Source organism: Streptomyces sp. SolWspMP-5a-2, assembly GCF_900091845.1.
GTDB lineage: Bacteria > Actinomycetota > Actinomycetes > Streptomycetales > Streptomycetaceae > Streptomyces > Streptomyces doudnae.
In genome coordinates this window covers 1-57671 of the sequence record NZ_FMCI01000035.1, presented here as the reverse complement: position 1 = coordinate 57671, position 57671 = coordinate 1, and the positions used below count along the sequence as shown (strand labels likewise).

25 protein-coding genes and 1 pseudogene (1 of these 26 running past the window's edge) are annotated in these 57671 nt (G+C 72.0%); 16 read left to right on the top strand and 10 right to left on the bottom strand.

From position 1 onward, the window contains the following. The 5 genes and pseudogenes from GA0115242_RS40225 to GA0115242_RS02405 form a co-directional block, all read left to right on the top strand. Nucleotides 1-820: the final stretch of a type I polyketide synthase gene (locus GA0115242_RS40225; RefSeq protein WP_161352966.1), read on the top strand. Its footprint begins 11825 nt before the window's first position; 820 of the gene's 12645 nt are visible here — the last part of the coding sequence; its start codon lies off the left edge, out of view; the stop codon is at nt 818-820. A gap of 3 nt (nt 821-823) precedes the next feature. After that, on the top strand, nt 824-6457 hold the full coding sequence (locus GA0115242_RS02420; protein WP_370672250.1) for a type I polyketide synthase: 5634 nt from the start codon (nt 824-826) through the stop codon (nt 6455-6457). 69 nt (nt 6458-6526) lie between these two features. Continuing rightward, nucleotides 6527-18463: an SDR family NAD(P)-dependent oxidoreductase gene (locus GA0115242_RS02415; RefSeq protein WP_370672249.1), complete on the top strand. Its 11937-nt coding sequence runs from the start codon at nt 6527-6529 to the stop codon at nt 18461-18463. A 42-nt stretch (nt 18464-18505) separates the two neighbouring features. Continuing rightward, a pseudogene (locus tag GA0115242_RS42280) lies at nt 18506-25099 on the top strand (SDR family NAD(P)-dependent oxidoreductase); the annotation flags it as partial. Nucleotides 25100-25139: 40 nt separating this feature from the next. After that, nucleotides 25140-31799, top strand: coding sequence for a type I polyketide synthase (locus GA0115242_RS02405; protein WP_093823970.1), 6660 nt, complete (start codon nt 25140-25142; stop codon nt 31797-31799). 133 nt (nt 31800-31932) lie between these two features. On the opposite strand, the gene GA0115242_RS02400 is transcribed toward GA0115242_RS02405, so the two are convergent. Genes GA0115242_RS02400 through GA0115242_RS02390 form a run of 3 tightly spaced genes read right to left on the bottom strand, consistent with a single transcriptional unit; the run spans nt 31933 to nt 34938 of the window. Further along, nucleotides 31933-32826, bottom strand: coding sequence for a 2-oxo acid dehydrogenase subunit E2 (locus GA0115242_RS02400; protein WP_256089354.1), 894 nt, complete (start codon nt 32824-32826; stop codon nt 31933-31935). Further along, a complete protein-coding gene (locus GA0115242_RS02395; RefSeq protein WP_093823968.1) occupies nt 32823-33053 on the bottom strand; it encodes an acyl carrier protein in 231 nt (76 codons plus the stop codon). The genes GA0115242_RS02400 and GA0115242_RS02395 overlap by 4 nt, the downstream gene beginning before the upstream one ends. Beyond that, nucleotides 33046-34938, bottom strand: a complete 1893-nt coding sequence (locus GA0115242_RS02390) for an HAD-IIIC family phosphatase (protein ID WP_256089353.1) — start codon at nt 34936-34938, stop codon at nt 33046-33048. The genes GA0115242_RS02395 and GA0115242_RS02390 overlap by 8 nt, the downstream gene beginning before the upstream one ends. A gap of 957 nt (nt 34939-35895) precedes the next feature. On the opposite strand from GA0115242_RS02390, the gene GA0115242_RS02385 reads away from it, so the two are divergent. From GA0115242_RS02385 to GA0115242_RS02375, 3 genes are all read left to right on the top strand, one after another. Further along, on the top strand, nt 35896-36687 hold the full coding sequence (locus GA0115242_RS02385) for an AfsR/SARP family transcriptional regulator (protein WP_093823964.1): 792 nt from the start codon (nt 35896-35898) through the stop codon (nt 36685-36687). A gap of 446 nt (nt 36688-37133) precedes the next feature. Further along, a complete protein-coding gene (gene ccrA / locus GA0115242_RS02380; protein WP_093823962.1) occupies nt 37134-38507 on the top strand; it encodes a crotonyl-CoA carboxylase/reductase in 1374 nt (457 codons plus the stop codon). A gap of 53 nt (nt 38508-38560) precedes the next feature. Beyond that, the gene (locus GA0115242_RS02375) at nt 38561-40252 is read left to right on the top strand and encodes a 3-hydroxyacyl-CoA dehydrogenase family protein (protein ID WP_256089352.1); all 1692 of its coding nucleotides are present in this window, start codon (nt 38561-38563) and stop codon (nt 40250-40252) included. Between the two features lie 79 nt (nt 40253-40331). Here GA0115242_RS02375 and GA0115242_RS02370 read toward each other — a convergent pair whose 3' ends face one another. Next, entirely contained in the window at nt 40332-42353 is a 2022-nt protein-coding gene (locus GA0115242_RS02370; RefSeq protein WP_093823958.1) for a heavy metal translocating P-type ATPase, read from the bottom strand. Between the two features lie 94 nt (nt 42354-42447). Between GA0115242_RS02370 and GA0115242_RS02365 the strand changes: the two genes are divergently transcribed. Beyond that, nucleotides 42448-42843: an ArsR/SmtB family transcription factor gene (locus GA0115242_RS02365; protein ID WP_093823957.1), complete on the top strand. Its 396-nt coding sequence runs from the start codon at nt 42448-42450 to the stop codon at nt 42841-42843. A gap of 292 nt (nt 42844-43135) precedes the next feature. On the opposite strand, the gene GA0115242_RS02360 is transcribed toward GA0115242_RS02365, so the two are convergent. Beyond that, nucleotides 43136-43360, bottom strand: coding sequence for a DUF6980 family protein (locus GA0115242_RS02360; protein WP_093823954.1), 225 nt, complete (start codon nt 43358-43360; stop codon nt 43136-43138). A 186-nt stretch (nt 43361-43546) separates the two neighbouring features. On the opposite strand from GA0115242_RS02360, the gene GA0115242_RS02355 reads away from it, so the two are divergent. The 3 genes from GA0115242_RS02355 (at nt 43547) to GA0115242_RS02345 (ending at nt 45544) form a co-directional block, all read left to right on the top strand. After that, nucleotides 43547-44074, top strand: coding sequence for a hypothetical protein (locus GA0115242_RS02355; protein ID WP_093823951.1), 528 nt, complete (start codon nt 43547-43549; stop codon nt 44072-44074). A 254-nt stretch (nt 44075-44328) separates the two neighbouring features. Then, complete coding sequence (locus GA0115242_RS02350) at nt 44329-44979, top strand: endonuclease (RefSeq protein ID WP_093823949.1); 651 nt, start codon at nt 44329-44331, stop codon at nt 44977-44979. Between the two features lie 157 nt (nt 44980-45136). Next, a complete protein-coding gene (locus GA0115242_RS02345) occupies nt 45137-45544 on the top strand; it encodes an FKBP-type peptidyl-prolyl cis-trans isomerase (RefSeq protein ID WP_093823947.1) in 408 nt (135 codons plus the stop codon). 24 nt (nt 45545-45568) lie between these two features. Here GA0115242_RS02345 and GA0115242_RS02340 read toward each other — a convergent pair whose 3' ends face one another. Beyond that, complete coding sequence (locus GA0115242_RS02340; protein ID WP_093823982.1) at nt 45569-45793, bottom strand: hypothetical protein; 225 nt, start codon at nt 45791-45793, stop codon at nt 45569-45571. Nucleotides 45794-45967: 174 nt separating this feature from the next. Then, nucleotides 45968-47344 carry an MFS transporter gene (locus GA0115242_RS02335; protein WP_237548661.1) on the bottom strand — a complete coding sequence of 459 codons (1377 nt, stop codon included), beginning with the start codon at nt 47342-47344 and terminating at the stop codon, nt 45968-45970. A 185-nt stretch (nt 47345-47529) separates the two neighbouring features. Here GA0115242_RS02335 and GA0115242_RS02330 point away from each other — a divergent pair, with 185 nt between their 5' ends. Together GA0115242_RS02330 and GA0115242_RS02325 are read left to right on the top strand one after the other, a co-directional pair. Continuing rightward, the gene (locus tag GA0115242_RS02330; RefSeq protein WP_093823945.1) at nt 47530-48444 is read left to right on the top strand and encodes an NADP-dependent oxidoreductase; all 915 of its coding nucleotides are present in this window, start codon (nt 47530-47532) and stop codon (nt 48442-48444) included. A 378-nt stretch (nt 48445-48822) separates the two neighbouring features. Further along, entirely contained in the window at nt 48823-49302 is a 480-nt protein-coding gene (locus GA0115242_RS02325; protein WP_093823943.1) for a MarR family winged helix-turn-helix transcriptional regulator, read from the top strand. Nucleotides 49303-49645: 343 nt separating this feature from the next. Here GA0115242_RS02325 and GA0115242_RS02320 read toward each other — a convergent pair whose 3' ends face one another. Continuing rightward, nucleotides 49646-50236 carry a hypothetical protein gene (locus GA0115242_RS02320; protein ID WP_202554854.1) on the bottom strand — a complete coding sequence of 197 codons (591 nt, stop codon included), beginning with the start codon at nt 50234-50236 and terminating at the stop codon, nt 49646-49648. Between the two features lie 485 nt (nt 50237-50721). Between GA0115242_RS02320 and GA0115242_RS02315 the strand changes: the two genes are divergently transcribed. Then, on the top strand, nt 50722-51927 hold the full coding sequence (locus GA0115242_RS02315; RefSeq protein WP_093823938.1) for a glycosyltransferase: 1206 nt from the start codon (nt 50722-50724) through the stop codon (nt 51925-51927). A 55-nt stretch (nt 51928-51982) separates the two neighbouring features. Continuing rightward, nucleotides 51983-52387 carry a signal peptidase I gene (locus GA0115242_RS02310; RefSeq protein ID WP_093823936.1) on the top strand — a complete coding sequence of 135 codons (405 nt, stop codon included), beginning with the start codon at nt 51983-51985 and terminating at the stop codon, nt 52385-52387. Nucleotides 52388-52519: 132 nt separating this feature from the next. Here GA0115242_RS02310 and GA0115242_RS02305 read toward each other — a convergent pair whose 3' ends face one another. Together GA0115242_RS02305 and GA0115242_RS02300 are read right to left on the bottom strand one after the other, a co-directional pair. Beyond that, a complete protein-coding gene (locus GA0115242_RS02305) occupies nt 52520-53812 on the bottom strand; it encodes an RICIN domain-containing protein (RefSeq protein WP_141721458.1) in 1293 nt (430 codons plus the stop codon). A 30-nt stretch (nt 53813-53842) separates the two neighbouring features. Further along, nucleotides 53843-55627 carry a hypothetical protein gene (locus tag GA0115242_RS02300; RefSeq protein ID WP_141721457.1) on the bottom strand — a complete coding sequence of 595 codons (1785 nt, stop codon included), beginning with the start codon at nt 55625-55627 and terminating at the stop codon, nt 53843-53845. Nucleotides 55628-57671: the final 2044 nt, after the last annotated feature.

The following is a 57671-nucleotide window of genomic DNA, read 5'->3' as shown; positions in this document are numbered from 1 at the left end:
CGCGAGTTCTCTCGCCTGGGGACTGTGGGAGCAGGCCAGCACCCTGAGCGGCCACCTCGACAGCGCCGACCGCGCTCGGCTCAGCCGCACGGGTATCGCGCCGCTCAGCACCGCCGACGCACTCGCGCTCTTCGACCGCACGCTCAGCGCCGCCCACCCCCATCTGCTTCCCACCCGCCTCAATCTGACGGCTCTCCGCAACAACCCCGACCTGCCGCCCCTCTACCGCGCTCTCCTGCCGACCGTGCGGCCCGCCACCGCCAACAACGGAAGCGGCAACGGCACCGGGGGCGCCGGGCACTCGCTGTCCCAGACGCTCGCTCCGCTCACCGAGGCCGAACAGGACCAGTTCCTCCTGGGCCTCGTACGCGACCATGTGGCGGCCGTTCTCGGGCACGGGAACAGCCTCGGGATCGACGAACACCGCGGATTCTTCGACATGGGACTTGATTCCCTCACCGCCGTCGAACTCCGCAACAAGATCGGCACTGCCACCGGCCTGCGTCTGCCCACCACCGCGATACTCGACCACCCCACGCCCGGCACCCTGGCGCAGTACCTGCGGACGCAACTGGTGCCGTCCGTGACGAAGTCCGGCCATGAAGTCGAAGCCGATGCGCTCGAAACAAAGGTCCGTGACGCCCTGACGTCCATTCCTCTTGCCACACTGCGCAATTCCGGCCTCCTCGACACGCTGCTGCAACTCGCCGAGCCCGGCAACGAAGCGCTGACCACCGACAGCACCTCCGCCGACCTGATCGACGACATGGACGCGGAGAGTCTGGTGCAGATCGCTTTGGGCAACACAACCGAGTCCTGACGAATTCAGAGGTGCGAAGTTCCCATGGCCATGTCTATCGACCAAGTCGTCACTGCCCTCCGAGCGTCCGTCAAGGAAGCCGAACGGCTGCGGCAGCAGAACCAACTTCTCATCGCGGCGTCACGTGAGCCCATCGCGGTGGTGGGGATAGGTTGCCGATTCCCGGGTGGTGTGCGGTCGCCCGAGGAATTGTGGGACCTGGTCTCGGGGAACACGGACGCGATCTCCGGATTCCCCGAGGACCGCGGTTGGAACACCCAGGATCTGTACGACCCCGACCCGGACGCCCCGCACAAGTCGTACTCCCGCCACGGCGGTTTCCTCACCGATGCCGACGGCTTCGACGCCGAGTTCTTCGGTATCAGCCCGCGCGAGGCACTGACCATCGACCCCCAGCAGCGCCTGCTGCTGGAATGCGCCTGGGAAGCGACCGAACGCTCCGGCATCGACCCCACTGCTCTGCGCGGCAGCCGCACCGGCGTCTTCGCGGGCGTCATGTACAACGACTACGCCGCCCGCTTCCCGGAGAAGCCCGCGGAGCTGGAGGGCTACCTGGGCCTGGGCAGCGCGGCCAGCATCGCCTCCGGGCGGGTCTCCTACACCCTCGGCCTCGAAGGTCCGGCCGTCAGCGTCGACACCGCCTGCTCCTCCTCCCTCGTCGCCCTCCACCTCGCCGTGCAGGCCCTGCGCAACAACGAATGCGAACTCGCCCTCGCCGGCGGCGCCACCCTCATGGCCACACCCAACACCTTCATCGAGTTCAGCCGACAACGCGGCCTCTCCCCCGACGGCCGCTGCAAGCCGTTCGCCGCCGCAGCCGACGGCACCGGCTGGGCGGAGGGCGTCGGCCTCCTGATGCTGGAGCGCCTCTCCGACGCACAGCGCAACGGCCACACCGTCCTCGCCCTCGTCCGCGGCAGCGCCATCAACCAGGACGGCACCAGCAGCCAACTCAGCGCCCCCAACGGCCCGTCCCAGGAACGCGTGATCCGGCAGGCCCTCGCCAACGCCGGACTCACCCCCGACCAGGTCGACGCCGTCGAAGCACACGGCACCGGGACGAAACTCGGCGATCCCATCGAGGCACAGGCGCTGTTGGCCACCTACGGCCAGGACCGCCCCGCCGAACTGCCGCTGCACCTGGGCTCCATCAAGTCCAACATCGGACACACCCAGGCCGCCGCAGGTGTCGCCGGGGTCATCAAGATGATCCTCGCCATGCGCCACGGGGCGCTGCCGCAGTCCCTGCACATCGACGAGCCGAGCCCGCACGTCGACTGGACCACCGGGAACATCAGCCTGCTCACCGCGAAGACGCCGTGGCCGGTCACGGACCATCCCCGCCGGGCGGCCGTCTCGTCCTTCGGCATCAGCGGCACCAACGCTCACGTCATCCTCGAACAGCCCCCTGTCCAGGGCACCGAGCCGCCGAGCGTGGCCGACCCGGCGGACACCGTCACCGACGGGCCGGGTGTCTGGCTCCTCTCAGGCAAGTCGGCGGACGCGCTGACCGACCAGGGCGCACGGCTGCACGCGTTCGCCTCCGCCCACCCGGACGTGGACGCCCACGACATCGCACACGCCCTCGCCACCACCCGCACCGCCTTCGACCACCGTGCGGCCGTCATCGCCCACGACCGCACCGAACTCCAGGACGGGCTGCGGGCGTTGGTGGAGGAACGCCCCTCACCCCACCTGGTCCGGAGTCCCGTCGATCAGCGTTCCCGTATCGCCGGGAAGACGGCGTTCGTGTTCCCAGGCCAGGGCTCGCAATGGCCGGGCATGGGACGCGAACTCCTCGACACCAGCACCGTGTTCCGCGACAGCATGCAAGCCTGCGCCGACGCCCTCGCACCCCACTGCGACTGGTCACTCCTCGACGTCATCCGCGAACACCCCGACGCCCCCTCCCTCGACCGCATCGACGTCGTACAGCCCGTCCTGTTCGCGACGATGGTGTCCCTCGCCGCACTCTGGAAGTCCCACGGCATCCAGCCGCAGGCGGTCATCGGTCACTCCCAGGGCGAGATAGCCGCCGCGCACGTCGCCGGAATCCTCACCCTCGACGACGCCGCACGCATCGTCGCCCTGCGCTCCCAAGCCCTCCGCCAGATCTCCGGACAAGGCGGCATGGTCTCCCTGCCCCTCCCCGCAGACCAGGCCGAAGCACTCATCGCACCCTGGAACGGCCGCATCGGGATCGCCGCCCACAACGGACCCGCCACCACCATCGTCTCCGGCGACGCCAACGCCCTCACCGAAATCGTCACCACCAGCACTGATCGGAACATCAACGCCCGCACCATCCCCGTCGACTACGCCTCCCACTCCCCCCACGTCGAAGTCATCCACGACCACCTCCACCACGACCTACGCACCATCACACCCCAGCCAGGCCACACCCCCTTCTACTCCACCGTCACCGGCACCCTCACCGAAGACACCACCACTCTCGACACCGACTACTGGTACCGGAACCTGCGCCAGACCGTCCGCTTCAGCGACACCGCCCGCACCCTCATCGCCGACGGACACCACCACCTCATCGAGATCAGCACCCACCCCGTCCTCACCACCAGCATCCAGGACATCCTCGACACCACCGACCACCACGACACCCCCACCCTCACCACCGGCACCCTCCGCCGCCACAAGGGCGACTGGGCACAATTCCTCACCTCCGCCGCCCAGCTCCACACCCACGGCACCACCAGCGTCAACTGGAACGGCCACACCGCACCGGCCACCAACAAGCCCGTCGACCTGCCCACCTACGCGTTCCAGCACCAGCGCTACTGGCTCCACCACACCCCCACCAGCGCAGGCGACGCCAGCGCCTTCGGACTCGACGCCACCGAGCACCCGTTCCTCACCGCCAGCCTCGAACTCCCCGACGACAGCCGCGTCTTCACGGGCGCCCTCTCGACCTACCTCCAGCCATGGCTGGCCGACCACGCGATCACCGGCACACCCCTGCTCCCGGGTACCGCCTTCGTAGACCTGGCCCTGCACACCGGCCACCACACCGGACACCCCCACGTCGAAGAACTCACCCTCCACGCACCGCTCTTGTTGAGCAGCCACCCTCTCGACCTCCAGGCCACCCTCTCCCCGTCCGAAGACGCGCGCCGTTCCCTGACCATCCGTTCTCGCGCGCAGGGCACCACCCCGGACGATGTCGACGCCTGGACGGTCCACGCCACCGCCACCCTCACCTCCGTCGCCCCGGCGCACCCGGAGCCCGACCTGACCGCGTGGCCACCGGCCAACGCCACGCCCATCGAGGTGGACAGCGCCTATCCGACGCTCGCCGAACACGGCTACACCTACGGACCCGCCTTCCAGGGCCTCACCGCCGCCTGGCGCGACAACCAGCACACCTACGCGGAGATCGCCCTCCCCGAGAACGCCGAAGCAGACGACGCCTTCGACATCCACCCCGCGCTTCTCGACGCGGCCCTGCACGCCATCGCGTTGCAGACGATGGACGCGCCCGGTGACGCCGTTCCTGTGCCGTTCTCCTGGTCCGGGGTGCGTCTGCACGCCGTCAATGCGTCGTCCCTGCGCGTGAAGTTCACCGCGACGGGCGAGGACACGTTCGCCATGGCGGCGGCCGACTCCAGCGGCGCGCTCGTGGCGTCGATTGAGACGGTCACGTTCCGTCCCCTGCCGGTCGCCCAGCTCGTCGACACGGCCAGGACCGTGCGGGACAGCCTGTTCCACATCGAGTGGACCACCTTGCCCTCGTCCGCGCTGCCTGCGGAGGAGCCCGGCTCCGCAACGGACGCCAACCTGGCCTGGCTGGACACCGAGCACTTCCCGGTCTCCCCTGAGACCGACGCGACGGTGTCGGCCGACACGCCCATGCCCAGGTTCAAGAGCGTCGCCGCACTCGCCGAAGCCGCCGACAGCCCCAACAACGTCTTGCTGTCCTGCATCTTCCAGCCCCTCACCACGGCACCGGAGTTGCACCAGGCGACCCACCACCTGCTCGCTCTGCTCCAGGAGTGGCTGGCCGATGAGCGGCTGACCGGCAAGCGCCTGGTCGTCTGCACCCGCGGCGCCGTCGCCACCCGCTCCGACGAGGATGTCCGCGACCTCACCGCATCCCCGCTGTGGGGTCTGGTCCGCACCGCGCAGAGCGAGAACCCCGACCGCTTCACCCTCATCGACCTGGACACGGACGCGGTAGGCCCGGCCACCCTGCACACCGCACTGGCCTCCGGCGAACCCCAACTGGCCGTTCGGGGCGCGGTCGTTCACGCCCCGCTCCTGGCACGGACGGCCACCGCCACCGACGTCACGCCCGCGCTGTTCGACCCGGACGGCACGATCCTCATCACTGGAGGCACCGGCACCCTCGGCAGCCTCCTCGCCCGCCACCTCGTCACCCGTCACGAGGCCCGCCATCTGCTCCTGACCAGCCGAAGCGGGCTCCAGGCCGACGGCGCCGACCAGCTCCGCCAGGAACTGACCGACCTCGGCGCGGACGTCACCATCACCGCCTGCGACACCGCCGCCGCCGACCAGCTCGCCGCGCTGCTGGCGTCGGTCCCGGACGAGCACCCCCTCACCGCGGTCGTCCACACCGCCGGCCTCCTCCAAGACGCCACGCTGGCCAACCTCACCCCCGAGCAAGTGGACGCCGTCCTGCGCTCCAAGGCCGACACCGCCTGGAACCTGCACCAGCAGACCCAGCACCTCGGCCTGAGCGCCTTCCTCCTCTACTCCTCAGCCGCAGGCACCCTAGGCAACCCCGGCCAGGCCAACTACGCAGCCGCCAACACCTTCCTCGACGCCCTCGCCCACCACCGCAACGCACGCGGCCTGCCCGCGAGTTCGCTCGCCTGGGGTCTGTGGCAGCAGGCCAGCGCCCTGACCGGCCATCTCGACACCGCCGACCTGGCGCGCATGAACCGCACCGGCGTCGCCCCGCTCTCCACCGACGACGCTCTCGCGCTCTTCGACCGCACCCTGACGGCCTCTCAGCCGCATCTCCTCACCGCCCGCCTCAACCTCACGGCTCTCCGCAACAACCCCGATCTGCCGCCCCTCTACCGCACGCTTCTGCCGACCCTGCGGCCCGCCTCCGCGAACAACGGCGTCGGCAGCGGAGGCGCCGGGCAGATGCTCGCCCAGACGCTCGCTCCGCTCACCGAGGCCGAACAGGAACAGTTCCTCCTCGGCCTCGTACGCGACCACGTGGCCGCCGTTCTCGGGCACAGCGATCCCCGCGGAATCGACGAGCACCGCGGATTCTTCGACATGGGGCTCGACTCGCTCACCGCCGTCGAACTCCGCAACAAGCTCGGGACCGTCACCGGCCTGCGTCTGCCCACCACCGCGATACTCGACCACCCCACCCCCGCCACCCTCGCGCACTATCTGCGGACGCAGTTGGTCAGGGACGAAACGGCGAATCCGGCGGACCTTTTCGCCGCGCTCGAAAAGATCGACATGGATTCCCTGGTTCCCACTCTGCACGTCGAAACGCGGACGCGCATCGTGTCACAGCTCCAGAGGTTCCTCATCAAGCTGGGCGAGGACCCGGAGAGCGTCAGCGCCACACAGGAGATCAGTTCCTCTTCCGACGAGGAAATATTCTCCATGATCGACAGCGAGCTCGGCCTCTCCTGACACCGTTCGCGAACTAGCAACAGAGGAAAAACCATGGGGAACGAAGAGAAGCTCCGCGATTACCTCAAGATCGCCACATCCGAGCTGCAGCGGACTCGCCGACGCCTGAGCAAATTGGAATCGGAACAGCGTGAGCCCATCGCGGTGGTGGGGATAGGTTGCCGATTCCCGGGTGGTGTGCGGTCGCCCGAGGAATTGTGGGACCTGGTCTCCGGGAACACGGACGCGATCTCCGGATTCCCCGAGGACCGCGGCTGGAACACCCAGAATCTGTACGACCCGGACCCGGACGCCCCGCACAAGTCCTACTCCCGCCACGGCGGTTTCCTCACCGACGCCGACGGGTTCGACGCCGAGTTCTTCGGTATCAGCCCGCGCGAGGCACTGACCATCGACCCGCAGCAGCGCCTGCTGCTGGAATGCGCCTGGGAAGCGACCGAACGCTCCGGCATCGACCCCACCTCCCTGCGGGGCAGCCGCACCGGCGTCTTCGCGGGCGTCATGTACAACGACTACGCCGCCCGCTTCCCCGAGAAGCCAGCGGAGCTGGAGGGCTACCTCGGCCTGGGCAGCGCGGCCAGCATCGCCTCCGGGCGGGTCTCCTACACCCTCGGCCTCGAAGGCCCGGCCGTCAGCGTCGACACCGCCTGCTCCTCCTCCCTCGTCGCCCTCCACCTCGCCGTGCAGGCCCTGCGCAACAACGAATGCGAACTCGCCCTCGCCGGCGGCGCCACCCTCATGGCCACACCCAACACCTTCATCGAGTTCAGCCGACAACGCGGCCTCTCCCCCGACGGCCGCTGCAAGGCTTTTGCCGCCGCAGCCGATGGTGCGGGCTGGGCGGAGGGCGTCGGTCTGGTCATGCTGGAGCGACTGTCGGACGCGCGACGCAACGGCCACACCGTGCTGGCAGTGATCCGCGGCAGCGCGGTCAACCAGGACGGCACCAGCAGCCAACTCAGCGCCCCCAACGGCCCGTCGCAGGAGCGGGTCATTCGCCAGGCGCTCGCCAACGCCGGGCTCACCGCCGATCAGGTGGACGCCGTCGAGGCCCACGGCACCGGAACCCGTCTCGGTGACCCCATCGAGGCGCAGGCCCTGCTGGCGACCTACGGTCAGGGCCGCCCGGCCGAACTGCCGCTCCATCTCGGGTCCATCAAGTCCAACATCGGACACACCCAGGCCGCCGCGGGCGTCGCCGGGGTCATCAAGATGATCCTCGCCATGCGCCACGGGGTCCTGCCGCAGTCCCTGCACATCGACGAGCCGACCCCGCACGTCGACTGGGCGAGCGGCGCCGTCAGTCTCCTCACCGAGGAGACCCCGTGGCCCACCACCGACCACCCGCGCCGATCCGCCGTCTCGTCCTTCGGCATCAGCGGCACCAACGCCCACCTCATCCTCGAAGAGCCCACCGCCGCAGACGCACCCGTCGACGCCGACGCGGGAGCAGAAGCGCCGACGGACGCCGCCCCCGAGCCCGTCGACGAGGTGACGGACGGGCCGGGTGTCTGGCTGGTGTCCGGCAAGACGGCGGCTGCGCTGGGCGATCAGGCGGGACGGCTGCATGCCTTCGCCACCGCGCACCCGGACGTGGACACCGACGACATCGCACACGCCCTCGCCACCACCCGCACCACCTTCGACCACCGTGCGGCCGTCATCGCCCACGACCGCACCGAACTCCTCGACGGACTCTCCGCGTTGCGGGAAGGGCGCCCGTCGCCCCACCTCGTGACCGGCCCCGCCGATCACCGCTCCCGCACCACGGGCAAGACGGCGTTCGTGTTCCCCGGCCAGGGCTCGCAGTGGCCGGGCATGGGACGCGAACTCCTGAACACCAGCACCGTGTTCCGCGACAGCATGCAGGCCTGCGCCGACGCCCTCGCACCCCACTGCGACTGGTCACTCCTCGACGTCATCCGCGAACACCCCGACGCCCCCTCCCTCGACCGCATCGACGTCGTACAGCCCGTCCTGTTCGCGACGATGGTGTCCCTCGCCGCACTCTGGAAGTCCCACGGCATCCAGCCGCAGGCGGTCATCGGTCACTCCCAGGGCGAGATAGCCGCCGCGCACGTCGCCGGAATCCTCACCCTCGACGACGCCGCACGCATCGTCGCCCTCCGCTCCCAAGCCCTCCGCCAGATCGCCGGACAGGGCGGCATGGTCTCCCTGTCTCTTCCTGCCGATCAGGCCGAAGCGCTCATCGCGCCCTGGAACGGCCGCATCGGGATCGCCGCCCACAACGGACCCGCCACCACCATCGTCTCCGGCGACGCCAACGCCCTCACCGAACTCGTCACCACCAGCACTGCCCAGAACATCAACGCCCGCACCATCCCCGTCGACTACGCCTCCCACTCCCCCCACGTCGAAGTCATCCACGACCACCTCCACCACGACCTACGCGACGTCACCCCCCAGCCGGGCCACACCCCCTTCTACTCCACCGTCACCGGCGCACTCATCGAGGACACCGCCACCCTCGACACCGACTACTGGTACCGGAACCTGCGCCAGACCGTCCGCTTCAGCGACACCGCCCACACCCTCATCGCCGACGGACACGTACATCTCATCGAGATCAGCACCCACCCCGTCCTCACCACCAGCATCCAGGACATCCTCGACACCACCGACCACCACGACACCCCCACCCTCACCACCGGCACCCTCCGCCGCCACAAGGGCGACTGGGCACAATTCCTCACCTCCGCCGCCCACCTCCACACCCACGGCACCACCAACGTCAACTGGACCCACCACACCGCGCCGACGACCAACAAGCCCGTCGACCTGCCCACCTACGCGTTCCAGCACCAGCGCTACTGGCTCCACCACACCCCCACCAACGCAGGCGACGCCAGCGCCTTCGGACTCGACGCCACCGAGCACCCGTTCCTCACCGCCAGCCTCGAACTCCCCGACGACAGCCGCGTCTTCACCGGAACGCTGTCCCTCCAGACCCACCCCTGGCTCGCCGACCACGCCATCACCGACACACCGCTCCTCCCCGGAACCGCGTTCGTCGACCTGGCGTTGCACACCGGCCACCACACCGGACACCCTCACATCGAGGAACTCACGCTCCACGCGCCCTTGTTGCTGAGCGGGCGCCCTCTTGACCTCCAGGCGACCCTGGCCCCGGCGGACGAGGGACGACGCGCCCTCACCGTCCGCTCCCGCCCTCAGTCCGCTGCCCCGGACGACACGACCCCGTGGACCGTCCATGCCACGGCCGTCCTCACCACCGTCGCCCCGGCCCGTGAGACGCCCGACCTGACCGTCTGGCCACCGGCCGACGCCACGGCCGTCGACGTGGACGACGCCTACACGCTCCTCGCCGAACACGGCTACATCTACGGCCCCGCCTTTCAAGGACTCACCGCCGCCTGGCGCGACGACCAGCACACCTACGCGGAGATTGCCCTCCCTGAGGACCCCGACGCTGCCGCAGGCGAGGACGAGGGTTTCGTCCTTCATCCGGCGCTCCTCGACGCCGCGCTGCACACCGTCGCCCTCCAGGCGCTGGACCCCGCCGACGGCGAGGTGTCCGTGCCGTTCTCCTGGACCGGGGTCGAGCTGTACTCGACCGGCGCCCGCCACCTGCGCGTCAGGCTCACCCCGACCGGCGACGACACCGTCCGCATCGACCTCGCCGACACCCTCGGCGCCCCGGTCGCCGTCATCGACGCCCTCACCACCCGCCCGCTGCCGGTCGAGCAGCTCGCCGCTACGAGCCAGGCCGTGCGGGACAGCCTGTTCCACATCGAGTGGACCGCCCTGCCCTCGTCCGCGCTGTCCTCGCGGGAGACCGGCTCCGGAACGACCGCCAACCTCGCCTGGCTGGACACCGAGCATTTCGCCGCTCCGCGGACCGACGAGACGGCGGAAGAAACCGGCGCGTCCATCGCCCGGTTCAGCGGCGTCCCCGCGCTCGCCGAGTCCGTCGACGGCGCCGACCCGGGCACCGCCTTGCTGTCCTGCGTCTTCCAACCGCTCACCACCACGGCGGAGTTGCACCAGGCGACGCACCACCTGCTCGCTCTGCTCCAGGAGTGGCTGGCCGACGAACGGCTCACCTCCACCCGCCTGGTCGTCTGCACCCGCGGCGCCGTCGCCACCACCCCCGACGAGGACGTCCGCGACCTCACCGCATCCCCGCTCTGGGGCCTGGTCCGCGCGGCGCAGAGCGAGAACCCCGACCGCTTCACCCTCGTCGACCTGGACACGGACGCGGTGGACCCGGCCACCCTGCACACCGCGCTGGCCACCGGTGAACCTCAACTGGCCATTCGGGGCGGGGTCGTTCACGCCCCGCGCCTGACACGGACGGCCACCGCCACCGATGTCACGCCCACGCCTCTCGACCCGGACGGTACGGTCCTCATCACCGGCGGCACGGGCACCCTCGGCAGCCTCCTCGCCCGCCACCTGGTCGACCAGGGCCACACCCACCTGCACCTCACCAGCCGACGCGGACTCCAAGCCGAAGGCGCCCACCAACTCCTCCAGGAACTCACCGACCTCGGCGCGAACGTCACCATCACCCCCTGTGACACCGCCGACGCCGACCAACTCGCCGCACTCCTCGCGTCGATCCCGGACGAGCACCCCCTGACGGCCGTCGTGCACACCGCCGGCGTCGTCCAGGACGCGATCCTTGCGAACCTGTCGCCCGAGCACCTGGACACCGTGCTGCGTCCGAAGGCCTACGCCGCCTGGAACCTGCACCAGCAGACCCAGCACCTCGACCTGAGCGCCTTCGTCCTCTACTCCTCGGCCGCGGGCACGCTCGGCAACCCCGGCCAGGCCAACTACGCAGCCGCCAACACCTTCCTCGACGCCCTCGCCCACCACCGCAACGCACACGGCCTGCCCGCCACCTCCCTCTCCTGGGGACTCTGGCAGCAGACCAGCAGCATGACCGGACACCTCGACACCGCCGACCACGCGCGCCTCAGCCGTACCGGCGTCGCCCCGCTCGCCACGGACGACGCCCTCGCGCTCTTCGACCGCGCCCTCACCACCGGGCGCCCCCACCTGCTCGCCGCCCGCCTCAACCTCGCAGCGCTCCGCAACAGCCCTGGTCTCTCGCCCCTCTACCGCACCCTTCTGCCCGTGACCACGCCCAGGCTCCGCGCTGCGGCCAACGGCGGCGAAGGCGCGCAGGGCGGTCTGGCTCAGCGGCTGTCCGCGATGAACGAGCGCGAGCGCGACCAGGTGCTGATCGACCTCGTCCGCGAGCAACTCGCCGCGATCCTGGGCCACTCCAGCCCCACCGAGATCGAGGCGGACCGCCCGTTCAAGGAACTGGGCATCGACTCGCTGACCGCCGTCGAGCTGCGCAACAAGCTCGGCGCCAGCACCGGGATCCGGCTTCCGGCGACGCTGGTCTTCGATCACCCGACGCCCGCCGCTCTCGCCCGCCATCTGCGTGATCAGTTGGTGAGCCCGCAGGGTGTGCAGGCAACCACCGACTCCGTGCGGCCGACGTCCGAGGAGCCGATCGCCGTCGTGGCGATGAGCTGCCGTTTCCCGGCGGGCGTACGGTCACCGCAGGAACTGTGGCACCTGCTCGCGGACGATGTCGACGCGATCGGGGCCTTCCCCGCCGACCGCGGGTGGGACCTGGACGGCCTCTACGACGAGGCCGAGGGACAACCGCACAAGGTCTACACGCGGCACGGCGGCTTCCTCGACGACGCGGACTCCTTCGACGCCGAGTTCTTCTCCATGAGTCCCCGCGAGGCACTCGCCACGGACCCCCAGCAGCGGCTGCTGCTGGAGTGCGCGTGGGAGGCGATCGAGAGCGCAGGGGTCGATCCGACCGCCCTGCGCGGCACCCGGACCGGTGTCTTCGCCGGTGTCATGTACAACGACTACGGGACACGCTTCGCACAGGCCCCGGACGGTCTCGAAGGGTTCATGAGCAACGGCAGCGCCGGGAGCGTGGCGTCCGGTCGAGTCGCCTACGCCCTCGGGCTCGAGGGCCCGGCCGTGACCGTGGACACCGCGTGCTCCTCCTCCCTGGTCTCCATGCACCTCGCCAGCCAGGCCCTGCGGTACGGCGACTGCGATCTCGCCCTCGCGGGCGGTGTCACGCTGATGGCCACCCCGAACACCTTCATCGAGTTCAGCCAGCAGCGTGGCCTCTCAGCGGACGGCCGCTGCAAGCCGTTCGCCGCGAACGCCGACGGGACCGGGTTCTCCGAGGGCGTCGGACTCGTCGTCCTGGAGCGTCTTTCCGACGCGCAGCGCAACGGGCACACCGTCCTCGCCCTGGTACGCGGCAGCGCGGTCAACCAGGACGGGGCGAGCAACGGACTCACCGCCCCCAACGGCCCGTCCCAGGAACGGGTGATCCGGCAGGCCCTCGCCAACGCGGGTCTGACCGTTGACCAGGTGGACGCCGTCGAGGCGCACGGCACCGGCACGAAACTCGGCGACCCCATCGAGGCGCAGGCGCTGTTGGCCACCTACGGCCAGGACCGCCCCGCCGAACAGCCGCTGCACCTGGGCTCCATCAAGTCCAACATCGGACACACCCAGGCCGCCGCAGGTGTCGCGGGCGTCATCAAGATGATCCTCGCCATGCGCCACGGCGTCCTGCCGCAGTCGCTCCACATCAACGAGGCGACACCGCACGTCGACTGGACCACCGGCAACGTCAACCTGCTCACCGAGCAGACGCCGTGGCCCACCACCGACCACCCCCGCCGGGCCGCCGTCTCCTCCTTCGGCATCAGCGGCACCAACGCCCACCTCATCCTCGAACAGGGCGACGCCGCAACGGAGTCCGAGCCCGCCGTATCGGAGGAGTCGCCCTTCGACGGGCCGCGGGTCTGGCTGGTGTCGGGCAAGTCGGCAGAGGCGCTGACCGAACAGGCCGCGCAGTTGCACGCGTTCGCCGGCACCCACCCCGAGGTGGACGAGCGGGACATCGCGCACGCCCTGGCCACCACCCGTACGGCCTTCGACAACCGCGCCGCCGTCATCGCCCACGACCGCGCCGAACTCCTCGACGCCCTCGGCGCCTTGCAGGAGGGACGACCCTCACCTCACCTCGTACGCACCGGTCAGCAGACGCGAGCAGCCGGACGGACAGCGTTCCTCTTCACCGGGCAGGGATCACAGCGGGCCGGAATGGGACGCGAACTCCACGCCGCCTCAGCCGTGTTCGCGGCAGCGTTCGACGAAGCCTGCGACGCCTTCGCACCCCACCTGCCGCAGCCGCTGCGCGAGGTCATGTGGGCCGACGCCGACAGCGAGACCGGCACACTCCTCCACCAGACTCAGTACACCCAGCCTGCGCTGTTCGTCCTACACGTCGCCCTACACCGCCTCGCACTCGACGCCGGGCTGGTCCCCGACTACCTCACCGGGCACTCCATCGGCGAACTCACCGCCGCCCATCTCGCCGGAGTCCTGTCCCTGCCCGACGCCGCAGCGCTCATCGCCACACGGGCCCGCCTCATGCAGGACGCCCCAGCGGGCGGAGCAATGATCGCCCTCGAAGCCAGCGAAGACGACATCCGTCCCCTGCTCAGCGAGCACGAAGGCCGCCTGTCGATCGCGGCCGTCAACTCACCCACCTCGCTCGTGATCGCCGGTGACCACGACGCAGCCACAGCCGTAGCCGCCACCTGGGCCGCACAGGGCCACAAGACCAAGACCCTGCGCGTCAGCCACGCCTTCCACTCACCCCACATGGACGGGGTTCTCGACCCGCTGCGCGAACTCGCCGCCACCCTCACCTTCCAGACGCCCCACACCCCGGTCGTCTCCAACCTCACCGGACAGCTCGCCACCAACGAGCGCCTGACGGATCCGAGCTACTGGAGCGACCACGTCCGCTCCACCGTCCGCTTCGCCGACACCCTCACCACCCTCGCGCAGCACCACACCACCACCTACCTCGAACTCGGACCCGACACCACCCTCACCAGCCTCACCACCGACACCCTCGACCAGGACACCGTCTTCGCGGTCGCAGCCCTGCACCCCCGGCGGCCCGAAGCAGTCACCTGGCTCCACGCCCTCGCCCAACTCCACGCTCACGGCGCCACCATCGACTGGAGCGCTCTCACCATCCCGGCGACCAGCCGCCACGTCGATCTGCCCACCTACGCGTTCCAGCACCAGCGCTACTGGCTGACGCACGCTCCCACCAACGCGGGCGACGCCTCCGTGTTCGGACTGGACGTCACCGAGCACCCGTTCCTCACCGCCAGCCTCGAACTCCCGGACGACAGCCGCGTCTTCACCGGGACGCTCTCCCTCCAGAACCACCCCTGGCTCGCCGACCACACCATCACCGGCACCCCGCTCCTCCCGGGCACCGCGTTCGTGGACCTGGCCCTGCACACCGGACACCACACCGGCCACCCCCACCTGGAGGAACTCACCCTCCACGCGCCCTTGGTCCTGACCGATCGTCCGCTGGACCTCCAGGCGACCCTTTCGCCGCCCGGGGACACCGGCCGCACGCTGACCATCCGTACCCGTCCCCACTCGGCGGGCCCGGACGACGCCACCCCGTGGACCGTGCACGCCACCGGCACCCTCATCACCGGCGCCGTGGCGCACGAGGAGCCTGACCTGACCGTCTGGCCACCGGCCGACGCCACGGCCGTCGACGTGGACGACGCCTACGCGCTCCTCGCCGAGCACGGCTACGCCTACGGCCCCGCCTTCCAAGGGCTCACCGCCGCCTGGCGCGACGACCAGCACACCTACGCGGAGATCACTCTCCCCGAGACCGGCTCCGAGGCGAACGGTGCCGTCGTCCTCGATGAGGCGGGCGCCTTCGACATCCACCCCGCGCTCCTGGACGCGGCTCTGCACACCGTCGCCCTGGAAGGAGCCCTGGGCTCCGCCGACGGATCGGTCTCGGTGCCGTTCTCCTGGACCGGGGTCGAGCTGTATTCGACCGGCGCCCGCCACCTGCGCGTCAGGCTCACCCCGACCGGTGACGACACCGTTCGCATCCACCTGGCCGACGCCCTGGGTGTCCCGGTGGCCGCCGTCGACGCGCTCACGACGCGCCCCTTGCCGACCGAGCAGCTCAGCGACAGCGCGAAGACCGTCCGGGACAGCCTCTTCCAGATCGAGTGGGTGCCGTTGTCCGTCCCGGAGGAAGCGGCTGCGAGCGCTGCCTCCGCTGCGGGGTGGACCGTTCTGGCGGGTGCGGAGGACGACGCGTTCGCGACCCGACTCGTCACCGCCCTCACCGACGACACCGGGGAGAAAGCGGCCCGCTACGAGGATCTGGACGGCCTGCTCAGCGCCCTCGCCGAGGGACAACCCGCGCCCGCCATGGTCATCGCCACCTGCACAACCTCCGCCAAGGACGCCTCACCGGCCCACGCCCACGTCCGGGACGTCACCAACCGCACCCTGCGTCTTCTCCAGCACTGGCTGGACGACGAACGCCTCGCCGACACCCAGCTCGTCTTCCTCACCCAGCGCGCGAACGCGATTCACGACGGCGAGGACATCACCTCCCTCGCCCACGCCTCACTCACCGGCCTCCTGCGCACCGCGCAAGCCGAACACCCCGACCACTTCCGCCTCCTCGACATCGACCACGACCCCACCAGCCTCCACGCCATCCCCCACACCCTCACCACCACCCACGAGCCCCACCTCGCCCTGCGCAACGCCACCGCCTACACCCCCAAGCTCACCCGCACCACCGCGCAACCCACTCTCACCGCACCCGCCACGGACTGGCGGATCGAGCGGACCGGGAACGGCACCCTCGAAAGCCTCAGCCTCGTCCCCCACCCCGACGCCCACCGCCCCCTCAACCCGGGCGAAGTCCGTATCAAGGTCCACGCCGCCGGACTCAACTTCCGCGACGTCGTCATGGCCCTGGGCATGGTCCCCGACGACGGCCACCCCGCCCTCGGCGAAGGCGCCGGCACCATCACCGAAACCGCACCCGACGTCACCCACCTCCACCCCGGCGACCGCGTCATGGGCCTCTTCGGCATCGGCTCCACCGCCATCACCGACCACCGCATGATCACCACCACCCCCCACCACTGGACCCACACCCAAGCCGCAGGAACCCCCGTCGCCTTCCTCACCGCCTACTACGGACTCACCGACCTCGCCCACGCCCGCCCCGGACAAACCCTCCTCGTCCACAGCGCCGCAGGCGGCGTCGGACAAGCCACCCTCCAACTCGCCCGCCACCTCCACCTCACCACCTACGCCACCGCCCACCCCAGCAAATGGGACACCCTCCGCCACCACGGCATCCCCGACACCCACATCGCCTCCACCCGCACCCTCGAATTCGAGGACAAGTTCCGCACCACCACCCACGGCAACGGCGTCGACATCGTCCTCAACTCCCTCGCCCGCGAATACATCGACGCCAGCCTCCGCCTCATGCCCCACGGCGGACACTTCCTCGAAATGGGCAAAACCGACCTCCGCGACCCCGCCCAGATCGCCACCGACCACCCCGACGTCACCTACCAGGCCTACAGCCTTCACGAGGCCGATCCGGATCTCATCCAGCGGATGCTGGCCGAGCTGAGCCGCCTCTTCGAGGACGGCACGCTCCAGCCGCTGCCGACCGTCGCCCGGGACATACGCGAGGCTCCGGACGCCTTTCGGTTCCTCAGCCAGGCACGCCACACCGGCAAGATCGTCCTCACCGTCCCGCCGACGACACCCTTCGACCCGGACGGCACGATCCTCATCACCGGTGGCACCGGCACCCTCGGCAGCCTCCTCGCCCGCCACCTGGTCGAGCAGGGCCACACCCACCTGCACCTCACGAGCCGACGCGGCCTCCAGGCCGACGGTGCTCACCAACTGCTGCACGAACTCACCGACCTCGGTGCGGACGTCACCGTCACCGCCTGCGACATCGCCGACGCGGACCAGCTCGCCGCGCTGCTGGCGAGCGTCCCGGACGCGCATCCTCTGACGGCCGTCGTCCACACCGCCGGTGTCGTCCAGGACGCCACGCTGGGTAATCTCTCGCCCGAGCATCTGGACGCCGTGCTGCGTCCGAAGGCCGACGCCGCCTGGAACCTGCACCAGCAGACCCTGCACCTCGACCTGAGCGCCTTCGTCCTCTACTCCTCGGCCGCGGGCACCCTCGGCAACCCCGGTCAGGCCAACTACGCGGCCGCCAACACCTTCCTCGACGCCCTCGCCCACCACCGCCACACCCACGGCCTGCCCGCCACCTCCCTCTCCTGGGGACTCTGGGAACAGACCAGCAGCATGACCGGGCATCTGGACAGCAGCGATCACGCGCGCATCAGCCGCACGGGGATCAGTCCGCTCGCCACCGCCGACGCCCTCGCGCTGTTCGATCACGCGCTCGGCGCCCCGCAGGCCCATCTGGTCACGGCGCGGCTCAACCCCGCGGCCCTGCGCGGCAATCCGCTGCTCAGCCAGCTCACCCAGCACGCCGCCCGCCGCACCGCGCACACCGTCACCCGGGCCCAGACCGTCTCGCTCGTCGAGCGCCTCGCCGCTCTGCCCGCCGAGGAACAGTTCGCCGCGCTCCTCGACACCGTCCGGGTCCACCTCGCGGAGGTCCTGGGCCACACCAGCCCCGCCACTGTCCAGGACCAGCAGGCGTTCAAGGAGATGGGACTCGACTCCCTCACCGCCGTCGAACTCCGCAACAAACTCAGCACCACCACCGGAACCCGGCTCCCCACCACCCTCATCTTCGACCACCCCACCCCCACCGCCCTCGCCACCTACCTCCAGACACACATCCCCACCACCGGGCGGAAGGCGGACAAGGAACCCGCCGACTTCTTCGTCCAGCTCGGTGAGATCGACACCGATCTGCTGGTACGAACCCTCGACGCCGAGGCCCGGGTACAGGCCACCTCCCAATTGCAGCGCCTGCTGGCGAAGTTGGGCGAGACCCCCGCGGCGAACGACGTCACGCAGAAGATCAATTCGGCGTCGGACGACGAGATCTTCGACTTCATCGACAAAGAATTCGGCATGTCCTGACCGCACGTATCGGCATATCCAGCCCAGAGGAACGAATCTGTCATGCAGAACGAAGAAAAGCTCCGCGGCTACCTCAAGAGGGTCACGTCGGAACTGCACCAGGCACGCCAGCGTCTGGTGAAGTACGAGTCGCACCAGCAGGAGCCGGTAGCGGTCGTGGGAATGGGCTGCCGGTTCCCTGGAGACGTGTCGTCCCCGGACGACCTGTGGGAGCTGGTCGCGTCCGGCACGGACGCCATCGCCGGATTCCCCACCGACCGCGGCTGGGACGTCGACGGGCTCTACGACCCTGACCCCGAGGTTCCCGGCAAGTCCACCGTCCGGCACGGCGGTTTCATGCGGGACGTCAGCGGATTCGACACCGAGTTCTTCGGCATCAGTCCGCGTGAGGCCCTCGCCATGGACCCCCAGCAGCGGCTGCTCCTGGAGTGCGCCTGGGAGACCTGCGAGCGCACCGGTATCGACCCGGCCTCCCTGCGCGGCACCCGCACCGGGGTCTTCGCCGGGGTCATCTCCCAGCCCTACGCGCCGCCTTTCCACCAGACCCCGCAGGAGGTGGAGGGTTTCCTGCTGACGGGCAGCACGACGAGTGTCGCGTCGGGGCGCGTGTCGTACGTGCTCGGGCTCGAAGGCCCGGCCATGACCATCGACACCGCCTGCTCCTCCTCCCTGGTCACCATCCACCTCGCCGCCCAGGCCCTGCGCAACGGCGAGTGCGACCTCGCCCTCGCCGGTGGCGTCACGGTGCTGTCCGGTCCCGACGAGTTCGTCGAGTTCAGCAAGCAGCGCGGACTCTCACCCGACGGCCGCTGCAAGCCGTTCTCGGCGGGCGCGGACGGCACGGGCTGGGCCGAGGGGGTCGGCCTGGTCATGCTGGAGCGTCTCTCCGACGCGCAGCGCAACGGCCACACCGTGCTGGCGGTGGTCCGGGGCAGCGCCGTGAACCAGGACGGGGCGAGCAACGGACTCACCGCCCCCAACGGCCCGTCCCAGGAGCGGGTGATCCGGCAGGCCCTCGCCAACGCCGGACTCACTCCCGACCAGGTCGACGCCGTCGAGGCGCACGGCACCGGCACCAAGCTCGGCGACCCCATCGAGGCGCACGCCCTGCTGTCCACCTACGGTCAGGACCGTTCCGCCGAGCAGCCGCTCCACCTGGGCTCCATCAAGTCCAACATCGGGCACACCGCGGCCGCCGCCGGGGTCGCCGGGGTCATCAAGATGATCCTCGCCATGCGGCACGGTGTCCTGCCGCAGTCCCTGCACATCGACGCGCCGACCCCGCACGTCGACTGGAGCACCGGCAGCGTCAGCCTGCTCACCGAGCCCACCCCGTGGCCGACCACGGACCACCCTCGCCGGGCGGCCGTCTCGTCCTTCGGCATCAGCGGCACCAACGCCCACCTCATCCTCGAACAGGCCACCGCCGCACCGGAGTCCGAGCCCACCGCACCGGAGAAGGCCGAGCCGGACAGCGCCGACGAGGTGACGGACGGGCCGGGGGTCTGGCTGGTGTCCGCCAAGTCGGCCGACGCGCTGGCCGATCAGGCGGAACGGCTGCACGCGTTCGCCACCGCCCGCCCGGACGTGGACACCGACGACATCGCGCACGCCCTGGCCACCACCCGCACGGCCTTCGACCACCGGGCCGCCGTCATCGCGCAGGATCGCGCCGAACTCCTCGACGGGCTGGCCGCGTTGCGGGACGGGAAGCCGTCGCCGCATCTGGTCCGCAGCCCCGCCGAGCACCAGCCCCGCGTTCCGGGCAAGGTCGCGTTCGTCTTTCCCGGCCAGGGCTCGCAGTGGCCGGGCATGGGACGCGAACTCCTCGACACCAGCACCGTGTTCCGCACCCACCTGCACGCCTGCGCCGACGCCCTCGCCCCCCACGTCGACTGGTCACTCCTCGACGTCATCCAGGAGCATCCCGACGCGCCGTCCCTCGACCGCATCGATGTGGTGCAGCCCGTTCTCTTCGCGACGATGGTGTCGCTGGCCGCCCTCTGGAAGTCCCACGGCGTCCAGCCCCACGCCGTGATCGGTCACTCCCAGGGCGAGATCGCCGCCGCGCACGTCGCCGGAATCCTCACCCTCGACGACGCCGCACGCATCGTCGCCCTGCGCTCCCAAGCCCTTCGACAGGTCTCCGGACAGGGCGGGATGGTCTCCCTGCCCCTGCCCGCAGACCAGGCCGAAGCGCTCATCGCGCCCTGGAGCGACCGCATCAGCATCGCCGCTCACAACGGCCCCCACACCACCATCGTGTCCGGCGACATCCCCTCCCTCGAACATCTGCTGACCACCTGCGCCGCCCAGAAGATCGACGCCCGCACCGTCCCCTCCGACGTCCCCGGGCACTCCGCCCACCTCGAAAGCGTCCGCGACCGCCTCCTGGACGACCTCCGCGACGTCACCCCCCAGCCGGGCCACACCCCCTTCTACTCCACCGTCACCGGCGCCCTCGTCGAGGACACCCTCACCCTCGACACCGACTACTGGTACCGGAATCTCCGCCAGACCGTCCGCTTCACCGACACCGCTCACACCCTCGTCGCCGACGGACACCACCACCTCATCGAGATCAGCACCCACCCCGTCCTCACCACCAGCATCCAGGACATCCTCGACACCACCGACCACCACGACACCCCCACCCTCACCACCGGCACGCTGCGCCGCCACAAGGGCGACTGGGCACAATTCCTCACCTCCGCCGCCCAGCTCCACACCCACGGCACCACCAGCGTCAACTGGAACGGCCACACCGCGCCGGCGACCAACAAGCCCGTCGACCTGCCCACTTACGCGTTCCAGCACCAGCGCTACTGGCTGAACCACGCTCCCGCGGGCGCGGGCGACGCCTCCGCTTTCGGACTCGACGCGACCGAGCACCCGTTGCTCACCGCGAGCCTCGAACTCCCCGACGACAGCCGCGTGTTCACAGGCACCCTCTCCACCTACCTCCAGCCATGGCTGGCCGACCACGCGATCACCGGCACACCCCTGCTCCCGGGTACCGCCTTCGTGGACCTCGCCCTGCACACCGGCCACCACACCGACCACCCCTACGTCGAGGAACTCGCCCTCCACACACCGCTGTTGCTCAGCACCCGCCCCCTCGACCTCCAGGCCACCCTTTCGCCGCCCGGGGACACCGGCCGCACGCTGACCATCCGCACCCGTCCGCAGAGCAGCAGCCCGGACGACACCACCGCCTGGACCGTGCACGCCACCGGCACCCTCACCACGGCCGGTCCGGCGCACGAGGAGCCCGACCTGACCGTCTGGCCACCGGCCGACGCCACGGTCGTCGACGTGGACGACGCCTATCCGACGCTGGCCGAGCACGGCTACACCTACGGCCCCGTCTTCCAGGGACTCACCGCCGCCTGGCGCGACGACCAGCACATCTACGCGGAGGTCACCCTCGACGAGGAGTCCGGGGTCGGCGCGTTCGACATCCATCCGGCCCTGCTCGACGCGGCCCTGCACACCATCGCTCTCCAGAGGCTCGGCTCCCCCGGCGACTCCGTCTCGGTGCCGTTCTCCTGGACCGGGGTGGAGCTGTACTCGACCGGCGCCCGCCACCTGCGCGTCAAGCTCACCCCGACCGGCGACGACACCGTCCGCATCGACCTCGCCGACACCCTCGGCGCCCCGGTCGCCGTCATCGACGCCCTCACCACCCGCCCGCTGCCAACCGAGCAACTCAGCGACACCGCGAAGACCGTCCGCGACAGCCTCTTCCAGATCGAGTGGACGACCCTGCCCCAGCAGGAGAGCACGTCCGCCCCCTCCACCGCGACGACCTGGGCTGTTCTGGCGGGTGCGGAGGACGACGCGTTCGCGACCCGACTCGTCACCGCCCTCACCGACGACACCGGGGAGAAAGCGGCCCGCTACGACGACCTGGACGGCCTGCTCACCGCCCTCACCGAGGGACAACCCGCGCCCGCCATGGTCATCACCACCTGCACAACCTCCGCCAAGGACGCCTCACCTGCCCACGCCCACGTCCGGGACGTCACCAGCCGCACCCTGCGTCTCCTCCAGCACTGGCTGGACGACGAACGCCTCACCGACACCCAACTCGTCTTCCTCACCCAGCGCGCCAACGCGATCCACGACGGCGAGGACATCACCTCCCTCGCCCAAGCCGCCCTCACCGGCCTCCTGCGCACCGCGCAAGCCGAACACCCCGACCACTTCCGCCTCCTCGACATCGACCACGACCCCACCAGCCTCCACGCCATCCCCCACACCCTCACCACCACCCACGAGCCCCACCTCGCCCTGCGCAACGCCACCGCCTACACCCCCAAGCTCACCCGCACCACCGCGCAACCCACTCTCACCGCACCCGCCACGGACTGGCGGATCGAGCGGACCGGGAACGGCACCCTCGAAAGCCTCAGCCTCGTCCCCCACCCCGACGCCCACCGCCCCCTCAACCCCGGTGAAGTCCGTATCAAGGTCCACGCCGCCGGACTCAACTTCCGCGACGTCGTCATGGCGCTCGGCATGGTCCCCGACGACGGCCACCCCGCCCTCGGCGAAGGCGCCGGCACCATCACCGAAACCGCACCCGACGTCACCCACCTCCACCCCGGCGACCGCGTCATGGGCCTCTTCGGCATCGGCTCCACCGCCATCACCGACCACCGCATGATCACCACCACCCCCCACCACTGGACCCACACCCAAGCCGCCGGAACCCCCGTCGCCTTCCTCACCGCCTACTACGGACTCACCGACCTCGCCCACGCCCGCCCCGGACAGACCCTCCTCGTCCACAGCGCCGCCGGCGGCGTCGGACAAGCCACCCTCCAACTCGCCCGCCACCTCGGCCTCACCACCTACGCCACCGCCCACCCCAGCAAATGGGACACCCTCCGCCACCACGGCATCCCCGACACCCACATCGCCTCCACCCGCACCCTCGAATTCGAGGACAAGTTCCGCACCACCACCCACGGCAACGGCGTCGACATCGTCCTCAACTCCCTCGCCCGCGAATACATCGACGCCAGCCTCCGCCTCATGCCCCACGGCGGACACTTCCTCGAAATGGGCAAAACCGACCTCCGCGACCCCGCCCAGATCGCCACCGACCACCCCGACGTCACCTACCAGGCCTACAACCTGTACCAAGCGAGTCCGGACCGTATCCAGGAGATGCTGGCCGATCTCGGCGCGCTGTTCCACGACGGAACCCTCCGGCCGCTGCCCACCACCGCCTGGGACATCCGTCAGGCTCCGGACGCTTTCCGGTTCCTCAGCCAGGCACGCCACACCGGAAAGATCGTCCTCACCGTCCCACCGGCCACGCCCTTCGACCCGGACGGCACGGTCCTCGTCACCGGCGGCACCGGCACCCTCGGCAGCCTCCTCGCCCGCCACCTCGTCACCCGTCACGGGGCCCGCCATCTGCTCCTGACCAGCCGAAGCGGGCTTCAGGCAGAAGGCGCCGATCAGCTCCGCCAGGAACTGACCGACCTCGGCGCGGACGTCACCGTCAGCGCCTGCGACACCGCCGACGCGGACCAGCTCGCCGCGCTCCTCGCGTCGGTCCCGGACGCGCACCCCCTGACCGCGGTCGTGCACACCGCGGGCATCCTCCAGGACGCCACCCTTCCCAACCTCACCCCGGACCACCTGGACGCCGTGCTGCGTCCGAAGGCGGACGCCGCCTGGAACCTGCACCAGCAGACCCAGCACCTCGACCTCTCCGCCTTCGTCCTCTACTCCTCAGCCGCGGGCACCCTCGGGAACCCCGGTCAGGCCAACTACGCGGCCGCCAACACCTTCCTCGACGCCCTTGCCCAGCACCGCCACACCCACGGCCTGCCCGCCTCCTCCCTCTCCTGGGGACTCTGGGAACAGGCGAGCACCATGAGCAGCCACCTGGACAGCACCGATCACGCGCGCATCAACCGCACCGGGATCACCCCGCTCGCCACCGACGACGCCCTCGCGCTCTTCGACCAGACCCTCACCAGCGCGCAGGCCCACCTCGTCGCGGCCCGTCTCGACCCGACCGTCCTCAAGAGCAATCCGCTGCTCAGCCGACTGAACCAGCGTGCCGCCCGCCGTACCGCGCACACCGCCGCGCAGGGCCAGAGCAGCACGCTCGTCGAGCGCCTCGCCGCTCTGCCCGCCGAGCAGCAGCACTCCGTCCTTCTCGACACCGTCCGCACGCACATCGCGGAGGTCCTGGGCCACACCAGCCCCGCCGCCGTGCAGGACCAGCAGGCGTTCAAGGAGATGGGACTCGACTCCCTCACGGCCGTCGAACTCCGCAACAAGCTCAGCGCCACCACCGGAACCCGGCTCCCCACCACCCTCATCTTCGACCACCCCACCCCCACCGCCCTCGCCACCTACCTCCAGACACACATCCCCACCACCGAGGACGCGGCCTCGCTCTCCGTGCTCGACGAACTGGGCAGGCTGGAGAAGGCACTTGCGACGGCGGCGACGGACAAGCAGCAGCAGGAACAGATCACGACCCGCCTCAACGACCTCGTGCGGCGCTGGAACAGGACTCACCAGGCGTCGGAGGAATCACGCGACGACGATCTGAACTCCGCGACCGACGAAGAACTCTTCGAAGCCTTCGACAACAACTTCGCGTGAACCCTTCACCGTCAACTGAACTCCGTACGAGGTGACACACATGTCGAACGAGGAAAAGCTCCGCGACTACCTGCGCCGTTCGATGGCCGAACTGCGCCAAGCCCAGAAGCGTCTGCGGGAATATGAGGAGGGGAAGCAGGAGCCGATAGCGGTCGTGGGAATGGCCTGCCGGCTGCCGGGGGACGTGTCCTCCCCGGAGGATCTGTGGGAGTTGGTCGCGTCCGGGACGGACGCCATCGTCGACTTCCCCTCCGACCGCGGCTGGGACCTGGAGGGCATCTACGACCCCGATCCGGAGGTGCCGTGGAAGTCGACCGTCCGGCACGGCGGTTTCATGCGGGACGTCAGCGGATTCGACACCGAGTTCTTCGGCATCAGCCCGCGTGAGGCCCTCGCCATGGACCCGCAGCAGCGGCTCATGCTCGAATGCGCCTGGGAGACCTGCGAGCGCACCGGCATCGACCCGGCCTCCCTGCGCGGCACCCGCACCGGGGTGTTCGCGGGTGTCGTCCAGTCCTACGCGCCCCAGATCAGCCGCCCGCCGGAGGAGTTGGAGGGTTTCCTGCTGACGGGCAGCACGGCGAGCGTGGCGTCGGGGCGCGTGTCGTACGTGCTCGGGCTCGAAGGCCCGGCCGTGACGATCGACACCGCCTGCTCCTCCTCCCTGGTCACCATCCACCTCGCGGCCCAGGCCCTGCGCAACGGCGAGTGCGATCTCGCCCTCGCGGGCGGTGTGGCCGTGCTCTCCCACCCGGACGGTTTCGCCGAGTTCAGCAGGCAGCGCGGGCTGGCGGCCGACGGCCGCTGCAAGCCGTTCGCCGCGGCCGCGGACGGCACCGGGTTCTCCGAGGGCGTCGGCCTGGTCATGCTGGAGCGTCTCTCCGACGCCCGGCGCAACGGGCACACCGTCCTCGCCCTGGTGCGCGGCAGCGCGGTCAACCAGGACGGGGCGAGCAACGGACTCACCGCCCCCAACGGCCCGTCCCAGGAGCGGGTGATCCGGCAGGCGCTGGACGCCGCCGGGCTCACCCCCGACCAGGTGGACGCCGTCGAGGCGCACGGCACCGGCACCAAGCTCGGTGACCCCATCGAGGCGCAGGCCCTGCTGGCGACCTACGGTCAGGACCGTTCCGCCGAGCAGCCGCTCCACCTGGGCTCCATCAAGTCCAACATCGGGCACACCGCGGCCGCCGCGGGGGTCGCCGGGGTCATCAAGATGATCCTCGCCATGCGCCACGGTGTCCTGCCGCAGTCCCTGCACATCGACGAGCCCACGCCGCACGTCGACTGGAGCAGCGGGGCCGTCAGTCTCCTGACCGAGCGGACGCCGTGGCCGGTCACGGACCACCCGCGCCGGGCGGCCGTCTCGTCCTTCGGCATCAGCGGCACCAACGCCCACCTCATCCTCGAACAGCCTCCGACGACGCCCGGCGACACCGACGTTCCGGCCGACGCCGACGCCGAGACCGAGACGGACGCCGAGGCCGACACCGTCGTCGGCGGGCCGCATGTCTGGCTGGTGTCGGGCAAGTCGGCGGACGCGCTGACCGAACAGGCCGCGCGGTTGCACGCGTTCGCCGCGGCGCGTCCCGAGGTCGGCACCGGGGACATCGCGCACGCTCTGGCCGCCACGCGTACGGCGTTCGAGCACCGCGCGGCCGTGATCGCGCACGATCGTGCCGAACTCCTGGACGGGCTGAGCGCGTTGCAGGAAGGGCGCCCCTCGCCCCACCTGGTGACCGGTCCCAGCGATCACCGCTCCCGTACGGCGAGCAAGGTCGCGTTCGTCTTCCCGGGGCAGGGCTCGCAGTGGCCGGGCATGGGACGTGAACTCCTCGACACCAGCAGCGTGTTCCGCACCCACCTGCACGCCTGCGCGGATGCCTTGGCGCCGCACGTCGACTGGTCACTCCTGGACGTCATCCAGGAGCATCCCGACGCGCCGTCCCTCGACCGCATCGACGTCGTCCAACCCGTCCTCTTCGCGACGATGGTGTCGCTGGCCGCCCTCTGGAAGTCCCACGGCGTCCAGCCCCACGCCGTGATCGGTCACTCCCAGGGCGAGATCGCCGCCGCGCACATCGCCGGAATCCTCACCCTCGACGACGCCGCCCGCATCGTCGCCCTCCGCTCCCAAGCCCTCCGCCAGATCTCCGGACAAGGCGGCATGGTCTCCCTGCCCCTGCCCGCCGACCAGGCCGAAGCACTCATCGCCCCCTGGAGCGACCGCATCAGCATCGCCGCCCACAACGGCCCCCACACCACCATCGTCTCGGGCGACACCCCCTCCCTCGAACACCTCCTCGCCACCTGCGCCGCCCAGAAGATCGACGCCCGCACCGTCCCCTCCGACGTCCCCGGACACTCCGCCCACCTCGAAAGCGTCCGCGACCGCCTCCTGGACGACCTACGCGACATCACCCCCCAGCCGGGCCACACCCCCTTCTACTCCACCGTCACCGGCGCCCTCGTCGAGGACACCCTCACCCTCGACACCGACTACTGGTACCGGAACCTGCGGCAGACCGTCCGTTTCAGCGACACCGCCCGCACCCTCGTCGCCGACGGGCACCACCACCTCATCGAGATCAGCACCCACCCCGTCCTCACCACGAGCGTCCAGGACATCCTCGACACCACCGACCACCACGACACCCCGACCCTCACCACCGGCACCCTCCGCCGCCACAAGGGCGACTGGAACCAGTTCCTCTCCTCCGCCGCCCTGGTGCACGCGCACGGCACCACGATCGACTGGACGCGGCACACGGTGCCCGTCACCGGCGATCTCGTCGACCTGCCCACCTACCCGTTCCAGCACCAGCCCTTCTGGCTCACCCACACTCCCGCGGGCGCGGGCGACGCCTCCGCGTTCGGGCTCGAAGCCGCCGAGCACCCGTTCCTCACCGCGAGCCTCGAACTCCCGGACGAAAGCCGCGTGTTCACCGGAACGCTGTCCCTCCAGTCCCACCCCTGGCTCGCCGACCACGCCATCACCGGCACCCCGCTCCTCCCCGGAACCGCGTTCGTCGACCTGGCATTGCACACCGGCCACCACACCGGACACCCCCATCTGGAAGAACTGACCCTTCACGCGCCGCTGTTGCTCAGCGGGCCCGCTCTCGACCTCCAGGCGACCCTGGCCCCCGCGCTCGACGGACGACGCGCTCTCACCGTGCGGTCGCGTCCCCGGTCCGCCGCGCCGGACGACACGATCCCCTGGACCGTGCACGCCACGGCCACGCTCACCACGACCGCCCCGGCCCGTGAGACGCCCGACCTGACCGTCTGGCCACCGGCCGGCGCCACGCCCGTCGCCGTGGACAGCGCCTACCCCTTCCTGGCCGAGCACGGCTACACCTACGGCCCCGCCTTCCAGGGCCTCACCGCCGCCTGGCGCGACGACCAGCACACCTACGCGGAGATCGCCCTCCCCGAGACCGGCACCGTCACGGGCGACGCCGGGACCGGTGCCTTCGACATCCACCCCGCGCTCCTCGACGCCGCGCTCCACGCCCTGGGCCTGGACGCGCTGGAGAACGGGGGCGACCGATCCGAGGGGATGCGGCTGCCGTTCTCCTGGTCCGGGGTCGAGCTGTACTCGACCGGCGCCCGTCACCTGCGCGTCCGGCTCACCCCGACCGGCGACGACACCGTCGGTCTGGTTCTGGCGGACGCCGGCGGTGCGCCCGTCGCCACGGTGGACGCCTTCACCACCCGTCCGCTGCCGCCCGAGCAACTGGCGGCGCTGGGCTCGCGCCGGTCGCCGTCGCTGCCGCTGTTCGTGGTGGACTGGACGGCGGTCCCGGTCGCGGCCGGGGCGGCGGCGCCGTCCGTCACCTGGGCGACGCTCACCGGACGGGTCGTCGGCACGGACTCCGGCTTCGGGCAGGTGCCCGTGGCGGAGCTGGGCGCCACCGCCTATCCGGACCTCGCGGCGCTGGGCGCGGCGATCGAGGAGGGTGCCGCGGTGCCCGAGGTGGTGCTGCTCCCCCACGCCTCCGCGACGGACGCCGACAGTCCCGTCGGCGGGGCGCACGCGGCCGTGCGCGCGGTGCTGCCGGTGCTCCAGGAGTGGCTGGCGACGGAGGCGTTCACGGCGTCGCGGCTCGTGGTCGTCACCCGCAACGCGGCCTGGGGGCAGTCCGGCGCGGACACCGCGATCTCGCTGGCGGACACCCCGCTGTGGGGTCTGCTGAGGTCGGCGCAGTCGGAGCACCCCGGCCGGTTCACGCTGCTCGACATCGACGACGCGACGTCGTCCCTCGGCACGCTGACCGCGGCCCTGGCGACGGACGAGCCCCAACTGGCCCTGCGCAACGGGGCCGTGTACGCGGCGCGGCTGAACCGTCTCGACGCGCAGCGGGTGTTGTCGGCCCCCGAGGGCGCGGCGGCCTGGCGGATGGAGCTGGAGGGCGCCGGGACGCTCGACCACCTCACGCTGGCGGCGATGTCCACCGGGGACGTCCCGCTGGCGGCGGGCGAGGTGCGGCTCGCGGTGCGGGCGACCGGCATGAACTTCCGTGACGCCCTCATCGCCCTGGGCATGTACCCGGGCGAGGCGGCCCACCTGGGCAGTGAGGCCGCCGGTGTGGTGACGGGGGTGGGTCCCGGGGTCGCCGAACTGGCGCCCGGTGACCGGGTGATGGGGCTCGTCCCGCACTCCATGGCCTCCGAGGCGGTGACCGACCACCGCATGCTCGTGCGGATGCCCGACGACTGGTCGTTCGTGCAGGGGGCCGCCGTCCCGGTCGTCTTCATGACCGCGTACTACGGCCTCGGCGACCTGGGGCGGCTCGGCGCGGGCGAGAAGGTGCTCGTGCACGCGGCGGCGGGCGGTGTGGGCATGGCCGCGGTGCAACTGGCCAGGCACTGGGGCGCGGAGGTCTTCGCCACGGCCAGTCCGGGCAAGTGGGACGCCCTGCGCGAGATGGGCTTCGACGACGCGCACATCGCCTCCTCCCGCACCTGCGACTTCGAGGAGGCGTTCCTGACGGCCACCGGCGGTCAGGGAGTGGACGTCGTACTCAACTCGCTGGCCCGGGAGTTCGTGGACGCGTCGCTCCGGTTGCTGCCGAGGGGCGGCCGCTTCGTGGACATGGGCAAGACGGACGTCCGTGATCCCGCGGCGGTCGCGGCGGCGCACCCGGGGGCGGTGTACACGAACTTCGACCTGTTCGAGGCCGGTCCCGACCGCATCCAGGAGATCCTGACGGAGTTGCTCGGGCTGTTCGAGGCGGGGGCGCTGCGTCCGCTGCCGGTCACGGCGTGGGACATCCGGCAGGCTCCGGAGGCGTTCCGCTTCCTGAGCCAGGCGCGTCACGTGGGCAAGATGGTGCTGACCGTGCCGCGCGCGCTGGACCCGGACGGGACGGTGCTGATCACCGGTGGCACCGGCACCCTGGGCAGTCTGCTGGCCCGGCACCTGGTGGGTCAGGGGGTCCGGCGGCTGCTGCTCGTCAGCCGCAGCGGGCCGCGCGCGGAGGGCGCCGGGGCGCTGCGCGAGGAGCTGACCGGGCTCGGTGCCGAGGTCACCGTCGCGGCCTGTGACACGGCCGACGCGGGACAGCTCGCCGCGCTGCTCGCCGAGGTGCCCGCGGCGCATCCGCTCACCGCCGTCGTGCACACGGCGGGTGCGGTGGAGGACGCCACGGTGGAGAAGCTCACCCTGGACAGCCTGGACACCGTGCTGCTGCCGAAGGCCGACGCCGCCTGGAACCTGCACACGCAGAGCCGGCACCTGGATCTGGCGGCGTTCGTGCTGTACTCGTCGGCGGCCGGTTCGCTGGGCAGCCCCGGGCAGGCCAACTACGCGGCCGCGAACACGTTCCTGGACGCCCTGGCCCATCACCGCCAGGCGCTCGGGCTGCCGGCCGCCTCCATGGCCTGGGGGTTCTGGGAGCAGGCGAGCAGTCTGACCCAGCACCTCAACACGACCGACCTCAGCCGCATCAACCGCAACGGCATCGCGCCGATGAGCAGCGCCGAGGGGCTGGCCCTGTTCGACGCGGCGCTGGCCTCGGGCCGCGCCGGTCTCGTCACCGCCCGGCTCAACCACGCGGCCTTGCGGGGTTCGGCGGACCGGCTGCCGCCGTTCTTCCAGAACCTCGTGAAGGGCGGACGGCGGGCGCTCGCGGGCGCCGCGGCCGAGAGCGAGGGGCGCGGGGGTCTGACCGAGCGGCTGGCGCCGATGAGCGACCGCCAGCGTGACCAGGTGCTGGTCAACCTGATCCGGGACCAGCTCGCCGCGACGCTCGGGCACACCGATCCGTCGGCGATCGAGACGGACAGCGCCTTCAAGGAGCTGGGCATCGACTCGCTGACGGCGGTGGAGCTGCGCAACAAGCTGAGTGCCAGCACCGGTGTGCGGCTGCCTGCGACGCTCGTCTTCGACCACCCGACGCCCTCGGCGCTGGCCCGGTACCTGCGGGAGCAGCTCGCTCCCGACCTGCCGGAGGCGGAGCCGCCGATGCTGGCGGAGCTGGCCGGTCTGGAGTCGGCGCTCGCGGGGCTGACGGAGGAGCCGGACGAGGAGACCCACGCGCGGATCGCGCTGCGGCTGGAGACCGTCATGACGAAGTGGCGGCAGTTGCGGACGGTGGAGACCGCGCCGGTGCAGGACGTGGCGCGGCGGATGGAGTCGGCCTCGGCCAGCGAGATCCTCGACTTCATCAACAAGGAGCTGCGCGAGAAGCGCTGACCTGGTGACGGTGAAGGGCCCCGGTCGGAGACCGGGGCCCTTCACCGTGCGAGGAGTGCGGGAACTGCGGGACCTGTGGGAACCGCGGGCCTTGCGAGACCTGCGGGAAGTGTGAGGAGTGCGGGGATGCCGGTCAGGGCGCCACCGGCACGTCCTCGGCTGTGGCGGTCCCGTCGGTGACGGCAGACCCGGTGGCGGCGGACCCGGTGGTGGTCGCCCCGGTGGTGGCGGGCTCGGGCGTGGTCGCCGCGGTGGCGGTCGGCTCCGGGGTGTCGGAGCCGAACTCCTCCAGCCGCGTCTTGAGGTCGGTCAGCACGTCGGCCGCCTCCGCGCCGTCGATGACACGGTGGTCGAAGGCGAGGCTGAGGCGCATCATCGGGGCGATGGTGACGGCTCCGTCGCGGACGACCGGACGGTCGGACATCCTGCCGACGCCGAGGGTGACGGTCGTGCCGCCGACCGAGTGGAAGCTGTCCACGGCGCTGTGGCCCAGGGAGGTGACGGCGAAGGTGCCGACCAGTTGCGGCCGGCGGGTGAGGCCGCGGATGCCCGTGCGGAAGACCAGCCGGCCCAGCGGCACGGGCAGCTTGCGCAGCGCCCTGATCTTCGCGAGCTGCGGCATCGTCTCCGGGTCGCCGTCCCGGATGGTCTCGATCTGCCGCTGGATGTCCGCCTGGGCGGCCTCGTGCACGTCGGGCAGCACGGTGGACAGCACCACGCGCCGCCCGTTGACCGTCTTGTCGAAGGTCACCTTGCCGGAGACCCCGGAGAACCTGGCGACCTTGGGGGCGAAGCTGCCCCGGATGGCGGCGTTGGCCTCGGGGTGCCGGGCGAGGACGCGTCCCGCGGCGTGCACGACGTAGGAGACGAGGGAGTAGTGCTGGCCCCCGGCCCGCGCGTCCGCCCGGTGCCGGAGCACGGCCGTCATGTCGACCTCGGTGTCCAGGAAGACCGGGGAGAACGACTTGATGTGGTCGAGGAAGTAGAAGGTGGGCCGCCGTTCGGGGGCGAGGGGCGCGGCGTTCACCGGGCCGCCACCACGAGCTTGTGGAGCCCGGCGAGGCTGGGGGCCTCCAGCATGTCCGGCAGGGAGAGGCTCTTGCCGGTGCGCTGCTCCAGGATGGTGAGCAGCCAGAGCATCTGTACGGAGTCCCAGCCCGGCAGCTCGTCGAAGCTCAGGTCGACGTCGTCGGCCGTGACGGGGAGGCCGAGTTCATCACGCACGATGGAGACGAATTCGTCGATACTAGTCATCACATTCCACCTGTAGGTCCTCGTGGAGCGACACGTGCTCGGGTCGGTCGGGTAGCAGGCGCAGGTCGTGGCGGAAGACGAGCGTGTCCCCGTCCTCCGTCCCGGGGGTGAATCCGTAGCGGGGGTAGAGGTCCCGCACCGCGCCGTTCTTCTTGCTGGGCCGGTAGGTTGCGTACACGGCGCGCAGGCCGTCGGTGCGGGCCTGTTCCAGGACGGCGGCGAGCGCGGTCTGCTCGATGCCGCGGGAGAACACCCGGCAGCTCAGGACGAAGTTGTCGATGTGCAGGGCGTCCTGGTGCCGCCTGGTGAAGACGGCGCCGACGAGTCCGTTGTCGCCGAAGCGGTCGCCGGAGTGGATCGTCAGGACGCGGGTGTCCGGGCCGGCCGCCAGTTCCCGCACCTGGGCCTGCTGGAGGCGGTGCGTGGTCAGGTTGAACTGGTTGGTGCGCAGCGTCAGTTGGGAGACGCGTGGGATCTCGGCGTCCTGGACGGGGGCGAGCCGGACCGTGACCTTGAGTTCGCGCAGGAAGTCCTGGACGGAGTCGAAGCTGTCGAGGAAGTCCTTGCGGACGAGTTCTTCCTGGTAGCGGACGACTCGTTGCTGGTCGTCCGCCGTGAGTTCGGGGGTGTCGAACCAGCCGTCCCGGAGGATCTTCTCGACGTGCAGCGCGGGGTCGCCGTCCACGCGGACGACGGCGACGCCGGGGAGTTCGCTGCGTACCAGGCCGCATTCGAGGGCGCTGTCGTCGACGAAGACGAAGCTGTCCACGCCGAGGTTGAGGGTCTGCGCCAGTTCTTTCAGGTTGTCGTGCTTGGGGCGCCAGTTGGCGATGACGCGGACGAAGTCGTCCTCGCGCAGTTCCGCGTCGTCGCGGTCGCGGAACGCCGCGCGGACCAGGTCGAGTTCGTTCTTGCTGACCACCGCGACGAGGACGCCCTGGGAGCCGATCTGCTTCACGGCGCGCTGGACGCCGTTGAACGCCTCGCCCTTGGGGCTGTCGGAGAGTTCGACGCCCTCGACGCCGTCGTCCCCGAGGACTCCGCCCCACAGGGTGCCGTCGAGGTCGAGGACGAGGCACTTCTTGGTCCTGCCCGCGCTGTGGCGTGCCAGGTGGCCGGTCTCGCGGGCGTAGCGGGCGAGGAGTTCGGCGGAGAGGTGGGCCTTGGCGTAGGTGCTCATGCGGGCGTCGGTGACGGGGATGCCCTCGGCGACCAGCGGGTCGGTGTCGATCACCACGAGGTTCGGTGCCGAGGTCGCCAGGCGCAGCAGGCGGGCGTTGGCCTCGCGCCAGACGGCGCCCAGTTCGCTCCTGGAGCGGTGGTCGACGAGCTGGGCGGTGAACCGGCGGGGCAGCGGGATCGTGTTGAGGACGAGCATGCCGCGGGAGGCGGTGGCGAAGGTGGCCGCGATCCGTTCCAGGGTGCGCAGTTTCTCGTCGAGGACCCGCTGGACGTCGGCGGGCCGCCAGGGGACCGGCACTTCGTCGAAGACGATCATCGGGTCGAGCACGCACAGCGTGAGGTCGGCTCCGTGGCCGTAGAGGTCGCTGTCCGGGTCGAGGAGGTCGAAGACGTAGCTGTCGAAGTCGCTCACGTGGGGGCGCAGGAGGATGCCGTGCCGGGCGAGTTCGCCGGTGAGGGGTGGTACGAGGGTGGAGAGGGTGCCGTGTCCGGTGATGGCGACGGTGACGGCGGGGCGATCGGGGTGGGCCGCGGCGACCGCGTCGGGGTCGAGCCGCGCAAGTTGGTGGCAGGCGCGTGTGAACGCGGGTGGTTCCACCGCGGCGAGGAGTTCGGTGACGCGCGGGTAGCGGGCGACCGCCTCTCCGGTCGAGAACAGGCGCGACAGTTCGTCAGCGGGATCGGGCGTTGAGTCCGAGGGCACGACAGGTTTCACCATTCTCCTCAATACGCCTGCAACGGAGGAAAACCGGTCGTCAACGGTGAGAGGACCCGGGCCTTCCAGCGCGAATATCGTAGGTTTCCGCGCTAACAGGTATCTGTCACAAAGCTTCCAATAGGCAGCCCGGTGGGGTGGTGGCCGCCGGGTGGCGCATGGTCTCTTTCCGGCCTGCCGGGGTCTCGTCCCGGCACCTCTTCCCGAAGTGGCGCGAATTGGGGAGGCACTAAGTGCCACTCAGGTGCTGGGCGCCGACGCGGGTGATGTCGGGCCGCGGGCAACGCGGTTACCGAACGGTCCGGTTCGTCCGGTGCGGCCTGTCGCACGATGTACCGGTTCACACCTGTTCCCACGTGCCGTCATGGGCGGTGTTCGGGATCCCGGCCGAACGGGCCTCGCCGGTGCGGGAGTCGTGCGGCGCGCTCGCGACACGCGCATTTCCGGATACCGGCCCGAAGGCCCATAGGACTATAATTCCGGTAGCCGGACGGGCCGCTGTCGCCATCTGCACGGAAAGTAGTGGCGACATCACGCCAGTTCGGCGCGGCGGGAGACCCCCGCCGAACCTCAGGGGAGGAGGGGGCTCGCCGAGCGTCGCGACGAAACCATCGTCGGCAACGCGACGCCGGTCCGGCGGTGGACCGCTCGTCCACCATGAAGACGGGGGAGGTGCGGAGCGCGTTGCGTCGCCCGGAGACAAAAGACGGCCCGCCTGTCCACACCGACGCCACGACCACGCGCCGTCATCCCGGCGACCGTGGACCGTGCGTCCCGGCCCCGAACCGTCCGCAGCGGGGGGCGTCGACCGACCCGTCACCCGCCGACGGAGTCCGCCTCCGCGAGAACGCGGGGCGTGGGACGTGAATTCCCTTCAGGGCAACCCGCAGGATGCCCGCCACAGCTGTACGACCCGCCGCCCCGGAAGGTAAAAAAGGTTAGTCCATGCGCTATGAAATTCTGGGGCCTTTAAGAATCACCGCGGGGGACGAGGAGTTCGTCTCCAGCACCCGAAAAGTCGAGATCATACTGGCCACGCTGCTCATCAGGTCCGACCAGATAGTGCCGACGAAGGATCTCCTCGCCGAACTGTGGGACGAGAACCAACCGAAGCACGCCTCGGCCAGCCTCTACGCCTATGTCTCCCAACTGCGCAAGCTGCTCGCGCAGGCGAGTGAACGCGACGATCTGATCGCCACCCGCACCTCGGGATACGTCCTTCGGCTCGGACCCGACGACCTCGACCTCCACTTCTTCGAGGAGGCCCTCCGGCGCGGGCGTGCCGAACTGGCGGCCGGTCACGCGAAAGAGGCGAACGACGCGCTCAGGGAGGCGCTTTCGGTCTGGCGCGGTTCCCCGCTCGACGGTCTGCAAGGTGGTCCGACCATCAACAGTTTCACCCAGCGGATCAAAGAACTGCGGCTGGAATGCCTGGAGATGCTGATCGTCTCGAACTTCCTGCTCGACCGGCACCGCGAGATGATCAGTGTGCTGTACTCGCTGATCACCGATCATCCGCATCACGAGGTGTTCTACCAGCATCTGATGCTCGCTCTGTACCGGTCGCAGCGGCAGGCGGACGCCCTGCACGTCTACGAGCGCGCCTGCGCCCTCACCGACAGTCTCGGACTGCGTCCGGGACGTTCCCTGCGTCAACTGCACGAGGCAATCCTCAACAAGGACAAGACCGTCCTCAGCACCGCCTATCCAGCGAGTTGGACGCCCCGTCCCACTTAGGCGGCCCGGCCGCACCACCTTCCTTCCCCGAAGCCCTCTCCCGGCCTTCGACGCTGCCCGTTCCGGCAATCGTTGGGCCTCACTGTTCCAGTCATTTCTCGCACCGTGCTTGCACCTCGCTAACTTCACCGATCATGAACTCCGCCGGTCACCGGCCGCGGCCGTGATAGCGCACGGCCGCGCTTGTTCGTGCTCGGTCCGCGCTGCTACGGTCCCGATGAGTGTCGCAACAGCACCCGGACGCCGCGCCCTTCGCACGCGGCTTCTCCCTCTCCCATCGGTGTGCCTGACACACGCCCCCTTTCTCGTCCGTCCCCCCTCGATCAGCCGGGCTCTCCCTCCGGCGGGGACCTCGGGCCGTGTCGTCGGCGCACCACGGAATTCGCCCCACCGCCACGGCCGTCGCCTGTTCCGAGCCATGCCGAATTTCGACAGAGAGGTCCGTGATGCAGCACATCATCGAGACGATCGAATCGCCCGACGCAGTCTCCGAGGACTTCGCCGCGCTGCGGATTCCCGAGTCGCACAAGGCGGCCGTGCTGCTGCGCGGCGAACGCGACATGTTCGAGGGCATACCGCCCCAGGAACGCGACACCAGGAAGTCCATCCACCACGACGACGTGCCCACCCCGGAGCCCGAGGTCGGTGAGGTGCTGATCGCGGTCATGGCGAGCGCCATCAACTACAACACCGTGTGGAGCGCGCTCGGTTCGCCGGTGTCGACCTTCTCGCTGCTGGAGCGCTACGGACGCACCGGCGGTTCGGCCGCGCGCCACGACCGGGACTACCACACGATCGGTTCCGACGTCGCGGGCGTGGTGCTGCGCACCGGGCCCGGCGTGCGGCGGTGGCGGCCGGGCGACCGGGTGGTGGCGCACTGCCTCTCCGTCGACCTGGAGGGCTCGGACGGCCACAACGACACGATGCTCGACCCGGAGCAGCGGATCTGGGGCTACGAGACCAACTTCGGCGGACTCGCCGAGCTGGCGCTGGTCAGGGCCAACCAGCTGATGCCGAAGCCGGAGCGGCTGACGTGGGAGGAGGCGGCCAGCTCCGGGCTGGTCAACTCGACCGCCTACCGGCAGCTGGTGTCCCGCAACGGCGCGGGCATGAAGCAGGGCGACAACGTCCTGGTCTGGGGCGCGAGCGGCGGACTGGGCTCGTACGCGACCCAGCTCGTGCTGGCCGGCGGCGCCAACCCGATCTGCGTGGTCTCCAGCCCGCGCAAGGCCGAGCTGTGCCGGGCCATGGGCGCCACCGCCGTCATCGACCGTTCCGCGGAGGACTTCCGGTTCTGGAAGGACGAGCGGACGCACGACCCCAGGGAGTGGAAGCGGTTCGGGGCGCGCATCCGGGAACTGACCGGCGGCGAGGACGTCGACATCGTCTTCGAGCACCCGGGCCGGGAGACGTTCGGCGCCTCCGTCTACGTCACCCGCAAGGGCGGCACCGTCGTCACCTGCGCCTCCACCTCCGGTTATCTGCACGAGTACGACAACCGGTACCTGTGGATGTCGCTGAAGCGGATCGTGGGCTCGCACTTCGCCAACTACCGGGAGGCGTGGGAGGCGAACCGGCTCATCGTGAAGGGCCGCATCCACCCGACGCTGTCCAGGACGTACCGCCTGAAGGACACCGGCCAGGCGGCCTCGGACGTCCACCACAACGTGCACCAGGGCAAGATCGGCGTGCTCGCCCTGGCTCCCCGCGAGGGCATGGGCGTCCGCAACCACGCCCTGCGCTCCGAACACCTGGACGCCATCGACCGCTTCCGCACGCCGCCCGCATCCGACGGCGGCGCCGTCGGCGACGAGGGCTGACCCCGTGCGCGGTCCGCAGGTCGAACGAATCGTGAAGTCAGGGGAGTGGAACCGTGGTTGAGCAACACAGGGTGGTCGGCGTGGTCGGCCTGGGCTCGCTGGGGCTGAGCGTGCTGCGCGCGCTGGACGCGGGCGGGGTCCGGGTCATCGGGGTCGACAGCGACCCGGAGGTCGTCGCGGCGGTGCGTCCGTGGGCCGGATCGGCCGAGGTGAGCGGCGAGCTGGAGACGCTGGGCGAGGCCGACGTCGTCGTCGAGGCGGTGTCCGAGGAGTTCGAGGGCAAGGCGGAGGTGCTGCGGCGGCTGGGGGCGCTGTGCCCGCGCGTCACCGCCCTCGTCACGACGACGGGCGCGCTGTCGGTGCCCGCGCTCGCCGTCGCGTCCGGCCGTCCGGCGCAGGTGGTGGGGGTGCGCTTCGCGGTCCCCGCGTCGCCCAGGGCTGGGGCGGCGGTGGTGCCCACCACGATGACGGCGCCCGAGGCGGTCTCGGCGGCCGAGGACCTGGTGTCGCAGCTCGGCCGGACCCTCGCCCCGCGGGGCACCGACACGGCCGTCGCCCGGGAACTGCTGCTGCCCTATCTCGGCCGCGCCGCCGCGCTGCACGAGGCGGGGTACGCGTCCTGCGAGGACATCGACACCGCGATGCGGCTCGGCTGCGGCCTGCCCGCCGGTCCCCTGGAGATGCTCGACGCGGTCGGTGTCGACACCGTCCACCGGGAACTCGCCGACCTGCACCGGCGTACCGGCCTTCCGTACCACCGTCCGCCCGCCGCGCTGGAGCGCATGATCGGCAGCGGCCGACTGGGGCGGAAGAGCGGACAGGGCTTCTACACCTACGACGCGGCGGGGCTGCGCATCGCCCCGGCGGCACCGGACCGTGCCCCGGAGAGCGCCCCGGCGGTCGAGCACGTGGGGGTCGTGGGCACGGGGACCATGGCGCGCGGCATCGCGCAGGCCCTGGTGCTCGCCGGGGTGCGGACCACGCTGGTGGGGCGGACCACCGAGCGGGCCGACGCCGCGCGCGCGGCCGTCGGTTCGTCCCTCGACCGGTCGGTCTCGCGCGGCAGGCTCGCCCCGGAGGCCGCGCGCGCCGCGCTCGACCTGATGCGCGCCGAGCAGGACGCGGCCGTCCTCTTCGACTGCGACCTCGTCGTCGAGGCGGTCGTCGAGGACCTGCTGGTCAAGCGGACGGTGTTCGAGCAGCTCGGCAAGGTGTGCCGACCCGGCACGGTCCTCGCGACGACCACCTCCAGCCTTTCCGTCGCCGCGTGCGCGGCCGCCTCCGGCAGGCCCGACGACGTGATCGGCATGCACTTCTTCAACCCGGCCCAGGTGATGCGGCTGGTCGAGGTGGTGCGCACGGAGGCGACGAGCGATCCGGCGCACGCCGCCGCCCGCGCCCTGTGCGAGCGGCTCGGCAAGACCGCCGTCGGCTGCGGCGACCGGACCGGGTTCATCGTCAACTACCTGCTCTTCCCGTACCTGAACCACGCGATCGGCGCGGTGGAGAGCAGCGGTTCCCTGGACCTGGGCGAGGTCGACAGCGCCGTCGAGTCGCTGCTCGGCTTCCCGCTGGGGCCGTTTACGCTCCTGGACACGGTGGGTCTCGACGTGTCGCTCGCGATCCTGGAGCGGCTGCACGAGACGTTCGGCACCGAGGACTTCACCCCGGCCCCCTCCCTGCGCCACCTGGTCGCCCTCGGCCACCTGGGGCGCAAGACGGGGACGGGTTTCCGCACGGTCTGAGCCGACGAGGCTCCCGCACCGGGGGCCGGGAGAGCCGTCCTGCCGCTCCCCCGGCCCCCGCCGCGTGGGCCGGACCGCCTCAACTCCGGTCGGGAGCGGCGGAGTCGGGGCGCGCACTCGGGCCGTCGTGCGGTGTCCCGGTGACGCGCGGCCAGGCGGACGCGCGCAGCAGGCGCAGGCCGTTGAGGCCGACGAGCACGGTGGACCCCTCGTGCCCGGCGACGCCGAGCGGCAGGGGGAGGGTGCCGAGGAGGTCCCAGAGGACCAGGGCGCTGATGCACGTCCCCGCCACGACCAGGTTCTGGATCACGAGGCGGCGCGCGGTGCGGGAGAGCTGGACCGTCGCGGGTACGGCGGCCAGTTCGTCGCGGACGACGACGGCGTCGGCGGTCTCCAGCGCGAGGTCGGAGCCCGCCCTGCCCATGGCCGTCCCGCAGTGCGCGGCGGCCAGCGCGGGGGCGTCGTTGACGCCGTCCCCGACGACCAGCACCCTGCGTCCCTCGGCCTCCCACGCCTCGACCGCCGCCAGCTTCTGCTCGGGCAGCAGCCCGGCGCGGACGTCGGTGATGCCGACCTCGGCGGCCAGGCGGCGGGCGGCCCGCTCGTTGTCGCCGGTGAGCAGGACGGGGGCGCGGCCGGTCAGGGCGGTGAGGGCGGCGACGGTGGCCCGTGCGTCGGGGCGCGGGCGGTCCCCGATCCCCAGCACCCCGACGACGACGCCGTCCTGGAGGACGGCCACCGCGGTGTGCCCGGCGTCCTCCAGGTCGCGCACCACCCGCCGGTACGGCTCCCCCGCGCCGGTGTCGGGCAGCCGTGCGGGAGAGCCGACCCGGACGGTGCGGCCCGCCACGGTGGCGGTGACGCCCTCGCCCGGGACCGAGGAGAACGCGGTGGCCTCGCGCGGGGACAGGCCGCGCTCGCGGGCGGCGTCCACGACGGCCCGCGCGAGGGGGTGTTCGCTGGGGCGCTCGGCAGCGGCGGCCAGGGCCAGCAGCGCGGACTCGTCCGGGCCGGAGCCGGGCAGGGGGTGGACGGAGGTGACGCGCGGGGTGCCCTCGGTGAGGGTGCCGGTCTTGTCGAGAGCGACCGTGTCGATCTGACCGAGGCGTTCCATGACGACGGCGGACTTGGCCAGGACGCCGTGCCGTCCGGCGGTGGCGATCGCCGAGAGCAGCGGCGGCATCGTGGAGAGGACGACCGCGCACGGCGAGGCGACGATCATGAACGTCATGGCCCGCAGCAGCGCGGACCGGAGGTCGTCGCCGAGGGCGAGGGGGACGGCGAGGACGGCGAGGGTCGCGAGGACCATGCCGAGCGAGTACCGCTGCTCGATCTTCTCGATGAACAGCTGGGTGGGGGCCTTGGTCGCGGACGCCTCCTCGACCATCCGCACGATCCGGGCGATCACCGAGTCCGAGGGGTCGCGGCCGACGCGCACCCGCAGAGCGCCGGTGCCGTTCACGGTGCCGGCGAAGACCTCGTCCCCCGGCTGTCGGGTCACCGGCAGGGGCTCGCCGGTGATGGTGGCCTGGTCGACGTCGCTCGTACCGTCGACGACCTGTCCGTCGGCGCCGATCCGTTCGCCGGGCCGGACGAGGACGGTGTCGCCGACCGCGAGGCGTTCGGTCTCGACGCTCACTTCGCCGCCGTCCGGCAGCAGCAGGGTCGCGGTGGTGGGGGCGAGGTCGAGCAGGCCGCGCACGGAGTCGGCGGTGCGGGCGGTGGCGACGGCTTCGAGGGCGCCGGAGGTGGCGAAGATGACGATCAGCAGGGCGCCGTCGAGGACCTGGCCGATCGCGATCGCGCCGAGGGCGGCCGCGACCATGAGCAGATCCACGTCCAGGGTCCCGCCCCTGAGGGCCCTCAGCCCCTCCCGGCCCGGCTCCCAGCCGCCCGTGACACAGGTGGCGGCGAACAGCGCGCCCCACAGCCAGGCGGGCCCGTCGAGCAGATGGACGGGCAGGGCCAGGAGGAACAGCGCCAGGGACGCCAGCGCCCACCGGGCTTCGGGCAGCGCCAGCAGACGTGTCCGGCGGCGCGGGGGTGCCGACCGCGACGGGTCGGCGGACGGCGCGGCCCGTCGGTCCAGGGCAGAGGACATGGCGAAGCGACCCTTCGAGGGCGGGGCGGGGTGACGCCGCCACCATACAGGAACACATGAACAGGTCTTCAGGTGTCGTCGGTATGATGGCGCCATGGGTCACGGAACAGGCACCGGCGGCGACGCCACCACGCGCGAGCGACTGGACGCCGTGGGCACCGCCGACGTCGCCGCGACCCTCCAGGCCCTCGCGACGCCGTCCCGGCTGCACATCCTGGCCCGCCTCCAGGAGGGCCCCTGCTCGGTGAGCGACCTCGCCGACGCGGTCGGCATGGAGGCCTCGGCCTGCTCCCACCAACTGCGCCTGCTGCGCAACCTCGGCCTGGTCACCGGCGAACGCCACGGCCGGTCGATCGTCTACGCCCTCTACGACGACCACGTCGCCGAACTCCTCGACCAGGCGCTCTACCACGTCGAACACCTGCGACTCGGCGTCCGCGACGCACCGGCCCCGGCTCGCACGACGGCGTCGGGGGCGTCTGGCCGGTAGGGGGAGGGTGTCGGCGGTTGGGGTGGGGGGAGGTCTCCCCCGGTCTCTGGCTGCCCAGCCCACCACGGTTTCCCTGCCCCCGCCGGGGACGAAGTCCACGTCATCGGGAGGGCGTTACCGGGATCTGTCGCCCGTCGGGGACGCGTCGTCTGCGTCAACGGGCCGTCCGGGCGCGGCAGTCGGGAGGGTGCGCCTCGAAGCGAGGGGAAGAGTGGGAAGAGTGCCTTGCGCCGTCCGTGCCGGTCGGGGTGGAAGGTCGGTTGATTGCGGTGATCGGGCCGACGGCGGAGGGTCAGGCGGAGTCCTGGACCCGACCGCGTGGGCTCAGGCTCCGTCCGCACCACGGGCAGAAGTCGACCGTGATGCTCGACGTGCCGCCGTCATGGATGATCAGCCCGTACTCCTGGGACTCGGCGCTGTAGTCGATCAACGCGTCGGGGCAGGCGAAGGGGTCGTCGTGCTCGTCGCAGCGCACGTCGGCTCGGTGGTTCATCGCCTCGCAGCAGTGGGTGGTCATGACTCCGGTTCCCTTTCGTCGGCCGTATGGCCGGAAGTAGATCACGGGGGCCACGCGGAGGCCGACCTGCGCGGCAGGGGCGCTCCCCCGGCGTGCGAGGTGTTCCTTCCGGGGCTGGGGCGCCGTGCCCGATATGGGTACCCGTGCCGTTCCGCCCTGCCGGGCGGAGGGAGGAGGGCTCTCGTCATGACGACATCCACGCCCGGCGCCCGGACGCGGACGCGCCGGGTCCGTACGGATCTGCTCGGGATCTATCTCAACGATCATCTGGCGGGCGCCGCGGTCGGGGTCGGACGTTCCCGGTTCGCGGCTCGGTCGCACCGTGATCCGCCCTACGCGGAACCGCTGCGGCGCCTCGCCGGGGAGATCGCCGAGGACCGTGGGAGCCTCCTGGGCGTCATGCGTGCCCTGGGTGTGCCGCCGCGTCGCCACAAGGTCGCCGTGTCCGGTGCGGCCGAGCGGCTGGGGCGGCTCAAGAGCAACGGGCGGCTGTTCCGGCGTTCCCCGCTGACGTTGGTGATCGAGCTGGAGTTCCTTCGGCTCGGGGTGAAGGGCAAGGAACTCGGCTGGCGCACGCTTCGCGCTCTCGCCGAGGCCGACAGCCGTCTCGACGAGCGGGAACTCGACGCTCTGATCGCGCGGGCCGAGCGGCAGGTGCGCACCCTGGAGGATCTCCGCCTCCGAGCCGTTCGGGACGTCCTGCTCGCCGAATGACGTCGTCACAGGTCGGACCCGGCGTTTTCCGGGCCGTCGAACGGGCACTCGGCCGGTCGTCGACCGTGAGCGTGCCGTCGACTCTCGCTCCGGGCCGGGCTCCGCCTCGTCGCGCGGCGGTCCCCCGAGAAGCGGCCGGGGCCGCTGTCGGCGTCCCCTCGCGGGCGCGGGTCGCCTCGGCGCGGCCGGACTACGGCACGGGGTCGCCTCGGCGCGGCCGGGTGACGGCACCGGGTGAGAGGAGTGACGCGATCATGCCGACCGCGACGGAACGAGCCACCACCGACGCCCTGTTGACCGCGCACGGGCAGACCTACGCGCAAGAGGTCGGGGTGCGACTGCGCGACACCCCTCAACCGCTCTACCAGGTGCTGGTGCTCGCGCATCTGCTCAGCGCGCGGATCAGGGCGTCCGTGGCCATGGACGCCGCACGCGCCCTCTTCGACGACGGGATGCGCAGCCCGCGGCGCATGAGCGAGGCCACCTGGCAGCAGCGCGTGGACGCCCTCGGCAAGGGCCACTACCGCCGCTACGACGAACGCACCGCCACCCAGCTCGGCGAGGCGGCCGACCAGCTCCTGGAGCGGTACGACGGTGACCTGCGCAAACTCCGGGAAGCCGCCGACGGCGACGTCGGGACATGCCGGCACCTGCTGCGCGAGCTGCCCGGCATCGGGCCCACCGGCGCCGACATCTTCCTGCGGGAGGTCCAGGCCGTGTGGCCGGAGACCGCACCGTACTTCGACGCCAAGGCGCTCCAGGGCGCCGAGCGGCTCGGTCTCCCGACGGCTCCCGAGTCCCTCGCCCGGCTGGTCGGCGAGGACGCATACCCGGCGCTCGCCGCGGGGTTGGTGCGGTCCGCGCTCGACAAGGACGTCGCGGACGACGTCAGCACCCGGGTCTAGTCGGAGCGGGCGGGCGTTCTCGGTAGCGTGGGCGTCCGTCGCACGGAGCGTCCGTGCGGCGGTGTGTCCGTGTGTCCGTGTATCCGTGTGTCCGACCGGTTCGGGCAGACGGCCTCCGGCCGGCTGTGACGATGACGATGACGATGACGAGGCTGCCATGAGTGAACCGACGAAGCCCGCGGTCGACGTTCCGGAGGGTGACCCTCCCGCCGAGCTGACCGTCCGGGACCTGGTCGTCGGAGAGGGGGCCGAGGTGAAGTCCGGCATGGTGGTCAAGGTCCACTACGTCGGGGTGACCTTCGCGTCCGGGGCGGAGTTCGACGCCTCCTGGGACCGTGGTCAGCCGTTCAAGTTCGCCCTGGGCGGCGGCAGCGTCATCAAGGGCTGGGACCGGGGGGTACGGGGGATGCGGGTCGGCGGGCGGCGCGAGATCGTCGTCCCCCCGCGTCTCGGCTACGGGAAGCAGGCGCCTTCTCCCCTGATCCCGGCGGGCTCGACGCTGGTCTTCGTTGTCGACCTGGTGGACGCGTACTCCCGCGCGACCGGGTGGAGCAGCGCCCAGTGACCCCGGCGGCCTCCGCCCCCGCTCTCACGTGGCGTGGTACTCGTGCGCCGGGCCGTCGCGCCACTCGATCCACCGGGGGTCGTCCAGGATCGTCTCCGGGTCGGTGATGCCCGCGCCGTCCAGGAACACGACCAGGTCGTGGTCGCTGTAGGCGGTGCCGAGGATCTCGTCGCGGCCCCGGGTGTGCACGGTGACTCTCCGGCCGCCCGTCCTGGAGGGCCGGTGCACGACGATCGGCGCGCTGCTCACGCCCTCCAGCCTGCCCCGGACCGGCGGGCGGGGCGAGCCGACCGGGATCGTCCCGTTGCGGAATCCGTGGGGACCGGGGCCGTCGCCGCCCCGGAGCCGTCCGAGAGGGTGTCCCGCGTTCACCCGGACGGCCGGTGCGGATTTCCCGTCGCCGGGGCGGCTCGGGGAGGAACGTCAGCCTTCGGGGTCCCGGTCGGTTCGCCAGGGGGCGCGCGGCTGCGGGTCCGGTCGTCCCGCGGCTTCCCGGCGGTCCAGGACCGGTAGCGTCCCGCCGGTGTCCCGGCCCTCGTCGGCAGGTGGTTCCTCCGGACGAACTCCCTTGCCGCTCGCGGGAGAAGCCGTCGAGCCGCGGGAGACGACGGTGTCGGCTCCCGGTGTCCTGCGGGCACTCCCCCGCACCTCGCCCCACCAGCCGGTTACCGTCAGCACCAGGGTGAGGCAGACGCCCGCCAGCATCGCCGTGGACGGCGCCGCCACCTTGAGGAGCGCACCGGCGAGCGACCCCGTGGCCGCGTATCCCGCGCCGCCCGCCGCGTACATCACGGAGTAGCCCGCGGCCAGCGCGCCGGAGGGCAGCGCCTCGCGCAGGGACAGGTTCCTGGTGAGCATCGCGCACGACTGGAGCGTGCCCCCGACGACCAGCGCGGCGGCGATCACGGCGGGCTGGGAGGTCAGCGCCGCGAACGTCACGCAGACCGAGGTGCCCGTCATCAGCACCACGCTGCGGGTGCGCAGCCGTCCGGGCCAGGACCGGAGCCCGTAGGCGAGGGCGCCGAGCCCGCCGCCCACCGCCATCCCGGTCAGCAGCGGACCCGACCAGCCGACGCCGACACCGCGCTGTTCGAGCAGGGCGGGCAGGACGAGTTCGGCCAGCCCCAGCAGCGCCATGCTGGCGGCGCCCGTCACGTACACGGGCCACGCCCTGGTCAGGAGCCGCAGCGCCGACGTTCCCGGCTGCTCCGTGCCCCCCGCGCCGCCTGTGCCCCAGGCCGCCGGGAGCAGCCACAGCCCCGCGACCGACGCCCCCATCAGCGCCGCGGCCAGCAGCAGCGGGACGGGCGCCGCGACGCCGAGGGCCAGTCCGGCGACCGCCGCGGGGGAGGCGGCCCAGACGGAGGCGGTGAGCATCGACTCGACGGACAGGGCCTGCGCCGTCGCGTGCTCCGGGACGAGTTCGGTGAGCAGGGTGCGCAGGCCGCCGGTGGCGGCGGCCGGGGCGGCACCGGCAAGGCAGGCGCATCCGGCCTGGAGCGCGGCGGGCGCGTCGGGGAACACGCCCAGGCTGGCGAAGGCGGCGGCGCCGGTCGTCAGCCCGGCGGCCAGGTGCGCGCGGGCCCGTTCGGGGCGCAGCCGCATCCCGAGGACGGGCGCGCCGGCGATCTCACCGATGACGTAGGCCGCGGCCAGGATCGCGCCGAGCGAGTAGCCGCCCGGACGTTCGCGCACCAGGAAGACCAGGGCCAACGGGGCCATGGCCACCGGCATGCGGGCACCGACGGAGGTGCAGCACCAGGCCAGGACCTGTTTCGAGGCGACATCGCGGTAGCCCATGGGAGGACGTTATCGGCCGGTCCCGGCAACTCCCAGAGGGTTTCCGGCATCTGTGGACGGCGCGAGGGGGCCGCGGGCGGGCACCCGGCCACCAATACTTGGCTAGCCACACAATCAGTGCTACTTTTTATGTGGCTAGCCAAACAACTGGTTGCCGGACCGCTTCACCGAGGGAGACAGCAGTCATGAAGGCCATCGTTTTCGACACGTTCGGCGGTACCGAGGTCCTGCACGAGGCGGAGATCGAGACGCCCCGGCCCGGCCCGGGGCAGGTCAGGGTCCGGATCCACGCGGTCGGGGTCAACCCGGTGGACGGGAAGATCCGCTCCGGGGCCATGGAGGCCATCTTCCCCACCACCCTGCCCGCCGTCCCGGGCGGCGAGATCGCCGGGACCGTCGACGCCGTCGGCGAGGGGGTCGACGGGCTGAAGGTCGGCGACGAGGTGCTGGGCTGGTCCGAGACCGGCTCCTACGCCGAGTACGCCGTGGCCGACGCGACCGTCCTCGCCCGCAAGCCCGCCGCCCTCGACTGGACGCGGGCGGCGGCTCTGCCCGTGGCGAGCGACGGCGCCGAACGGGTCCTCGACCTGCTCGACGTCAAGGCCGGTGAGACGCTGCTGATCCACGGCGCCGCCGGTGCCCTCGGCACCGTCGCCGTCCAGCTCGCCGTGGCGCGCGGCGCCCGGGTCATCGGCACCGCGGGCCCCGCCAACCAGGAGTACCTCACCTCGCTCGGCGCCACCGCGCTGGTCTACGGGGACGGCCTTCCGGAGCGGGTCCGCGCGGTCGCCCCGCAGGGCGTGGACGCGGTGTTCGACGCCGCGGGCAAGGGCGCCCTCGAGGACTCCATCACCCTGCGCGGCTCCACCGACCGGATCGTCACCACCGCCGACTTCCGGGCCGGGGAACTCGGCGTCGTCTTCGCCGAGGGCCCACAGCGGCGCTCCGCGAGCCGACTGGCCGAACTCGCCCGGCAGGCCGCCGACGGCGAGCTGGTGATCACCGTCGGCACCACCTTCCCGCTCGCCGACGCGGCCGAGGCGCAGCGGTCCAGCGACGGCGGCCACGGACGCGGCAAGCTCGTCCTCACCGTCGCCTGACACACGGTGCCCGTGCTGTCTGTCCCGCCTGTCCTGCCCGTGCTGTCTGTCCCACCTGTCCTGCCCGTTCCGCCTGTCCCGCCTGTCCCATGCTCCCCGCTGTTCCGTGCTCCCCGCTGTTCCGGTCTTCCGCGGGACCCGCACCGCGCCCGGGGCTCGTCCCGGGGCGCCGCGGGCAGTCCGCGCGCCGGGACCGGGAGGCAGTCCCGGGAGGGGGTCCCGGGCGTGACCGTCCCGGCGTCGGGCCGGTGGCCCCGGGCCGGCCTCCCCCGTCGACCGGATACGCTCCGGATCGCCGCCGGACGGCGCCGCCACGGGCGTCGTCCCGAAGCGGCGGCGCGACCCCGCCCCGTCCGAACCACCTGATGAGGAGCAGCGATGACCGACTCCCCGGCCGAGCCGCCGAGCACGGCACGCGACGGCCGCCTCAGCTACGCCGTCTTCCAGCTCGCCCGCGCCCATCGCGGCCACGCGGCCACCATGCTCCGCGGCATGAACCTGCACCCGGGGCAGGAACTGCTCCTCATGCAGCTGTTCGACCGGGACGGGCAGACGCAGTCCGAACTCCAGGAAGGCGTGGGGCTCGACCACTCCACGGTCTCCAAGTCGCTGCGCCGCATGCAGGAGGCCGGACTCCTCACCCGGGAGCCCGCCGCCCACGACCGGCGTGCCCTGGTGGTCCGCCTGACCGACGCCGGTCGCGCCCTGCGCGCGCCGATCACCGACATGTGGCGGACCCTGGAGGACATCTCCGTCCGTGAGTTGACGGCCGAGCAGATCGAGACGTTCACCGCCTACGCGCACAGGATCGAGCGGTCCATCAAGGACAGCGGCCGCCCGTCCCCCGGCGACGGATAGCCGCCGGTCGCCCCGCGGGCACGGCGCCTCACGGCCCGCGCGGCGTCTGTCGGGCCCCGGGCCGCCACGCCCCGAGCTTCTCCGGGTTGCGGACGGCCCGGAGTCGGGCGGTTCCGACGCCCACAGCGCGCTCTCCACCGGGGCCGTGACCGGAGCCTCGTCCGCGCGGTCCGCCAGGCCGGGTGCGACGCCGACCCCCTCGGCCTCGGCACCCTGGCGGCAGATCGGGGCGCCGACGACCCGCCGCCCCAGCGCCGCGTCCCCGTTCCACGGGAGCCCGTTCCATGCGGGCCCGTTCCACGCGGGCCCCGGCACCCGCCGGTCGAACCCGTGCCAAGTGCCCTCAGCCCGCGGGCGTGTTGTAGTTGACCATCCCCTCGACCAGGTGGGCACTTGCGCCCGCCAGAGGGCTGGCCACGTCCTTGCCGACCACGTCGGGCAGCCGGTGCGCCTGGTCCTCGGCGGCGGCGACCATCCCCCAGAAGGCGTTGAAGCCCGCCGGGTCCGCCGGTTTGTCCGTCGCCTCCCGCACCGTCAGGGCGCCGTCCTCCTCGACGACGGCCAGCGCGCCCATCTGCCGCAGCACGGCGGGGTCGTGCTCCCGCGCGGCCACCACGCCCCAGCCCGTGACCTCGGTGAGCCGCAGCGCGGCGAGGAGGCTTCCGGCGCTGTCCGGACCGGAGACGACGATGTCGGGCAGGACGAGGGCGACCGGCCCCCGGGTCATCGGCAGGGCCGATCTGATCGCCCCGGCGAGGTCGGGTTCCAGCGACTCGTTCTGGTAGACGAACACCAGGTGCAGGGTCTCGGCATACCGCGCGAGATACCGCACCGTGTCCATCTTGTGCGGCCCGAAGACGACGACGAGCCGCACATCGAGTCCGCTTTTGGCCAGCTCGACGACGGCTTCGAGACTGCGGTCCAGAACGGTCACGCCGGGAGCCAGACAGTGCAGTTCCTTCGGGTAGGGCGCGCTGAAGCGCGTTCCCGATCCGGCGCAGGGCAGGATGACCGAAACATCAGGGACGAACACCGACGAACTTTGCATTCAGCAGCTCTCAGGTTGTGTCGACGATCGGAAACCGGCCCGAAAGGCACGCCGGCGCCGCAGGAAGCCGGAAGGACCCGCTTTCTGCGGGATACAGCGGCGGTCCACTGGATCACCACCAGCCTGCCCACTGCCGACCGCCTTCATCTCCCCTTCCCAGGCTCTTACTTGGGCACCAAACGGGACGAACACAAAGGCCGCGCGCTTTTCCGCCGCGAGGAGTTCCCGCACCCACTCCGACACCGGTGCGCCGCGACCTATGCTTCTCCCGCATATCCCTGACGACCGACGCGATGTCATCGACCGGCGGTGCCCGGAGGATGCGCGGAGTTCGAAACGCACGCGGAATACAGAGCGAAAGAGGGCACTGAATGCGGGTGTTGTTGTCCACTTACGGGACACGCGGCGACGTCGAACCGCTGGTGGCTCTCGCGGTGCGGCTCACGGAGCGCGGGGCGCGGGTGCGGATGTGCGCCCCGCCGGACGAGGAGTTCGCGCGGCGGCTGGCCGGACTGGGCATCGAGACGGTGCCGGTCGGGCCGCCGGTGAAGGAGATGATGCGCGGGGCGGCGCTGCCGTCCGCGGCGGACCTGGCCCGGTACCGGGACGCGTTGCAGGACACCCAGTTCGAGCTGCTCCCCGGCGCGGTCGAGGGGTGCGACGTGCTGGTGGCGGCCGGTCTCGGGCAGACGGCGGCGCGGTCCGTGGCCGAGGCGGCGGAGGTCCGCTACGTGCACGTGAGTTACGCGGCGGTCCATCTCCCGTCCCCGCATCACGCGCCCCCGCCCCGGCCCGGCTGGCCCGAACCGGAGGACGCCGACAACCTGACGCTGTGGGAGCGGGACGCCGAGCTGCTGGACGGGCAGTACGCCGAGTCCCTCAACGCGCACCGGGCGGCGCTGGGCCTGCCGTCCGTGACGAACGTGCGCGACCACGTCCTCACCGACCGGCCGTGGCTGGCCGCCGACCCGGCGCTCGGCCCGTGGCAGCAGGCACCCGGCCTCGACGTCACCCAGACCGGCACCTGGAGCCTGCCGGACGAACGGCCGCTCCCCGCCGACCTGGTGGCGTTCCTGGAGGCGGGCACCCCGCCGGTCTACGTGGGCTTCGGCAGCATGAACCCGGCGGCGGACATCGTCCCCGGCCTCATCGCCGAACTCCGGGCACGCGGGCGGCGCGCGCTCGTCTCCCGGGGCTGGGCCGAACTGGGCCTGATCGACGACGGGGACGACTGCTTCGCCCTGGGCGAGGCCAACCACCAGCGTCTCTTCGGCCGGGTGGCGGCCGTGGTGCACCACGGCGGCGCGGGCACGACGGTGACGGCGGCCCGCGCGGGCGTGCCCCAACTCCTGGTGACGGCACGGATATCGGACAACCCGTACTGGGCGGGCCGGGTCGAGGAGCTGGGGATCGGTGTCGCGCTCCGGGGTCCCGCGCCGTCCGCGGAGTCCCTGCGCTCCGCGCTCACGGCGGTCCTGTCGCCGGGGACCCGGGCTCGGGCGGCGGCCGTGGGCGCCGAGGTCCGCACCGACGGCGCGGAGATGGCGGCGGATCTGCTGATGGCCGGGGGGAGTTGAGCGCCGCCGCCGGTCGACCGGCGGCGCGGTCGCGGGTTCAGTAGCGTTCGCTCGCATGGACGACGGTGTGTACGTGGGCAGCGCGGGCGAGGACGCGGCGGTGGACCAGGGATGGCTCCTGGGGCACTTCAGGGAGCGGGGCGATCCGCGCCACAGCGAGGCCGTCGAGGTCAAGTGGGGCGTCCATCCGCGCGGCGAACGGCGGGCCCGGTGGGTGCGCGGCGAGGTACGGACGGCGCTGCTGGTCCTCGTCTCGGGCCGCTTCCGGATGGAATTCCCCACCCGCAGCGTGCTGTTGGAGGAGCAGGGCGCGTACGTCGTCTGGGGTCCCGGGGTCGACCACTCCTGGGTCGCCGAGGAGGACTCCGTGGTGATGACGCTGCGGTGGCCCTCCGTGCCCGGGTACGTGGCGGCACCGGAGGAACGGCGGGCCGCTCCGGAAGGGTCCCGGGGCGAGTGAGGAGAGGCCGGGTGGTCCGGCGCGTGACCGGGACCGGGGGCGAGTGAGGAGAGGCCGGGAGGTCCGGCGCGTGGACAGGCCCCCGGCTTCCGTGGAAGCCGGGGGCCCGGTGCCGTCAGCCGCGGAGGGCTGTCACCAGAGCGTCCACTCGAAATCGTTGCCGCCGTGGCAGGGCTGGATGTCCAGCCGCGCGTTGACGGGGTCGATGCCCGAGCCGCTCACCACCTCGAGGCACTGGTGGTTGCTGGCGTAGTTGTGGATCCAGAAGGACTTGCCACCGCGCGACTCGAGCCACCAGAGCTGGTTGTCCGCCGTCGTGCCGTTGCAGTAGTATTCCGCGATCCGCGAACCGGGCGGCTGGCCACCGTAGTTCGGCAGATCGACGCAGAGACCGTCCTTGCGGTTCCTGATCTGGAAGAGGTCGGTGGACCGGGGGCCCTGACCCTTGTACTTCACCTCGAAGTCCCAGATCTGGTTGTCCTTGTCGGTGCCGTCGCAGTGGAACTGGTTGACCGGGCCGTTGACCTTGCCCTTGTCGTAGTACGGGATGTCCGCGCACAGCTTCGACGAGATGTTCCTGAGCAGAACACCCTTCATGTTGGCGTAGTTGGGCGGCGCCGCGACGGCGGCCTTCTTCTTGACCGCCTTCTCCGCCTTGACCTCCTTCTTCTCCGTCTTCTTCGCGGTCTCCCCGGTCGCCGTCGGCGTCGGGGTCGGAGTCACGCTCGGCGACTCCTCCTTCTTCGGCTCCTCGGCCTTCGGGCTCGACGCCTCGGGGCTCGGCGACTTGGGGGCGTACTCCCCCAACTGCACCGTCTCCTCGTCCTTCTGGAGCGTCCGGGCCGTCGCCTTCTCGGCCAGCGCCGCGGGCTCGGTCCTGTCGCCGTGGTGCGTGCCCATGACGAGGAACGGCACCGCTATCAGCAGCGCGCCGCCGATACCGGCCGCGGCCAGCAGCGCCTTCGTGGGACGGCCCGACGGGGGCTCGTCCCCGCCGGCGCCCGCGTCGCCCCTGGACGCGCCCGGCGGCGTACCGCCCGCGCTCGCGCCCAGGGACCCGGCACCGGCGGCCAGGTCGCCCGCGTCACCCGCGTCCTTCGCCGCCGACTCCCCGGAGGGGACGGCGGAGTCGGCACCCGCGGCGCCGGATGCGGCACCGGGAGCCGTGGACCGCGCGGAACCGGCCTCGGGCGAGGACGCCTCCGGCACGGCTGTGGGCGACGGGACGGGCACCACGGGCGACGAGCCGTCACCGCGCGCGTCGGCGCCCTCGGAGGGGACCGGCCCGCGCGCCGGCGCGACGGCCTCTTCCTCCGCCGTACGCGGCCGAAGTGCCTCCGCGTCCGGCTCGGCGGCGGTGCCGCGCATGGTGACGGCACGGCGTACCACCGGCCCCGTCAGCCCTCTCTTTTCCTGTTGTGGCATCAAATCTCCACTTCTGTCGGGCCAGGTCGATCAGTCGAACGGCGGGCGGCCCGCGGCCCGCTCCAACGCCCCCGCGCACAACCGGGGCCAGTCGTGCCGCCCTGGTGCGACGGGGTGGCCGCGCAGCGCCTCGTCCAGCCGGGCGAGCGCCGTGCGGTCGTCGGCGTCGAGTTCCGCACCGCCGTAACGGGCCGGTACGTCCGGCCCGTTGAGGGGCACCTCGCGCAGCAGGGTGAGCGGCGCACCGCTCACCTCGCGCACGTCGAGCACCCTCAGCAGGGTGCCCGGCGGGAACACCACCTCGTCCCGGTCCCTTCCGGCACCGGGCCGGTCGGCGAGCTGACGCACCCGGCGTCCGGTCACCGACCACACGGCGTACTGCGCGCCGCCCGGCCTCGGTGCGCCCGCCGCGAGGGGCAGCACGCACACGGGGGCGGGGTCGCGCAGCAGCACGCCGGGTTCCATGAGGCCGCCGTCCTGGCCCTCGGCGCCGCGGAACGCGACCCCTCGGTACGAGGGCATCCGGCGCAACCCCGAGGTCACGCAGGCCGCGTACGGCAGCAGCCGCTCCTCCCCCTCGTACAGGCCCCGGGCCAGCGCTTCGTGGCCGAACGGGCCCTCGGGGGCGTGCAGATAGAGGTGGAGTGCGATCAGGTCGGCGCGGGCCGCCTCCTGCTCCTGCCCGCGCAGCGCCGGGAGCCGCGTCAGCGTGCGGCTGACGGCGGTGCCGTGCCGGTCCCACGCGGCGTCGGCCAGCGTCCGGAACGCCGTCCGCTCGGCCGGGGTGCTCACGTGCCCCGGCCGGAAGGGCGCGGGGAACAACGGCGGAAGCGGGACCGCCGGGGCGCGACGGGCGGTCGGCACGGCGGGGGCGGACGGGGCCGCCGCGCCCTGCGGCTCCGGGGAGGCGGTGGAGCGGGCCGCCAGCGCGGGAGGCACGGAGGCGGTGGGCACGGAGGCGGTGGGCCTGACGCGGGGCGGCACGGGGTCGCCTGCGGCGGGCTCGGGGGGCGTGGTGGGCCCTGGGGGCGTGGTGGGCCCGGGGGGCGTGATGGGCTCCGCGGGACGGCTTCCGGCGCCGGTCGGGGCGTCCGGGGCTGCCGTGGCTGCTGTGGCTGCCGGGCGGGCCGGGGGCACCGGGGGCTTCCCGGCGGCCGGGGTGTCCGGCGCGGACGGCTCCCGTGACGGCTCCGTTGCGACCGGCTCGTCCTCGCGGAGACGGCTGAGCAGCGCCGCCAGCTTCGGGGGCGGGGCCGGGCTCTCGGCACGCTCCGGACGGGGGGCATCCGCCGCCGGAGAGGGCGGCGCCGCGGGGCTCTGCGGGGTGCCGGGTTCCGGGGAAGGCCGAGAAGCCCGGGAGGCGTCCGGCGCGGTGGGCTCGGCCGGTTCGGTCCCCGTGGGGGCGGGGTCGGTCCGGTGGGACGGGGGCGTGGTGGTGGCGTCCGGTTCGGGGGACTCCTGCGAGGCCGGGGCGGAAGCCTCCGGGGCGGCCGGGACGTCGGGCGCGTTGTCGTGGCCGGGGTCTGCCGTGGCGTGGGGCGCGTTGTCGTGGCCGGGCTCCGCGGCAGCGCGGGGCGCCTCGTGGTGGCCCGACTCCGCGGCGGAGTGCGGCGTCTCGTCGTCGCCGGGTTCCGCCGTGGCGCGGGGCGCCTCGTGGTGGCCGAGCTCCGCTGCGGAGGACGGCGTCTCGTCGTTGCCGGGTCCCGCCGTGGCGCGGGGCGCCTCGTCTCGGCCTCGGGCCGTCTCCTCGTCCCGTTCCGCGACGGCGGGCGGCTCGAACCGGCCGGTCTCCGGGGCGATCGGCCCCGAGGACATGCTCATCATCGGCGGACGGACGGGAGCGGGCGGCGGGACGTATTCCGGCTCGGCCGGTGCGGGGTCGCCCGACGCGTCGGGGGCGGCGGGCTCGGCGGCCGGGGTGGTGTCCGGCGTACCGGTGGGTGCGGCCGGGTCGGACGCGCCGGGTGCCGTCGAACCGTCGGGTTCCTGGCCCGCCGGGGTCCCACCGCGCGGTGCCGGGCCTGTCGGCTCGTGATCCGGGGCGCCGGACGAGGGGACTTCGGGGACCGCCGTGTCACCGGGCGGGGGCGAGGACGGGACGGGGGCCGCCGGGTCCGAGGCGGACGGGGACGGCGGTGCCGCCGCCGGGCCGGGGTGGCCGGGCACGGGTGCCACGGGGTCCGCAGGTGCCGCACCGGGAGTGCCGGGCCCGCTCCGCGTGGCTGCGGTGTCGGGCGCATCCTGCGTGCGGGACGTGACGGGGGTGCTGGACGTACGGGGCGTGTTCGCTGCCTCGGGCGCACCGGGTGTGGCTGCCGTGTCGGGGGTGCCGCGCTCGCCGGACGCACCCGAAGTACCGGACGCATCTCCCGGGTTCAGGGTGCCCCGCTCGCCCGGCGTACCCGACGTACCAGACGCACCAGTCGCGTTCGTCGCCTCGGGCGCACCGGCCGCGTCAGACGTGCCGCGCTCGCCCGGCGTACCCGAAGTACCGGGCGTACCCGCCGTGTTCGACGTGCCCCGCTCGCCCGACGTACCCCAACTACCAGGCTCACCCGCGGATCCGGGCGCGTGGTGCTCCCCGGACGTGTCAGCCGTGCCGGACGACGGCCGTGCCGTGCCCGGTGTCGGAGGCACCCCGGGAGCGTCGGGCCGCGGACCCGGAGCCTGGGGCGCGTCCCCGCTGGAGTGAGCGGGCGGTGTCGCGCCGGGCGTGCCGGACACCGGCCCCGCGCCGGTCTCGGGACCGGGAACGGAACCGCTCGGACGCGGGCCGGAACCCGTGTCGCTGGCGACCGGCGTCGGCGGGGTACCGGTCGTCGGCGTCGCAGTCGTCCGCTGAGGGTGGGAGACCGCGCGAGAGCCGGGCTCGGCACCACCCGCACGCGGGTCGGGCGTCGCACCGGACGCCGGGTTCACCGACGGTCCGCCGCCGGTCCGGCCAGAGGCCGACGCTGTCCCGGCCTTGCCGGACGTGGCCCCCTGAGCCGTCTGACCCGACGTGGTTCCCGGAGCCGTCTGGCCCGACGCGGACCCCGCACCGCCCCGGCCTGCCCCGGACGCGGTCCCGGCCTGCCCTGACGCGGACCCGGAAGCCGTCTGACCCGACGCGGACCCGGAAGCCGTCTGACCTGGAGCCGTCTGACCCGCCCCTGACGCCGAGCCCGCTCGTCCCTGCGTCGGCGCCGTACCGTCCTGAGCGGGCGTCGGCAGACCCCCGAGGCCGGACGTCGGCACCGGGCCTATGTAACGCGGCGCGGGAGGCACGTTCGGCTGACCGGGCGTCGGCAAACCGCCCAGGCCGGACGCAGGCACCAGACCCGTGTGACGCGGCGCGGGAGGCACGTTCGCCCGACCGGGCGTCGGCAGACCCCCCAGCCCGGACGTCGGCACCGCACCGGTCGGACGCGGCGCGGCGGCACCACCCGTCTCGCGCGACGCGGGGGCCCCGCCAGCGTGACCCTGCGCAGCAGCACCACCCGTCTCGCGCGACGCGGGAGCCCCGCCCGACTGTCGCGACCCGGGAGCCCCGCCCGACTCTCGCGCTGCGGGAACCCCGCTCGCGTGACCCTGTGCAGAAGCACCACCCGCCTGTTGAGGCGCCGGAGCCGCACCGGCCTGACGCGGCGCAGGAGCACCACCCGTCTCGCGCACCCCGGAGGCCCCGCCCGCCTGGCCCTGCGGGGAAGCCTCCCCCGCCTGGCGCGCGGCCGGTGCCGCGGCGGCGGGGCGTGTCCCCGGTGCCGTTCCTGCCGAGCCCGGCCTGGACCCCTGCGGCACCCTGGCCGCGCGCGGGTCGGACCCAACCCCCTGGGCCCCCGCCACCGCCCCGCCCGCCTGCGGCACCTGCCCCGCGCGC

Coding starts and splice junctions, on each gene's coding strand:
- GA0115242_RS02350 (WP_093823949.1), top strand. CDS start 44,329: ATGCCGACCGCGACGGAACGAGCCACCACCGACGCCCTGTTGACCGCG.
- GA0115242_RS02330 (WP_093823945.1), top strand. CDS start 47,530: ATGAAGGCCATCGTTTTCGACACGTTCGGCGGTACCGAGGTCCTGCAC.
- GA0115242_RS02355 (WP_093823951.1), top strand. CDS start 43,547: ATGACGACATCCACGCCCGGCGCCCGGACGCGGACGCGCCGGGTCCGT.
- GA0115242_RS02385 (WP_093823964.1), top strand. CDS start 35,896: ATGCGCTATGAAATTCTGGGGCCTTTAAGAATCACCGCGGGGGACGAG.
- GA0115242_RS02310 (WP_093823936.1), top strand. CDS start 51,983: ATGGACGACGGTGTGTACGTGGGCAGCGCGGGCGAGGACGCGGCGGTG.
- GA0115242_RS02300 (WP_141721457.1), bottom strand. CDS start 55,627: ATGTCCTCGGGGCCGATCGCCCCGGAGACCGGCCGGTTCGAGCCGCCC.
- GA0115242_RS02345 (WP_093823947.1), top strand. CDS start 45,137: ATGAGTGAACCGACGAAGCCCGCGGTCGACGTTCCGGAGGGTGACCCT.
- GA0115242_RS02365 (WP_093823957.1), top strand. CDS start 42,448: ATGGGTCACGGAACAGGCACCGGCGGCGACGCCACCACGCGCGAGCGA.
- GA0115242_RS02405 (WP_093823970.1), top strand. CDS start 25,140: ATGTCGAACGAGGAAAAGCTCCGCGACTACCTGCGCCGTTCGATGGCC.
- GA0115242_RS02315 (WP_093823938.1), top strand. CDS start 50,722: ATGCGGGTGTTGTTGTCCACTTACGGGACACGCGGCGACGTCGAACCG.
- GA0115242_RS02395 (WP_093823968.1), bottom strand. CDS start 33,053: ATGACTAGTATCGACGAATTCGTCTCCATCGTGCGTGATGAACTCGGC.
- ccrA (WP_093823962.1), top strand. CDS start 37,134: ATGCAGCACATCATCGAGACGATCGAATCGCCCGACGCAGTCTCCGAG.
- GA0115242_RS02335 (WP_237548661.1), bottom strand. CDS start 47,344: ATGGGCTACCGCGATGTCGCCTCGAAACAGGTCCTGGCCTGGTGCTGC.
- GA0115242_RS02305 (WP_141721458.1), bottom strand. CDS start 53,812: ATGCCACAACAGGAAAAGAGAGGGCTGACGGGGCCGGTGGTACGCCGT.
- GA0115242_RS02325 (WP_093823943.1), top strand. CDS start 48,823: ATGACCGACTCCCCGGCCGAGCCGCCGAGCACGGCACGCGACGGCCGC.
- GA0115242_RS02360 (WP_093823954.1), bottom strand. CDS start 43,360: ATGACCACCCACTGCTGCGAGGCGATGAACCACCGAGCCGACGTGCGC.
- GA0115242_RS02370 (WP_093823958.1), bottom strand. CDS start 42,353: ATGTCCTCTGCCCTGGACCGACGGGCCGCGCCGTCCGCCGACCCGTCG.